Origin of the sequence: Campylobacter concisus, assembly GCF_003048875.2 — a bacterium.
GTDB classification, from domain to species: domain Bacteria; phylum Campylobacterota; class Campylobacteria; order Campylobacterales; family Campylobacteraceae; genus Campylobacter_A; species Campylobacter_A concisus_AU.
The window spans coordinates 55,449-112,568 of record NZ_CP049264.1 but is presented as its reverse complement, the minus strand read 5'-3'; the positions used below and the strand labels follow the sequence as shown (position 1 = coordinate 112,568).

Annotated in this window: 58 protein-coding genes, 6 tRNA genes and 1 pseudogene (2 of these 65 running past the window's edge); 51 read left to right on the top strand and 14 right to left on the bottom strand. The window is 41.2% G+C overall.

What is annotated here, in order from left to right:
- From moaA to CVT07_RS00545, 21 genes are all read left to right on the top strand, one after another.
- A protein-coding gene (gene moaA, locus CVT07_RS00645; RefSeq protein ID WP_012001065.1) for a GTP 3',8-cyclase MoaA crosses the window boundary here: on the top strand, positions 1-648 show its 3' portion. 321 nt of this gene lie to the left of the window's left edge; 648 of the gene's 969 nt are visible here — the last part of the coding sequence; the start codon falls outside the window, past its left edge; its stop codon occupies positions 646-648.
- On the top strand, positions 648-1,403 hold the full coding sequence (locus CVT07_RS00640; protein ID WP_107936194.1) for a 7-carboxy-7-deazaguanine synthase QueE: 756 nt from the start codon (positions 648-650) through the stop codon (positions 1,401-1,403). The genes moaA and CVT07_RS00640 overlap by 1 nt, the downstream gene beginning before the upstream one ends.
- Positions 1,403-1,984: a 6-pyruvoyl trahydropterin synthase family protein gene (locus CVT07_RS00635; protein ID WP_107936204.1), complete on the top strand. Its 582-nt coding sequence runs from the start codon at positions 1,403-1,405 to the stop codon at positions 1,982-1,984. Before CVT07_RS00640 ends, CVT07_RS00635 begins: the two co-directional genes overlap by 1 nt.
- Entirely contained in the window at positions 1,984-2,187 is a 204-nt protein-coding gene (locus CVT07_RS00630) for a hypothetical protein (protein WP_004318036.1), read from the top strand. Before CVT07_RS00635 ends, CVT07_RS00630 begins: the two co-directional genes overlap by 1 nt.
- The gene (locus CVT07_RS00625) at positions 2,184-2,585 is read left to right on the top strand and encodes a hypothetical protein (protein ID WP_107936192.1); all 402 of its coding nucleotides are present in this window, start codon (positions 2,184-2,186) and stop codon (positions 2,583-2,585) included. The genes CVT07_RS00630 and CVT07_RS00625 overlap by 4 nt, the downstream gene beginning before the upstream one ends.
- Positions 2,586-3,242: a 16S rRNA (uracil(1498)-N(3))-methyltransferase gene (locus CVT07_RS00620; protein ID WP_107936190.1), complete on the top strand. Its 657-nt coding sequence runs from the start codon at positions 2,586-2,588 to the stop codon at positions 3,240-3,242.
- Between the two features lie 81 nt (positions 3,243-3,323).
- Positions 3,324-3,524 (top strand): 50S ribosomal protein L31, encoded by a 201-nt coding sequence (rpmE, locus tag CVT07_RS00615; protein ID WP_009295018.1) that lies wholly within the window; start codon positions 3,324-3,326, stop codon positions 3,522-3,524.
- Between the two features lie 3 nt (positions 3,525-3,527).
- Positions 3,528-4,343, top strand: coding sequence for a 16S rRNA (cytidine(1402)-2'-O)-methyltransferase (rsmI, locus tag CVT07_RS00610; RefSeq protein ID WP_107936188.1), 816 nt, complete (start codon positions 3,528-3,530; stop codon positions 4,341-4,343).
- Between the two features lie 100 nt (positions 4,344-4,443).
- Positions 4,444-5,124 (top strand): 23S rRNA (guanosine(2251)-2'-O)-methyltransferase RlmB, encoded by a 681-nt coding sequence (gene rlmB / locus CVT07_RS00605; protein ID WP_035142763.1) that lies wholly within the window; start codon positions 4,444-4,446, stop codon positions 5,122-5,124.
- A complete protein-coding gene (locus CVT07_RS00600; protein ID WP_107936186.1) occupies positions 5,117-6,058 on the top strand; it encodes a phosphatidylglycerophosphate synthase in 942 nt (313 codons plus the stop codon). The genes rlmB and CVT07_RS00600 overlap by 8 nt, the downstream gene beginning before the upstream one ends.
- Complete coding sequence (locus CVT07_RS00595; protein WP_107936184.1) at positions 6,052-6,834, top strand: hypothetical protein; 783 nt, start codon at positions 6,052-6,054, stop codon at positions 6,832-6,834. Before CVT07_RS00600 ends, CVT07_RS00595 begins: the two co-directional genes overlap by 7 nt.
- 9 nt (positions 6,835-6,843) lie before the next feature.
- Entirely contained in the window at positions 6,844-8,052 is a 1,209-nt protein-coding gene (locus CVT07_RS00590) for an LL-diaminopimelate aminotransferase (RefSeq protein ID WP_004318025.1), read from the top strand.
- Positions 8,049-9,311: a homoserine dehydrogenase gene (locus CVT07_RS00585; protein ID WP_107936182.1), complete on the top strand. Its 1,263-nt coding sequence runs from the start codon at positions 8,049-8,051 to the stop codon at positions 9,309-9,311. The genes CVT07_RS00590 and CVT07_RS00585 overlap by 4 nt, the downstream gene beginning before the upstream one ends.
- 1 nt (position 9,312) lies before the next feature.
- Entirely contained in the window at positions 9,313-9,654 is a 342-nt protein-coding gene (locus tag CVT07_RS00580; RefSeq protein ID WP_107936180.1) for a YraN family protein, read from the top strand.
- A 73-nt stretch (positions 9,655-9,727) separates the two neighbouring features.
- Positions 9,728-10,042, top strand: coding sequence for a thioredoxin (gene trxA / locus CVT07_RS00575; protein ID WP_021092602.1), 315 nt, complete (start codon positions 9,728-9,730; stop codon positions 10,040-10,042).
- Positions 10,042-10,488 (top strand): hypothetical protein, encoded by a 447-nt coding sequence (locus tag CVT07_RS00570; protein WP_004318021.1) that lies wholly within the window; start codon positions 10,042-10,044, stop codon positions 10,486-10,488. Before trxA ends, CVT07_RS00570 begins: the two co-directional genes overlap by 1 nt.
- 9 nt (positions 10,489-10,497) lie before the next feature.
- Positions 10,498-11,436 carry an NAD(P)/FAD-dependent oxidoreductase gene (locus CVT07_RS00565; protein WP_004317976.1) on the top strand — a complete coding sequence of 313 codons (939 nt, stop codon included), beginning with the start codon at positions 10,498-10,500 and terminating at the stop codon, positions 11,434-11,436.
- Positions 11,437-11,773: 337 nt separating this feature from the next.
- Positions 11,774-12,544 (top strand): 4-hydroxy-tetrahydrodipicolinate reductase, encoded by a 771-nt coding sequence (gene dapB / locus CVT07_RS00560; RefSeq protein ID WP_103574145.1) that lies wholly within the window; start codon positions 11,774-11,776, stop codon positions 12,542-12,544.
- A gap of 272 nt (positions 12,545-12,816) precedes the next feature.
- Positions 12,817-14,154, top strand: coding sequence for an amidophosphoribosyltransferase (gene purF / locus CVT07_RS00555; protein ID WP_107936178.1), 1,338 nt, complete (start codon positions 12,817-12,819; stop codon positions 14,152-14,154).
- The gene (locus CVT07_RS00550; protein WP_107936176.1) at positions 14,151-14,813 is read left to right on the top strand and encodes a hypothetical protein; all 663 of its coding nucleotides are present in this window, start codon (positions 14,151-14,153) and stop codon (positions 14,811-14,813) included. The genes purF and CVT07_RS00550 overlap by 4 nt, the downstream gene beginning before the upstream one ends.
- 113 nt (positions 14,814-14,926) lie before the next feature.
- Positions 14,927-15,586, top strand: coding sequence for a hypothetical protein (locus CVT07_RS00545; protein WP_103645857.1), 660 nt, complete (start codon positions 14,927-14,929; stop codon positions 15,584-15,586).
- Between the two features lie 37 nt (positions 15,587-15,623).
- Here the strand turns inward: CVT07_RS00545 and CVT07_RS00540 are convergent, their stop codons facing one another.
- Genes CVT07_RS00540 through CVT07_RS00530 form a run of 3 tightly spaced genes read right to left on the bottom strand, consistent with a single transcriptional unit; the run spans position 15,624 to position 17,710 of the window.
- A complete protein-coding gene (locus tag CVT07_RS00540; RefSeq protein ID WP_196375737.1) occupies positions 15,624-15,779 on the bottom strand; it encodes a hypothetical protein in 156 nt (51 codons plus the stop codon).
- Between the two features lie 7 nt (positions 15,780-15,786).
- Entirely contained in the window at positions 15,787-16,944 is a 1,158-nt protein-coding gene (locus CVT07_RS00535) for a double-cubane-cluster-containing anaerobic reductase (protein WP_107936174.1), read from the bottom strand.
- Positions 16,931-17,710 carry an acyl-CoA dehydratase activase gene (locus tag CVT07_RS00530; RefSeq protein ID WP_107936172.1) on the bottom strand — a complete coding sequence of 260 codons (780 nt, stop codon included), beginning with the start codon at positions 17,708-17,710 and terminating at the stop codon, positions 16,931-16,933. Before CVT07_RS00530 ends, CVT07_RS00535 begins: the two co-directional genes overlap by 14 nt.
- 151 nt (positions 17,711-17,861) lie before the next feature.
- Between CVT07_RS00530 and CVT07_RS00525 the strand changes: the two genes are divergently transcribed.
- Genes CVT07_RS00525 through CVT07_RS00500 form a run of 6 tightly spaced genes read left to right on the top strand, consistent with a single transcriptional unit; the run spans position 17,862 to position 22,291 of the window.
- Positions 17,862-19,214, top strand: a complete 1,353-nt coding sequence (locus tag CVT07_RS00525) for an MATE family efflux transporter (protein WP_107936170.1) — start codon at positions 17,862-17,864, stop codon at positions 19,212-19,214.
- A 44-nt stretch (positions 19,215-19,258) separates the two neighbouring features.
- On the top strand, positions 19,259-19,927 hold the full coding sequence (locus tag CVT07_RS00520) for a CsgG/HfaB family protein (protein WP_009295049.1): 669 nt from the start codon (positions 19,259-19,261) through the stop codon (positions 19,925-19,927).
- Positions 19,912-20,316: a DUF4810 domain-containing protein gene (locus tag CVT07_RS00515; protein ID WP_004318053.1), complete on the top strand. Its 405-nt coding sequence runs from the start codon at positions 19,912-19,914 to the stop codon at positions 20,314-20,316. Before CVT07_RS00520 ends, CVT07_RS00515 begins: the two co-directional genes overlap by 16 nt.
- Positions 20,306-20,983 (top strand): DUF799 domain-containing protein, encoded by a 678-nt coding sequence (locus CVT07_RS00510; protein WP_021088701.1) that lies wholly within the window; start codon positions 20,306-20,308, stop codon positions 20,981-20,983. The genes CVT07_RS00515 and CVT07_RS00510 overlap by 11 nt, the downstream gene beginning before the upstream one ends.
- Before the next feature lie 5 nt (positions 20,984-20,988).
- Entirely contained in the window at positions 20,989-21,891 is a 903-nt protein-coding gene (locus CVT07_RS00505) for a DMT family transporter (protein WP_107936168.1), read from the top strand.
- The gene (locus tag CVT07_RS00500) at positions 21,869-22,291 is read left to right on the top strand and encodes a Sua5 YciO YrdC YwlC family protein (RefSeq protein ID WP_103636940.1); all 423 of its coding nucleotides are present in this window, start codon (positions 21,869-21,871) and stop codon (positions 22,289-22,291) included. Before CVT07_RS00505 ends, CVT07_RS00500 begins: the two co-directional genes overlap by 23 nt.
- 876 nt (positions 22,292-23,167) lie before the next feature.
- Here the strand turns inward: CVT07_RS00500 and typA are convergent.
- Positions 23,168-24,970 carry a translational GTPase TypA gene (gene typA, locus CVT07_RS00495; protein WP_004317297.1) on the bottom strand — a complete coding sequence of 601 codons (1,803 nt, stop codon included), beginning with the start codon at positions 24,968-24,970 and terminating at the stop codon, positions 23,168-23,170.
- 1,175 nt (positions 24,971-26,145) lie between these two features.
- On the opposite strand from typA, the pseudogene CVT07_RS10310 reads away from it, so the two are divergent.
- The 5 genes and pseudogenes from CVT07_RS10310 to CVT07_RS00470 form a co-directional block, all read left to right on the top strand.
- Positions 26,146-26,532 (top strand): annotated as a pseudogene (locus CVT07_RS10310) (flagellar hook-length control protein FliK); the annotation flags it as partial.
- Positions 26,533-26,540: 8 nt separating this feature from the next.
- Positions 26,541-27,248, top strand: a complete 708-nt coding sequence (locus CVT07_RS00485) for a flagellar basal body rod modification protein (RefSeq protein ID WP_103571804.1) — start codon at positions 26,541-26,543, stop codon at positions 27,246-27,248.
- Positions 27,249-27,256: 8 nt separating this feature from the next.
- Positions 27,257-28,855 (top strand): flagellar hook-basal body complex protein, encoded by a 1,599-nt coding sequence (locus tag CVT07_RS00480; RefSeq protein WP_051257417.1) that lies wholly within the window; start codon positions 27,257-27,259, stop codon positions 28,853-28,855.
- A 166-nt stretch (positions 28,856-29,021) separates the two neighbouring features.
- Positions 29,022-29,591, top strand: coding sequence for a hypothetical protein (locus tag CVT07_RS00475; RefSeq protein ID WP_107936164.1), 570 nt, complete (start codon positions 29,022-29,024; stop codon positions 29,589-29,591).
- A 20-nt stretch (positions 29,592-29,611) separates the two neighbouring features.
- Positions 29,612-32,053: a molybdopterin-dependent oxidoreductase gene (locus tag CVT07_RS00470; protein WP_107936162.1), complete on the top strand. Its 2,442-nt coding sequence runs from the start codon at positions 29,612-29,614 to the stop codon at positions 32,051-32,053.
- 1,752 nt (positions 32,054-33,805) lie between these two features.
- Here the strand turns inward: CVT07_RS00470 and CVT07_RS00465 are convergent.
- The 7 genes from CVT07_RS00465 to CVT07_RS00435 all read right to left on the bottom strand — a co-directional run bounded on the left by CVT07_RS00465 (position 33,806) and on the right by CVT07_RS00435 (position 35,438).
- Positions 33,806-33,890, bottom strand: a tRNA-Leu gene (locus CVT07_RS00465).
- Positions 33,891-33,904: 14 nt separating this feature from the next.
- Positions 33,905-33,981: transfer RNA gene (locus tag CVT07_RS00460), tRNA-Arg, on the bottom strand.
- A gap of 15 nt (positions 33,982-33,996) precedes the next feature.
- Positions 33,997-34,073, bottom strand: a tRNA-Arg gene (locus tag CVT07_RS00455).
- 6 nt (positions 34,074-34,079) lie between these two features.
- Positions 34,080-34,156 (bottom strand) — tRNA-His (locus CVT07_RS00450).
- A 9-nt stretch (positions 34,157-34,165) separates the two neighbouring features.
- Positions 34,166-34,243, bottom strand: a tRNA-Pro gene (locus CVT07_RS00445).
- Positions 34,244-34,410: 167 nt separating this feature from the next.
- Positions 34,411-34,881: a prepilin-type N-terminal cleavage/methylation domain-containing protein gene (locus tag CVT07_RS00440; protein WP_107936160.1), complete on the bottom strand. Its 471-nt coding sequence runs from the start codon at positions 34,879-34,881 to the stop codon at positions 34,411-34,413.
- A 125-nt stretch (positions 34,882-35,006) separates the two neighbouring features.
- Positions 35,007-35,438, bottom strand: a complete 432-nt coding sequence (locus tag CVT07_RS00435) for a type II secretion system protein (RefSeq protein ID WP_107936158.1) — start codon at positions 35,436-35,438, stop codon at positions 35,007-35,009.
- 147 nt (positions 35,439-35,585) lie between these two features.
- Between CVT07_RS00435 and CVT07_RS00430 the strand changes: the two genes are divergently transcribed.
- Positions 35,586-36,449 carry a cytochrome-c peroxidase gene (locus tag CVT07_RS00430; protein ID WP_107936156.1) on the top strand — a complete coding sequence of 288 codons (864 nt, stop codon included), beginning with the start codon at positions 35,586-35,588 and terminating at the stop codon, positions 36,447-36,449.
- The gene (locus CVT07_RS00425) at positions 36,442-38,859 is read left to right on the top strand and encodes a bifunctional diguanylate cyclase/phosphodiesterase (RefSeq protein ID WP_107936155.1); all 2,418 of its coding nucleotides are present in this window, start codon (positions 36,442-36,444) and stop codon (positions 38,857-38,859) included. The genes CVT07_RS00430 and CVT07_RS00425 overlap by 8 nt, the downstream gene beginning before the upstream one ends.
- Before the next feature lie 210 nt (positions 38,860-39,069).
- Here the strand turns inward: CVT07_RS00425 and CVT07_RS00420 are convergent.
- Positions 39,070-39,144, bottom strand: a tRNA-Glu gene (locus tag CVT07_RS00420).
- Positions 39,145-39,209: 65 nt separating this feature from the next.
- On the opposite strand from CVT07_RS00420, the gene CVT07_RS00415 reads away from it, so the two are divergent.
- From CVT07_RS00415 to CVT07_RS00390, 6 genes are all read left to right on the top strand, one after another.
- Complete coding sequence (locus CVT07_RS00415) at positions 39,210-39,680, top strand: hypothetical protein (RefSeq protein ID WP_021087028.1); 471 nt, start codon at positions 39,210-39,212, stop codon at positions 39,678-39,680.
- Complete coding sequence (gene nfo, locus CVT07_RS00410; protein ID WP_021087094.1) at positions 39,677-40,528, top strand: deoxyribonuclease IV; 852 nt, start codon at positions 39,677-39,679, stop codon at positions 40,526-40,528. The genes CVT07_RS00415 and nfo overlap by 4 nt, the downstream gene beginning before the upstream one ends.
- Positions 40,525-41,778: an OmpP1/FadL family transporter gene (locus CVT07_RS00405; RefSeq protein ID WP_021087101.1), complete on the top strand. Its 1,254-nt coding sequence runs from the start codon at positions 40,525-40,527 to the stop codon at positions 41,776-41,778. The genes nfo and CVT07_RS00405 overlap by 4 nt, the downstream gene beginning before the upstream one ends.
- A gap of 8 nt (positions 41,779-41,786) precedes the next feature.
- A complete protein-coding gene (locus CVT07_RS00400) occupies positions 41,787-43,454 on the top strand; it encodes a fatty acid--CoA ligase (RefSeq protein WP_021087093.1) in 1,668 nt (555 codons plus the stop codon).
- Positions 43,454-45,187 carry an ATP-binding protein gene (locus tag CVT07_RS00395; protein ID WP_107936153.1) on the top strand — a complete coding sequence of 578 codons (1,734 nt, stop codon included), beginning with the start codon at positions 43,454-43,456 and terminating at the stop codon, positions 45,185-45,187. The genes CVT07_RS00400 and CVT07_RS00395 overlap by 1 nt, the downstream gene beginning before the upstream one ends.
- 743 nt (positions 45,188-45,930) lie before the next feature.
- Entirely contained in the window at positions 45,931-46,251 is a 321-nt protein-coding gene (locus CVT07_RS00390; protein ID WP_107936151.1) for a hypothetical protein, read from the top strand.
- A 129-nt stretch (positions 46,252-46,380) separates the two neighbouring features.
- On the opposite strand, the gene fliI is transcribed toward CVT07_RS00390, so the two are convergent.
- Positions 46,381-47,688 (bottom strand): flagellar protein export ATPase FliI, encoded by a 1,308-nt coding sequence (gene fliI / locus CVT07_RS00385; RefSeq protein WP_004317323.1) that lies wholly within the window; start codon positions 47,686-47,688, stop codon positions 46,381-46,383.
- The gene (folE, locus tag CVT07_RS00380) at positions 47,685-48,257 is read right to left on the bottom strand and encodes a GTP cyclohydrolase I FolE (protein WP_004317386.1); all 573 of its coding nucleotides are present in this window, start codon (positions 48,255-48,257) and stop codon (positions 47,685-47,687) included. The genes fliI and folE overlap by 4 nt, the downstream gene beginning before the upstream one ends.
- A gap of 137 nt (positions 48,258-48,394) precedes the next feature.
- Between folE and tig the strand changes: the two genes are divergently transcribed.
- The 11 genes in view from tig to CVT07_RS00330 are tightly spaced (at most 28 nt apart) and all read left to right on the top strand, a layout consistent with a single transcriptional unit that may run on beyond the window.
- Positions 48,395-49,726 carry a trigger factor gene (tig, locus tag CVT07_RS00375; protein ID WP_107936149.1) on the top strand — a complete coding sequence of 444 codons (1,332 nt, stop codon included), beginning with the start codon at positions 48,395-48,397 and terminating at the stop codon, positions 49,724-49,726.
- Entirely contained in the window at positions 49,726-50,316 is a 591-nt protein-coding gene (clpP, locus tag CVT07_RS00370; protein WP_004317374.1) for an ATP-dependent Clp endopeptidase proteolytic subunit ClpP, read from the top strand. Before tig ends, clpP begins: the two co-directional genes overlap by 1 nt.
- Before the next feature lie 8 nt (positions 50,317-50,324).
- Entirely contained in the window at positions 50,325-51,359 is a 1,035-nt protein-coding gene (locus CVT07_RS00365) for a GGDEF domain-containing protein (protein ID WP_107936147.1), read from the top strand.
- A gap of 1 nt (position 51,360) precedes the next feature.
- The gene (gene def / locus CVT07_RS00360; protein WP_009295072.1) at positions 51,361-51,879 is read left to right on the top strand and encodes a peptide deformylase; all 519 of its coding nucleotides are present in this window, start codon (positions 51,361-51,363) and stop codon (positions 51,877-51,879) included.
- A complete protein-coding gene (locus tag CVT07_RS00355; RefSeq protein WP_107936145.1) occupies positions 51,876-53,381 on the top strand; it encodes a YifB family Mg chelatase-like AAA ATPase in 1,506 nt (501 codons plus the stop codon). Before def ends, CVT07_RS00355 begins: the two co-directional genes overlap by 4 nt.
- A 1-nt stretch (position 53,382) precedes the next feature.
- A complete protein-coding gene (locus CVT07_RS00350) occupies positions 53,383-54,786 on the top strand; it encodes an NAD(P)H-hydrate dehydratase (protein WP_107936143.1) in 1,404 nt (467 codons plus the stop codon).
- The gene (gene purN / locus CVT07_RS00345) at positions 54,768-55,355 is read left to right on the top strand and encodes a phosphoribosylglycinamide formyltransferase (protein WP_107936141.1); all 588 of its coding nucleotides are present in this window, start codon (positions 54,768-54,770) and stop codon (positions 55,353-55,355) included. The genes CVT07_RS00350 and purN overlap by 19 nt, the downstream gene beginning before the upstream one ends.
- A complete protein-coding gene (locus CVT07_RS00340; RefSeq protein ID WP_107936139.1) occupies positions 55,348-56,073 on the top strand; it encodes a TerC family protein in 726 nt (241 codons plus the stop codon). The genes purN and CVT07_RS00340 overlap by 8 nt, the downstream gene beginning before the upstream one ends.
- 14 nt (positions 56,074-56,087) lie before the next feature.
- Entirely contained in the window at positions 56,088-56,306 is a 219-nt protein-coding gene (locus tag CVT07_RS10065) for a VOC family protein (RefSeq protein WP_230855708.1), read from the top strand.
- A 28-nt stretch (positions 56,307-56,334) separates the two neighbouring features.
- Entirely contained in the window at positions 56,335-56,469 is a 135-nt protein-coding gene (locus CVT07_RS10230) for a hypothetical protein (RefSeq protein ID WP_269059562.1), read from the top strand.
- Positions 56,470-56,481: 12 nt separating this feature from the next.
- Positions 56,482-57,120 carry the beginning of an MATE family efflux transporter gene (locus CVT07_RS00330; protein ID WP_107936137.1) on the top strand. The gene runs 687 nt beyond the window's last position, so the window shows 639 of its 1,326 coding nt (coding positions 1-639); its start codon is at positions 56,482-56,484; its stop codon lies off the right edge, out of view.

Genomic DNA, 57,120 nt, shown 5'->3' with positions numbered 1-57,120 from the left:
CTAAAGGACGCTGGTCTAAAGCGCATAAATATGTCGCTTGATACGCTAAATGAGCAAAAAGCTAAATTTATCGCTCAAAAGAGCGTCTTACATGAGGTTTTAGCTGGCTTTGAGGCAGCACTTGACGCTGGGCTAAAGGTGAAGATAAACACGGTCGCGCTAAAAGGCTTTAACGACGATGAGCTAGTAAATTTGCTTGAGTTTGCTAAATTTAGAAACTCTCAGATCAGATTTATCGAATATATGGAGAATTCGCACGCCAAAGAGGATCTAAAAGGGCTAAAAAGCGATGAAATTTTAAAGATCATCTCGCAAAAATATAACGTCACAAAAGATGAAAAATTGCCAAACGCACCTGCGTCTATTTATAGGCTTGATGACGGCTATAAATTTGGCATCATTGACCCTCATAAACACGACTTTTGCGAGAGTTGCAACCGCATCAGACTAAGTGCTGAAGGGCTTTTGATACCTTGCCTTTATTTTGAAGATGCACTAAGTATCAAAAAAGCAGTTGCAAATGGCGACATCGTTGCAGCAAGCGAGATCTTAAGGCAAGTGCTAGCTAATAAGCCAAAAGAGAACAAATGGGCCCTAGGAGCTGAAAATGAAACCTCTTCAAGGGCCTTTTACCAAACTGGTGGTTGATGAGCAAAGAGCTAGAATTAGTTGAGGCATTTTTAAGCATCCAAGGCGAGGGCGCTTATCAGGGCAGGCTCGCTGTGTTTTTACGCTTTTTGGGCTGCAACCTAAACTGCTTTGGCTTTGGCGTAAAGACAAGGTCTTTAAAAACAGGCGAAGAGCTTTTGGGATGCGATAGCATAAGAGCCGTTTTTAAGGGACATTTTCACCACAAAAGATATAGCACAGATGAAATTTTAAGTCTAGTTGATGGGCTTTGTAAAGGCTTAGAGCAAAAGCCGATCGTCGTTTTAACAGGCGGCGAACCACTCATCTGGCATCAAAATGAAAATTTCATAAATTTGGTAAGAAATTTGCTTATAAACTACGAGGTGCATTTTGAGACAAATGGCACGATCTTGGTTGATTTTGATAAATTTGAAATTTATAAAAACTGCCATTTTGCACTTGGCGTAAAACTAGCAAATAGCGGAGTTAGCGAGCAAAAACGCATAAATTTAGATGCCATTTTAGCTATAAAAAATAACGCAAAAAGCAGCTTTTTAAAATTTGTCCTCTCGCGCTTTGACAAAAGTGAGCTAGAGGAAATTTTATATATAAAAAATAGAGCAAATTTGCCAGTTTGGTGCATGGCGATGGGTGCAAATGAGGACGAGCTAAGCAAAAATGCTCTAAAAACAGCGCAGTTTGCCATAAAGCATGGATTTAACTACTCAGAGCGTATCCACATCAGGCTTTGGGGCGACAAAGAGGGTGTTTGATGATTATTAGAAAACTTTTTAGATTTGAAAATGCGCATATCGTGAGATTTTGTAGCTCAAAGCGCTGCAGGACGAGCATCCACGGTCACAGCTATGTAGCAGAAATTTTACTTAGCTCAAATTTTCTTGATAACGCTGGCATGGTCTATGACTTTGGGCTGATGAAGCAAAACATAAAGACGATAATCGATAGCTTTGATCACGCTACGACCATATATTCAGGCGATAGTGACGAATACAAAAACGACCTTAAAAAGCACTCTGCAAGGTGGATCGAGATCCCGCTAAATCCCAGTGCAGAGCAGTTTTGCCGTATATTTTTTGTCATGATCGAGAGACTGCTTGAGCTTAGCGTGATGAGTAACGGCGAGCGCGAAGTGAAGCTTCATAGCGTCATCGTGCATGAGACTGATACTGGCTATGCGCAGTGCTTCAAAGAGGACGCGATAAACCCACAAATGGGCGAGATAAGGCTTAGTGATATCAAATTTTCAGAGGCCGTTATAGACGAGTGGGAAGATAAAAATTTACTTGAAAAGATGATAAATAAGATAAAAATAGAAAATCCAAAGGACGTTTAATGAAAAAATTTATAACCTCTTTTTTGCTTATAGCTGGCGTATTTTTGGGCTGTGGAGATAAAGAAGAGGCCAAAAGTGACGTTAGCGAGCCAGTCCCTAGTGATGTTACGATAGCTCAGCCTGATGCAAATGTAACTATCGACGAGCAGTTGCCACCTGAGCCAGTCGTCGAAGAAAACGAGCCTCCTAAAGATAAAAAATGAACGAACACTTAAGCTCGCTTTTTGCCTACACTTTGCCATTTCACGTGGCATTTTTCTACGCACTTCTTGCGTGTGGGGTGCTTTATATACTGCTCACACAGCTTGGAAGCGCTAGCAAAAATTACGTGCTTCGTATAAGGTATTTTTTACCTATTTATCATATGCTGCTTAGCTTTTTGGTGCTAACTGGGCTTATTTTGTGGGCATATTATAGTTACGAGCCAAAATTTAACGCCATAAAAATGCTTCTTATCTTAATAGCTTTAATCGCACTTAGCGCCGTTGGGTATAAAAGGCTAAAGAGATATGCCATTGCTGGCGAGCTAGAGAAATTTAAAAAATTTGCCCTTATTAAAGGCATTTGCGACATTATTTTGATCATCATAGCAGGGATTTAGATGAAATTTTTATATGATAAAAACGCTGGCGAAGAGCGCTTAAAAATAGTAAATGAGGCCTTTTTGCACCTAAAAGCTAGAAGGGTTGAGACAGGTGAGCGCATAAGTGTTAGAAATTTACGCGACGGCAAAGAGTACATCTACGAGATCAATGAGATAGAGCGCAGAAGTGCAAATTTAAGTCTTATCTTTGCTAGTCTAAACTGCGAGCATAAATTTGACTTTACCATCGCTTGGGCTGTCATTGATCCAAAGACGATCGAAAAGGCGCTGCCATTTTTAAATGAGCTTGGCGTTGGCAAGATCGCCTTTGTCTATACTAAATTTTCTCAAGCAAATTTCAAGATCGACCTTGAAAAGCTAAACTACATAAACGCACTTTCATGCGAGCAGTGCGGGAGAACGTCGCTAATGGAGTTTGAAATTTACAAAAATTTAGACGAGCTAATGAACGTTTATAAAAATGTCTCAGCCATAAATTTTGGTGGCAAAAATTTAAACGAAAAAAGAGATGATGAGATATTGATAATCGGTCCAGAGGGCGGATTTAGCGAGGATGAGACGGCTAAATTTAAAAATATCTACGGCCTAAATACAAAAAATATCTTAAGATCACAGACCGCAGTCATATCTGTGGCGGCAAAATTTCTTGCCTGATTTATTTGATTTTTAGATTAGTTTTTATATAATCAGCAACTTTTAAGGTAACAAATAGCCCAAAATAATAAAGGAAAGATGATGAAAAAAGAGATCCATCCAGAGTATGTAGATTGCACCGTAACTTGCGCGTGTGGCAACACTTTTAAGACAAAGTCAAACAAAAGCGAAATCAGAATTGACATTTGCGACAAGTGCCACCCATTTTTCACAGGCAGCGAAAAGATAGTTGATAGCGCTGGCCGTGTTGAGAAATTTAAGAAAAAATACGCTCAAAAATAAGCCTTGCTCTACTTTGTTCCTACTCCAATAGGAAATTTAGAAGATATCTCGCTTCGTGCCATCAAAATTTTGCGTGAATGCGAGATAGCTATCTGCGAAGATACAAGAGTTTGCAAAGGTCTTGTAAATCTGCTAAACGAACGCTTTGACGCAAATATAAATATCTCAAATTTTATCCCGCTTCACACCCACAACGAAGATGATTTTTTTGCAAATTTAAATGATGAAATTTGGAGCAAAAATATAGCTTATATGAGCGATGCTGGCATGCCAGGCATAAGCGATCCAGGCGTTAGCCTAGTAAGATACGCTCAAAAAAATGATATCAAATATGAAATTTTAAGCGGAGCAAACGCTGCACTTCTAAGCGTAGTCGCCAGCGGACTTTGCGATAAAGAGTTTGTTTTTTTAGGATTTTTACCAAATACTGGCAGAGATAGGGCTTTAGCCATACAAAACGCTCTAAGCTTAGCCTATCCAGCTGTGATCTATGAAAGCCCAAAACGCATATTAAGCTTAGTGCAAAGCGTTGCAAATTTAGAGCCAGAAAGAGAAATCTTTGCCATAAAAGAGGCTACCAAAAAATTTGAGACCAAATTTAAAGATAATGCTCAAAATTTAGCCCAAATTTTAGAAAAAGCAAATTTAAACGGCGAGTGGGCAGTGGTCATCTCAAAAAGTGCGAATATAGCCACTCAAAATATCACAAAAGATGAGATCATCTCGCTTGACATCGCCCCAAAAGCAAAGGCAAAACTGCTTAGCAAAATAACTGGCGAAGAGGTCAAAAAGATATACGACGAGCTCATAAAAGCATAAATTTAAAAGCTCAAATTTTGCTAAAAAGTTTCAAAAATTCACTCAAATTTAGAAGCAAAATAAGTTAAATTTTACTTGACTTTAGCTACCATAAGCAACCATGATAATATACGGAAAACAGCTATTTTTACATATTTTGAACAAGCGCCCACAGATCCTAGAAGAGATCTATCTCTCAAAAGAGTGTGATAAAAAACTCTTCTCTAAAATTTGTGGCACTGGCAAGAAGATCATCCGCGTGGATAATCAAAAAGCTCAGTCGATGGCGCATGGCGGCAACCATCAAGGTTTCTTAGCAAGCGTTAGCGAGTTTGAGTTTTCAGACATTAGCGAGCTAAAAAAGCTAAATTTCATCGCCGTGCTTTATGGCATAAGTGACGTCGGAAACATCGGTGCCATCGCTAGAAGTGCCTATGCTCTAGGCTGCGAAGGACTTGTCATCGTTACAAAAAGTGTAAATATGCAAGGCGTTTTAAGGTCAAGTAGCGGTGCTGCTTACGAGATACCAATAGCGATCTTTGAAGACGGACTTAGCCTGCTAAACGAGCTAAAACAGTGTGGTTTTAGGCTCTACGCGACGGCAAGCAACGGCAAAAATATAAAAGAGATGAAATTTGCTGGCAAAAGGGCTTTGGTGATGGGCTCAGAGGGTGAAGGCATACCGCAAAAAGCTCTAGCAAAGTGCGATGAGTGCGTCGGTATCAAGCTAAAAGATGGCTGGGACTCCCTAAATGTAAGTGCAGCTTTTGCGATAATTTGTGATAGGATGATAGATGAATGAATTAGAAAATTTAAAAGAGATAGGCATAAAGGAAATTTCGCGTAAAACGCACATTGAACCCACATTTTTACAATACATTTTTGACAAAAATTTTGAAAAATTATCACGCTTAAACATGAGAGGTTACGCCAAAATTTTACAGCGTGAGTATGGCGTCGATCTTAGCGAACTTCTCGCTGAATACGACGCTTTCATGCAAGAAAATATGCCTGATGAGAGCAAAAAAACAAAAGTTAGCCCAAAAATTTCTTCTTACACACCTGAAGATGTCTCGATCCAAAGGCAAAGTAGCGGTGGCGGGGCTGGATTTTTATTCTGGATCATCATTTTAGCTATCATCGCTGGCGGTGCTTACTACTTTGATGCTTACAAATACGTCCAAAATTTCATAGCAAGCTTAAATGAAGACAACACAAGCGTGAGCTACTCGCAATCAAGCATCGTAAATGAAGTGAAGAAAAATATAATCGACACAAACGTAACGATCTCTCAAAACACTCCAAAGATCGATGCAAACGCTTCAAGCGTGAAAATTTCAGCTCCAGCTGAGCAAAACATGACTGTAAGTCCTGCTAGCGTTGATCAAAATGCCCTAAAACCTAGCATGGCAGCCCAGCCAGCTCCAAAAATAGAGCAAAACGTGACAAAACCGCTAAATGAAGCGATCATCACACCAAAACAACGCGTTTGGATAGGCATCATCAACCTTGAAAATGGTCAAAAAACATCAAGCGACACAAGCAAAAGTGTCAATATAAATTTAGACCAAAGACAGCTAGTCGTTTGCGGAAATGGCAACATCGAGCTTAAGATCGGCGACAAAGTGACAAAGTATAACCCAAGCCGTCCAGCTAGATTTTTAGTAGAAAATGGCGATATGAAATTTTTAACTTATGACGAGTTTGTCGAGATGAATAAGGGCAAATCTTGGTAAAAAAACTAGCCATATTTCTTCTTTTTAGCGTTTTTTCATACGCTTTTGATCTAAATAGTAGCGCAAACGCACTAAGCAGCGGAAAAGATCTGCAAATTTCTTTAGAAAATTTAGACACTAACGGCTCGCTAAACGTTGGCGAGCTAGTCTCAAGACTAAAGCAAAGCTCAAACTACGATGCTCTCTCTTTTAGCTCAAATAGCTTAAATTTAAAATTTATAAGCACGCAAAAAGTCCCCTCAGCACTATTTGTAAAATCGATAAATTTAGCTCTTGAAGATGCAAATATAAGCGTGGCAAGGGTAAATTCTCTAAAAAATGGCAGTGAAATTTCTTATGGGATTTTAGCTCTAAAAAGTGGCGGCATAGATCCAAATTTACTAAATTTCACGCTTAGTAAAAGTGGCTTTAAGATCATGGGATTTGATAGGCTTGATGGAAATTTAGCGCTTTATTTGGATGCTAAAAATATGAGCCTTGATGCATCAAAAGTAAATTTTAACGAAGAGACCCCACTTGTAAAAAGTGGCGGCGTCTATATCGTCGACGTGGCAGGTGCAAACAGCCTAAATATCATCTCAAATGAGCCAAACAAATGGGTGCCACTTGTTAGAATTTATGATAAAAATTTAAACCAAATCGATCTAAAAAGAGAAAACGAGATAAAAACTAACTACACCATAAATTTAGCTAATGACGCAAAATATGCGTTAATTAGCGACAATAACGACATAACTAACATTAAAAATGAGATAATTATCAAGCTTATAAAATAGGAGCAAACAGTGTTTGATGAGATAAGATTTAATACAATTGAGCGTTTACCAAACTACGTTTTTGCCGAAGTAAATGCTATAAAAATGGCAGCACGCAGAGCTGGCGAGGACATCATCGACTTTTCTATGGGTAACCCAGAAGGCAGAACACCACAGCACATCGTCGATAAACTATGCGAAAGCGCGCAAAAAGACAAGACCCACGGCTACTCAGCCAGTGCTGGAATTTATAAGCTTCGCCTTGCCATTTGCAACTGGTACAAGAGAAAATACGGCGTAAATTTAGACCCAGAAACTGAAGCAGTAGCCACAATGGGCAGCAAAGAGGGCTTTGTGCATCTTGCTCAAGCCGTGATAAACCCAGGCGACGTGGCTATCGTGCCTGATCCTGCATACCCGATACACACGCAAGCGTTTTTATTTGCTGGCGGAAGCGTCGCAAAGATGCCACTTCACTACAACGATAAATTTGAGCTAGACGAGAATAAATTTTTTGAAAATTTGATCCAGACGATACACGCAAGCTCGCCAAAGCCAAAATATGTAGTCGTAAATTTCCCTCACAATCCAACGACCGTGACCGTGCAAAAGAGCTTTTACGAGCGCCTTGTAAGCATCGCAAAGCAAGAGAGATTTTACATCATCTCAGATATCGCTTATGCGGATCTTACATTTGATGGCTACAAAACGCCAAGCATCTTTGAAGTTGAAGGCGCAAAAGATGTCGCAGTCGAGTGCTACACTCTTTCAAAAAGCTACAACATGGCAGGCTGGAGAGTTGGCTTCATGTGCGGAAACAAGAGACTTTGCGCTGCGCTTAAAAAGATAAAATCATGGGTTGATTACGGCATGTTTACGCCTATTCAAGTCTCAGCCACGGTCGCACTTGACGGCGATCAAAGCTGCGTTGAAGAGATACGCCAAATTTATGAAAAAAGAAGAGATGTGATGATAGAGGCCTTTGCTCAGGCTGGTTGGGAGCTTAAAAAGCCAAATGCCAGCATGTTTATCTGGGCGAAACTTCCACCAAAGGTGAGCCACTTAGGCAGTCTTGAGTTTTCAAAGCAGCTTCTTACAAAGGCTTCAGTTGCAGTTAGTCCAGGCATTGGTTTTGGCGAGGGCGGAAACGACTATGTGCGCTTAGCTCTTATCGAAAATGAAAATAGGATAAGACAAGCAGCAAGAAATATAAAAAAATATTTGAAAGAATTTGAATGAATGTAGCGATTTTAGGCGTTGGAACCGTTGGCGAGTCGGTTGCAAAAATTTTACTAAAAAACAAAAAGCTAATCGCAGCAAGATGTGGCGAAGAGATAGTGCCAGTCATCGGCGTGGTTAGAAATTTAAATAAAAAAAGAGACGCTGACATCCCTTTGACTGACAATATAAATAGCGTCATAAACCGCGATGATATCGACGTTTTTATCGAGCTTATGGGCGGTGTTGAAGAGCCTTTTAGAGTGGTGAGTGAAATTTTAAAGCGCAAAAAAGCGGTCGTCACTGCAAACAAGGCGCTTCTTGCCTATCACAGATATGCTTTGCAAAATTTAGCCAAAAACACGCCATTTGGCTTTGAAGCAAGCGTGGCTGGTGGCATACCGATCATCAGAGCCTTAAGAGAGGGGCTTAGCGCAAACCACATCTTAAGTATAAATGGCATACTAAACGGCACCAGCAACTACATCCTAACATCGATGATGAATGAAGGCTCAAATTTCAAAGACGCGCTTAAAAAAGCACAAGAACTTGGATACGCTGAGGCCGATCCTACCTTTGACGTGGGCGGCTTTGACACGGCTCACAAGCTTCTCATCCTAGCTAGCATCGCATATGGCGTGCACGGCGATCCAGAGGATATCTTGATCGAGGGGGTACAAGGCATCACGCCAGAAGATATATTTTTCGCAAAAGATTTTGAATACTCAATAAAACTTCTAGCCATTGCCAAAAAAAGCGAGGGCAAGGTCGAACTACGCGTGCATCCAGCGCTTGTGCCGCAAAATAAAATGATAGCAAAGGCAAGCGGCGTGACAAATGCTATCAGTGTCGTTGGCGAGGTCGTTGGCGAGACGATGTATTATGGCCCAGGAGCTGGTGGCGACGCGACAGCAAGCGCAGTAATTAGCGATCTCATCGACATCGCAAGAGATAGCAAGTCGCCGATGCTTGGATACAAAGCGCCATTTGAGCTAAATACTTTGGAGCTTCTTGATCGCGACAGGATAAAGACGAAGTATTACTTTAGGCTAAAAGTCGAAGACAAAATGGGCGTGCTAGCAAAGATAACAAATTTAATGAGCGAAAACAATCTTTCGATCGACAGCTTGCTACAAAAGCCAAAAGATGAGAGCGAGTATGCCGTGCTATTTTTCACGACGCACACGAGCTTGGAGGCTGATGCAAAGCGAACTATGGAGCTTTTAAAAGAGCAAGAGTATATAAAAGAAGAGCCATTTATGATGAGGATCGAGGAGTAGCTTGGGGCTAAAAGAGTATCTCTTTGGTAAGAGCTCCGAAGATAGGGCGTGCGAGTTTTTGTGTAAGCTTGGTTTTGTCATTTTAGAGAGAAATTTTCACTCTAAATTTGGCGAGATCGACATCATCGCGCTAAGTAGCGATAAAATTTTACATTTTATAGAGGTAAAAGCAACCAGCGGAGGATACGAAGCGGAGTATAGGCTAAACAAGGCAAAATATATGAAAATTTTAAAAACTATAAATTTTTATATGATGAAAAATGAGCCAAACAGAGACTTTCAGCTTGATCTACTTGTTGTTAAAAATGAAGATTTTGAGCTGATAGAAAATATTAGTTTATAATAAAATTTATTATTTAGCTAAAATTTAAATTTGATTTTGTATAATTGCCACAACTTGAAAATAAGGAGAACAAATGGGAAAATACATCGAACTCACAAAAGAAAATTTTGATGTAACAAAAGAAGGCGTTGCTCTAGTAGATTTCTGGGCTCCATGGTGCGGACCTTGCCGTATGCTAGCTCCAGTGATCGAAGAGCTTGCTGAAGACTTTGAGGGCAAAGCAAAAATTTGCAAGGTAAATACTGATGAAGTGCAAGATCTTGCAGTTGAGTTTGGCATTAGATCGATCCCAACATTGCTATTTTTCAAAAATGGCGAGCTAGTTGAGCAAATGGTCGGTGCGCAGTCAAAACAAGCCCTAACTGACAAACTAAATTCGCTTCTTTAATGAGCGAAAAAAGAAGAGGAAGTCTGCTTCCTCTTACCTATATATTTGGTTCATTTTTTGGTGCAGCTATGATAGCGGCTGCATTTGCGTATAGCAACTATCGTTTTTCACAATATAAATTTGTTGATTTTGCGAAGCTAGTTTTTTACGAAAAAAGCGAAATTTTCACTCCAAAAGAGCCAAAATATACGCTTTTAATCTTCAGTTCAAATCAATCAAAATTAGACGAAATTTTACCAACCAAAAATGAAACAGTTGTGGCGATTGATATCTTTCAAAAAAGATATGAGTCAAACTCAACACTAAAATACATAAGCTCAGATATAAATACAGTCCTAGAGCTTATGCGAAATTTAAGCATCACGAAGCTTCCTAGCAGTGTTGAGATAGTTCATCAAAGGGGCGAAATTTATAAACAAAATTCGTCCATAAATGTTTTAGAATAAAGGAAATTTATGCTTGATTTAGCGATCATCGGAGGCGGTCCAGCAGGACTAAGCGCCGGACTTTACGCCACTAGAGGCGGACTAAAAAATGTTGTAATGTTTGAAAAAGGCGAGCCTGGCGGTCAGATCACCTCTAGCTCAGAGATAGAAAACTACCCAGGTCAAAAAGCCCCTGGCGAGAGCGGTTTTGACTTTATGAGCACTTGGTGGAAGCAGTGCAGTGCATTTGGACTAGTTCATAAGTGGGCAAACGTCGTTGGCGTTAGAAAAAATGGAGATGGCAGCTTTGAAATTTTACTTGAGGGCGGCAAGAGCGAGCAGGCAAAGGCTGTCATCGTAGCGACTGGCTCAACCCCAAGGCGTGCTGGATTTAAGGGCGAAGATGAGTTCTTTGGTAAAGGCGTTAGCACATGCGCAACATGCGATGGCTTCTTTTACAAAAACAAAGAGGTAGCCGTCCTTGGCGGTGGCGACACAGCTGTTGAAGAGGCACTTTATCTAGCAAATATCTGCTCAAAAGTTTATCTAGTGCATAGACGTGACGAATTTAGAGCGGCGCCAACAACCGTTGAAAAAGCTAGAAAAAATGAGAAGATCGAGTTTATAACAAGTGCAACTGTAAAAGAGGCGCTTGGCGATAAAATGGGTCTAACAAAGATCGTGCTTGATACCAAAAATGGCGAGCGCGTGCTTGATGTGCCGGGCATTTTCACCTTTGTCGGACTAAATGTAAATAACGAAATTTTAAAAGATGAAAACGGCAAATTTATCTGCGAAATGGCTGATGGCGGACAGGTTAAGACAAACCTTAAGATGCAAACTAGCCTAAAAGGGCTCTTTGTAGCAGGCGATATCAGAGAGGATGCTCCAAAGCAAGTCATCGTAGCAGCAGGTGATGGCGCAGTGGCTGCACTTAGCGCTATGAGCTACATAGAAAGCTTGCATTAATACTCAACAAATTTAGCCAAATTTTTTGGCTAAATTTCTCTTTCAAAATAAACTTTTAGTCAAATTTATATTTAAAAAATGCTTGGTTTTTAGGCTTATCAGAGCACTTTTTCAAAAATTGCATTAATAAAATACATAGCGTAGTTGCCTTTTTGCATAAAATAAGCAAAAAGTGCGCTCTAATATAATCAATATCCATTTTTCTGATCGCAGCAGTTACCAAAATGCTAATTTGTAATTAATTTCTAGCCTCAAATAGCTATTTTCAAAAGCCATTTCGTAATCTCTCTATAATAAAATTTATGTTAAATTTCAACCAAAATTCAAAGGATAAATTTTGGTAAAAATAGGACTTTACGGCGCTAGTGGCAAGATGGCTCAAAGTATCATCTCTTGTTTGAAAGATGAAAAAGACGCCACTTTAAGCGTCGCTTTTAGCCAAAAAAATGAGGTTGAAAATTTAAGCAGTGAGCTTTTGACAAACGACTTTGCTAAATTTTTTGAAGCGTGCGACGTTATCATCGACTTTAGCCAAAAAGAGGCGACCGTAGCACTGCTAAACTACGCTAGAACCAACCCAAAACCACTAGTCATCGGCACAACCGGACTAAATGACGATGAGAAAAATTTGCTTCATCTAGCATCAGGCACTATGCCAATACTCTACGCAACAAACATGAGTCTAGGTGTAGCAGTGTTAAATAGAATTGCAAGGATAGCTTCGAAAGTTTTAAGAGAATTTGATATAGAGATAGTCGAACAGCACCACAGACACAAAAAGGACGCTCCAAGCGGCACTGCGATGACCTTGGCGGGCTGTGTGGCAGAGGCAAGGGATCTAAATTTAAAAGATGTTTTAGTAACTGGCAGAGCTGGCATGGTGGGCGCAAGAAGTAAAGACGAGATCGCAGTTATGGCGCTTCGTGGCGGCGACGTGGTCGGTCGTCACACGGTTGGCTTTTACAATGACGGCGAATTTATCGAGCTAAACCACACCGCAACTAGTAGAGCGACCTTTTCAAAAGGTGCCATTAAGGCTGCTATCTGGCTAAAAAATCAGAGCAGCGGCCTATACTCGATAGATGATAGTTTGGGGCTTGATGATTAAATTTAGTCTTGATGATATAAAGATATGCAAGCTAGAATTTGGCGATAAATTCTACCTACCAGAGCGCAAAAAGCGTCAAAATTTAAGAGCTAATGAGTTTGATTTGAGATGATGAAATTTAGTTTTAGTGCATGTGGATTGTTATAAATGGTGCAAATAACGGCAAGTGTGCCAGCACTTTGGGCAACAAGTCACTTACAAAAAGTGCTTAGCGTTGGCTATGAAATTTAACTGTAAAGATGAAATTTAAAAAGATGAAAAGAGGATAAAAGATGTGTGCGATAGTAGGTATCATAAATTCTAAAGATGCGGCGAAAACGGCGTATTATGCGCTATTTTCTATGCAACACCGCGGTCAAGAGGCAAGTGGCATCAGCGTCTGTAACGACGGCGAGATCTCCACTCACAAGGGCAACGGCCTAGTCACCGAGGTCTTTAACGAAGAGATCTTAAGCTCATTAAAAGGCGACATGGCGATCGGTCACAACCGCTACGCAACAGCTGGCAAAAACTCAGGCCGTGACGCCCAGCCAATAGCCGCCAACTATGCCCTAGGTCAAATCTCGATCGTTCACAACGGAAATTTGGTCAATAAAGACGAGGTTAGAAACGAGCTCATCAAAGATGGCGCGATATTTCAGACAAATATGGACACAGAAAACATCATCCACCTCATCGCAAGAAACCACGACGAACACCTACAAGATCGCATCATCGCAGCACTTGATAAGATAAAAGGCGCTTACTGCTTGCTCGTGCAGTCACGCCACAAAACCTTTGCCATAAGAGACCGCTGGGGTGTTAGGCCACTAAGCCTTGGTAGGCTAAAAGATGGCGGATACATCGTAGCTAGCGAGACTTGCGCATTTGACCTTGTGGGAGCAACATTTATAAGAGATGTTAGACCTGGCGAGATGATAGTTTTTGAGCATGGCAAGAGCGAGTTTCAAAGCTTGCAAATTTTCGAGCCAGACCCTAGAATTTGTGCCTTTGAGTACATCTACTTTGCGCGCCCAGATAGCGTTATAGAGGGCAAAAGCGTCTATGAAGTGAGAAAAAAGATGGGCGAGGTGCTAGCTAGAAAGAGCAAGATAAAGGCTGATTTTGTCGTGCCTGTGCCAGATAGTGGCGTGCCAGCGGCGCTTGGATACGCAAATGAGAGCAAAATTCCATTTGAGCTAGCCATCACTAGAAATCACTATGTGGGCAGAACCTTTATCGAGCCAAGCCAAGAGATGAGAAATTTAAAGGTCAAACTAAAACTAAATCCGATGTCAAGCGTGCTAGCTGGTAAAAGTATCGTCGTGATCGACGATAGCATCGTTCGTGGCACTACTTCTAAAAAGGTGGTCGATCTCTTAAGACACGCAGGAGCGAAAGAAATTCACTTCAGAGTTGCGTGCCCTGAGCTAAAGTATCCTGAGCGATACGGCATCGACACTCCAAGCTTTGAGGAGCTAATAAGCGCCAAAAAAAGCGTCGAAGAGGTCAGAGAGTACATAGGAGCCGATAGCTTGGAGTTTTTGAGTATCGATGAGCTTAAAGAGAGTATCGGCAACGAGAGAAAATACTCGCTTGTAAGCTTTGATGGTGACTACTTCATAAAATGAGAAATTTAGTAGTTTTGCTGCTTGCAGCGCTCTTTTTTGCGGGCTGCTCGCAAAAGACGCCTAGTAAAAAAGATGAAATTTCTATCATGGTGAGCTACTTTGAGCTAAATGGCAAAAAGCAGCAACTACTCATAAAAAGCATGCCAAGCTTAGCTGATAAAAATGCCAGCGTGCCATTTTTTGGCATGATAAATTTTCTTGATCAAAATAAAACTACAAGTGCCTACTCTCTTATAAAAGGCGTTATAAACGTCATTGGAGCTGATAGCTCCTCTATAAATTTAAACAAAACTAGTGACGTTTTGGCTCTTAAAAAATCTAGCGAAATAAGGTTTTATGAGATAAGACCTGATGTGGTTGAGAGTGTTAAATTTAGATCACCAAACGGCGTTTGCGGCGAGTTTTTAGCTCAAAAGCCAGTTTTTGTAAATGCGAGCACCAACTACTACTTAAGAGATGATAGCTTTTTTACAAGCTTTATTGATGCAAAATTTGTTTATAAAAAGGGCGCAAAGATACTAAAAAAGGAGTTTGCTTATAGCATCTTAGAGCCCAAAATCCTAGAAGAAGCCAAAGAATTTACACAAAAATCAAACCAGCTTTTCTTAAATGATATGCAAAAGCTTGGCAGACTGCTTGACATACTCTGCACATTTTAGCGAGCACTTAGACACTAAATTTATACTTTTTCATGGGCCTGCACCCTTTTAAAATTTATTTTAAGTACGGGGGGGGGTAGAATGCCTTTTTAAACCAAAAAGGAGATATCAAGATGAAAAAGCAAATTTTAGCTTCAGTATTAGCCAGCGTGTTGGCCACAAGTAGCGTATATGCTTGGGGCTTTGGGAGTAGCAAAGAAAAACCAAATTATGATTATAGTGGGGATAAACAGTTTATAGAAACTAACACGAAAAAAATAGACACAGATAGGGCAAAATATTGGTGTTTAGATCAAGGTAATGATCTAGGCTGCCTAGCACTAGAAAAACGAGAGGCTTTAGCCAATAAAGACCTTAAAAAAGTAGTGAATTTTTATGAAAAAACTATTCCAGAATACTGCTATGAGAAAAAATTTGCTCCAGCGTGCAATATACCAGCTCTTGATTTGATTTTATACAAAATAATCTATTTTGCACATAAAAGCGATGATCAAGCTAAAACCGATGCCATAGATTCTGATTACGCAAAAGCTCTTTCTGAGTCAAAAGCGGACGTAAAAATGCTTGAATACGGCTGCAATGAGCTAAAAAGCGCATATATATGTAGAGATCTACGCGACATGTATAAAAACCTGGGCGATAGAGATAAAATAAGAGAATATAACGAGAAAATAAAAAACGGTGATAAAAAATGGAATTCAGTCATTTATGATTATCATCATAGTCGATTTGCCTATGGAAGAGCTTCTGGATGGTGGTTTTTGGACGATTGATTATTTAAATATGCAGGAATTTATCCTGCATATTTTTTTAAAAATATCTATTTTTAAGTTGGAATTTTCGCTTTAGCTGACTTGTAAATTTTGTAAATTTAACCATTTTCAAGTCAGCTATTTTAAATTTAAAGCTAAATTTAGCCCCCTGCTCTTTTAAATTTAGCGCTCGCCTCAAAAAGCCAGACGCCAAATTTATCCTAAAGCATCTCTATAAATGCCTCGAGCCTTGTCTTGATCTGCCCAGCGTCGCTCGTCGAAAAGTCCGTCTCAAGCGCCATATAAGGCGTATCTACGTCGTTGCACGCCCTTTTTATATTAGCAGTTTCTACGTTGTAGGTGTGACAGGCTTGCAGCACAACGTCGATCACGCCGTCCGCCTTATACTCTTTTATCATCTCTTGTAGCACATTTTCTCTCTCTTTATTTGGCGACATGATCGAGCAAGGTATCGCCATGTAGCGCTTTGCTATGGCGCTAATTGGATCATCGTTTTCATCGATTAGGTTGCTAAAATTTTTAGTCCCAGTGCAGTTTTCGTAAGCTACCACGACGCCGCCTGCCTCTTCTATGGCTGGCACGATCTTATCATAGACCCCACCACTTGGACAGCCTGTGATGATGATGCGTTTGGCGTCCTTATGCACGGGTGAAATTTTGTCCCTCACGCACTCTTTTAGCTTCTCAACGATGATCTCAAGGTCGCTTATCTGCTCCTCTTTGTCAAAGATAAAACCATTTCCATATAGCAGTGCGTGTAGCTCTTTGCCGTTCATCGGTGGCGGTGTTAGCTTCATGAAATTTTGAATTTCTCCCATTAGCTCACGCTCTTTGTTAAATAGCCTGATAGAGTTTCTAAGCTCCTCATCGCTCACACTCACGCCAAATTTAGCCTCCAGACGCTCCTTTAGCTCCCTGACCTCATCTTGCCAAATCTCCAAGCTCTTTTGGCTCTTGAAATGTGGCAAATGCATGACGTGCACATCTTTAAATTCGCCCATTAGCTCATACATCTTTTTCTTGCCGTCGCACGTCGTCTCGCCGATAACGATATCAGAGTTTCGCACAAATGGACATTTATTCGCTTTTGCAAAGCCGTAGCTTGCTTTTATGAGCGGACAGAGGTTTTTAGGCAGGTACTTTTCGCCCTCGACCACGGCGTTATCGCCAGTTGCACAGACACTCACACTATAAGCGTTTGCTGCGTGGATGACCTCCCTTGGCGTGTAGGTGCAAAAGATAGCCGCGATCTTTTGGCCGCTATTTTTGACTGCTTCGACATTTTGGGCTAAATTTTTCTTAGCGCCATCATAAGTAGCGAAAATTTCGCTCAGACTCATACTCTCATTTATCGCCATTTTCTCTCCTTAAATTTCTTATCCCTGCAAGGCTAGCGCCTATCGCACCGCAGTAGATCGCATCTTCGTGCGTGCTTACTTTAGCTTGCAAGCACACTTCTAAATTTTCTCTCACATACTCGCTCTTACTAAAGCCACCGCTTAAGAAATAGCTCGTATTTGCCTGTTTTTTGACCAAATTTGAAATTTTATTTATAGCTGAGACGATCACTGCTTTTGCGATATTTTCTCGTGAGATGTTTTGAGCGATGAGACTTATGATCTCAGACTCCGCAAAGACCGTGCACATCGAGCTTATGGATATATCTTTGTCGCTATTTTTAGCAAGGCATGTAAGCTCGTCAAACCTAACTCCAAGGCGGTTTGACATCACTTCAAGAAATTTACCAGTGCCAGCTGAACACTTGTCATTCATCGTAAAATCCGTCACTGAGCCATTTTCAAGCTTGATAGCCTTCGTATCTTGACCGCCCACGTCTATAACTGTGCAGTCACTTTTGCAAAAGTAGTGCGCCCCAAGCGCGTGACAGGTGATCTCTGTAAGGGTTTTATCAGCGTATGGCACCGAAACTCTGCCGTAGCCTGTCGCAGTAAAATATAGCTCGCCAAGGTTTAAGCCTAAAACTCGCTCTTTTATAAGCATGGCCGTATCTGCGCTGCTCCAGCCAGTTGGGAGTAAAAAGAGCTCCTTTATCTCGCCGCTACTTGCCTCTATGACGGCAACCTTTGCAGAAGTTGAGCCTATATCAATACCGATTGAGTGCATTTTGTATCCAAAAAAGGTCTTTCTAAAACTTAGAACTGGCGTGATTTTACTCACTTTAAGACAAATTTGTCAATAAATAAGACCCAAAATTTATAGCCTTTTCACCTTTTAAAATTTATAATTTACCCACACTTTACAAAGGGGATGAAATTTGAAAAATTTGACAAGCGAGCAGAGATTTTTCTCAAATGCCGACCTTGCAAGGCTCTTTTTCCCTATCGCCGTAGAGCAGTTTTTAGAATATAGCCTAGGCCTTGCAAACTCGCTAATGGCAGCTAGCGTTAGCGAAAGTGCGGTGAGTGCGGTGAGCCTTGTGGAGTTTGTCATGGCGCTATTTATTAGCATATTTACCGCCATAGCCACTGGTGGCTCGGTGGTAGCTAGCCAGTATCTAGGCAGCAAACAAAGCGGCAACGCCAGAAATACCGCCGATCAGCTAGTTTGGTTTAGTCTAATTTTTGCCATCTTTATAGCCCTTGCCATCATAGTTTTAAAAGATCTCATCTTAGATAAAGTCTTTGGCGATATCGGCGAGCAAGTAAGGAGCGATGCTAGCCACTATCTCGTTTTCTCAGCCATTTCAGCGCCCTTTTTAGCAGTATATGCAGCAGCTGCGGCGATCTTTCGCACGATGTCAAACGCAAAGCTACCTATGTATATCATGGCGGCTGCAAATTTACTAAATGTGCTGCTAACTGCCATTAGCATCTACACATTTCACACAGGGGTGCTTGGCATCGCCATTAGCACGCTCATAGCTAGAGCGATCGCTTGCTTTATCATAGTATATCTGCTACTTGATATAAAGCTAAAACTTCACATAAGAAAGAGCCTTATCTATAAATTTGACTACGAGATCATCAAAAAAATTTTAAATATCGGCGTGCCTTATGGCTTTGAAAATTCGATGTTTTACGTGGGTCGCATCATCGTTTTGAGCCTTGTTTCGCTCTTTGGCACGGCAAGCATCGCTGCAAATGCCGTGGGCGGGACGATCGTGATGTTTCAGGTGCTCCCTGGCATGGCGATAGGCACAGGTCTAAGCGTCGTCGTGGCTAGATGCATCGGCGCAAATGACTTTAATCAGGCTAAATTTTACGTAAGAAAATCAATGCTAAGCATCTACATCGTGCAGCTTTTTAGCACGGCTGTCGTGTTACTGCTTCTTGAACCGCTACTTCGCGTTTATAACCTCTCGAGCGAGGCCATAAATTTAACAAGGCAGATCGTCTGGTACCACGGCATCGCTATGTGCCTCATCTGGCCGCTTGCCTACACCTATCCGACCGTTTTTCGAGCTGCTGGGGACGCAAAATACCCAATGATAGTAAATTTAGCCTGCATGTTTGCCTGCAGGATCGTGCTAGCTTATATCTTTGCGCTCGCCTTTGATCTTGGCATGATAGGCACTTGGTTTGCGATGTTTGCCGACTGGGCGGTAAAGGCGGTGCTCTTTGTGCGCAGATACGCAAATGGCACGTGGATGAAATTTCGAGCCATTTAAAAAAAAGTAGTAATATACACACGATTTTGTCACAAAGGATAAAGATGAAAAATGTTTTAAAATTTAGTGCAGCTCTAGTGATCGCAGCGCTTTTTGCAGGGTGCGCAAGCGAGAGCTCAAGAGTGGTAGAAACCCCAAAAGTAGCAAGCTACGGATCAGTTTATAACGGCAAAAAGGTCTCAGTTTCTATTGGCCGCTTTAATAACCAATCAGCCTATCAAAACGGCGCCTTTAGCGACGGCGAGGATAGACTTGGCAACCAAGCTCAAAGTATCTTGATCACAAATTTACAGCAAAGCGGTAGATTTTCGGTGCTTGAGAGATCAAATATGTCGGTCCTCAAACAAGAGAGCGAGCTAAGCAAAGAGGCTCAAAATTTAAAAGGCTCAAGATATGTGATAACTGGCGATGTGACCGAATTTGGCCGCAAGACAACAGGCGATCACCAGCTATTTGGCATACTTGGCAAAGGTAAGCAACAAACCGCCTACTCAAAGGTAAATTTAAACGTTGTCGATACCAAAACGGCTGAGGTCGTCTATTCAGTTAGCGGCGCTGGCGAATACACCCTTTCAAACAGAGAGATCATCGGCTTTGGCGGCACCGCAGGATACGACTCTACGCTAAATGGCAAGGTGCTAAGCCTAGCGATAGTTGAAGCGGTAAATAACCTAGTAAATGGCATAGAAAGCGGAGCATGGCAAGTAAAATAGGGCTTGCCTGCCTTGGCGCTCTTGCGCTCGTGCTAGCAGGATGTAGCAACGCAAGTGGCCCAAGGTCGCTTTACTACTGGGACGGCACATATAGCAGCTCATTATATAGCTATCTAAATGAAGATGGCGACGCAACCGAGCAAATTTCACGCTTAGAAAATTTAGTGCAAAACTCAACCCAAAGGGGCTACAAGGTTGCGCCAGGTCTATATGCGCACCTTGGACTTTTATACTTAAATAACGGAAATTTAGGCGCTGCAAATGCAAATTTTGACAAAGAGGTGCAAAATTTCCCAGAGTCAAGAGAATTTATAAATTTCATCAAAGGCTCTAAAAATTTAACCCCAAAAAAGCAGAGCAAAAAAGAGGGAGCGAAAGATGAAAAATAGCCTGAAATTTATAGCTGTGACGCTTCTTGCGATATTTTTTGCGGGTTGTTCTTTCAAAGAGCCTGAGCCATACGACTACTCAGCCTTTTTGCAAAAAAAGCCACGCTCCATCCTAGTGCTCATGCCAACAAACGATAGCACCGAAGTAAGCGGCTCAGCAGCGGTTTTGGCTAACTCAGTAGCCCCACTTAGCGAGGCTGGATACTATGTATTTCCAGTGGCTCTTGTAAATGATACATTTAAGCAAAATGGCATAACCGAGCCAAGCGAGATCGCCGCCGTGCCACTAAATAAGCTTGATAAAATTTTTCATGCCGATAGCGTGCTTTACATAAACATCAAAGACTACGGCACAAGCTACGTCGTGGTCTCTAGCTCGACAAAGGTAGTGCTTGAAGCAAAACTAGTCGATATAAAAAGCGGTGCGACACTTTGGCAGGGCGAGGCAGCAGCCGCAGAGGATAGCGGCAGCGGGCAAAACAGCCTGCTTGGCATGCTAGTCTCAGCCGTCATCACGCAGGTGGCAAACACCATCTCAGATAGATCATACGACCTAGCAGTAAGGGCCGATGCCTACCTCTTTTCTAGAAACTGCCACGACTGCATACTTTATGGGCCTTATTCGCCTCACTACGGCAAAGACGCCCAGCTACATAAAGATAGATAAATTTAATGTCCAGCCATCAACTTGGAGTGCTTCTTACACTAGTTGGTGGCGTACTTTGGGGATTTAGCGGAGTTTGCGGGCAGTATCTCTTCTCGCAGGGCATTAGCGCTGATTTTTTAGTGCCTTATAGGCTCTTGCTAGCTGGTGCTTTTATCGTGCTCTACTACGCTTTTAAGGCTCCAAAGGCCGTTTTTGCGCCAGTTACTGACATAAAACTGATGGCCGAGCTTCTCACATACGCCCTACTTGGACTTATGATGACGCAGTATGCCTACTTTTACTCTATCGAGCTCTCAAACGCCGCAGTTGCAACGGTCATTCAATACACAGCTCCAGTCCTCATCCTAGCCGTCATCTGCTTAAAAGAGAGGCGAGCGCCAAGACCGCTTGAAATTTTGGCTCTATTTTGCGCGATGCTTGGCGTCTTTTTTCTTGCTACGCACGCGCAAATTTCAGCCCTTGTCATCTCACCAGAAGCGCTATTTTGGTGCTTAGTAAGCGCTGTTTGCGTCTGCGTTTATAACCTAGCTCCCGCAAGGCTAAATGCAAAATACTCAGTCGCGCTCACGCTTGGCTGGGGCATGGTGATAGGTGGAGTGGTGCTTTGCCTTTATATGAGAGTGTGGGAGTTTGCGGGGCTTAGTGGCACTGCGCAGTGGCTGGCATTTCTCGCTGTCATCACGCTTGGCACGATATTTGCATTTAGCTTTTATATGACTGGAGTCAAGCTCATAGGCGCCTCAAAGGCCAGTATGATAGCCTGCATAGAGCCACTAAGCGCGGCCTTTTTTGGCTACTTTTGGCTTGGGACGAAGTTTGTCTTTTGGGACTTTTTAGGCTTTGCTCTCATCATATCATGCATATTTTTACTTTCAAAGAAGAGAGATGATATACCTAGCGCAAACTGACACGACGGCTGGCTTTTTAAGCAAGGACTACAAGGAGATAAATCACGTCAAAATGCGAAGCGAGGGCAAACCTTGCCTCATCACGACGGCTAAATTTAGCGTTTTACATGAGCTTGCTAGAGCGCCAAAAAAGTATAAAAATTTCATCCGCCGCTCAAGAAAGACGACATTTTTATATCCAAATTTAAAGGCGATCAGGGTCGTAAAAGAGTGCAAACATGAGAAATTTTTAAGCAAATTTGACTGGCTTTACTCAAGCAGCGCGAACAAAAATGGTATGAAATTTGACGAAGTTTGGGCTAGAAGCGTGGCTGATGAAGTTGTTGATGAACTATTTTTTGAAGATACGCCATCAAAAATTTATAAAATTTCAAAGAGCAGACTAAAAAAGATCCGCTAGTTAAATTTACTCCCTGCACTTTTTATAAATTTAGGTAGCTTTTATTGTGGTTTGAGGTGATAAATTTGCTAAATTTCATCACTAACAAGAGTGATTTTAAAAGATAGTTTTTTAGACAAGGTCTAAATTTAATCTACTAATTAGATAAATTTACAAATAGTCAAACCAAATTTAGCCTTTCACTTGCTATAGACCTCGCTTCAGACTACATTTTAAAATTTAAAGTCTGCCAGATGCTTTAGCCAAGCACTGGCTGATATAAATTTGCACCAATATATAAAGTTGCCCACTAAAATCAAAATTTATATCGCTCAAATCCTATCAACTCGCATAAATTTACAAATTTAGAGCGAGAAAGGACTAAATTTAGCTCGTTTGTGCGGATAAAGTAGCCATTCACCACAACGCCACTACAACCATGCAAGTAAATTCAGTCAAGCCACAAATTTAAAATTTTAGCCACTACAAAAATTTGGATGCAGAGATAGTCAAATAAGCAAATTTAACAGCTCTCAAAATCTAAATTTAACCCTTTTGTAAATTCAAATAAACCAATTCACTCACCATAACTGATTGCTTTTTGCGGGCAAAAATAGTCTTTATAAAATGCAAACTACTCTATAAATTCCTCGTGACGGCATCAGATCAGGCAAATTTACTTACCAAGCATAAATTTACAAATTTAAAGCGCCAGAATCAAAAAATAGCCTTTATAAATTTAAAGCAGCCAAGCCCTAAATTTGGCTAAATTTAGCCCACTCCACTTGGCATAAATAGATAAATTTACAAGCTGATTATTAAATTGGGTTTGGGGATTAAATTTCACTTGCTAGCCCCTTTGGCTGGCACCAAAGGGAATTTGCTAGCAAATTTGGATTATAGTTTTGCTTTTCTTTTACGCTCTGTTGGGTCTAAATAGCGCTTGCGAACGCGAATATTTATAGGCGTAACCTCGACTAGCTCGTCGTCCTCTATCCACTCAAGCGCGCGCTCAAGGCTTAGCTTTCTAGGCGGAACTAGCTTGATCGCATCGTCACTACCACTTGCACGCACGTTCGTTAGGTTTTTGCCCTTGATAGGATTTACATCAAGGTCGTTTGGACGGCTGTGCTCACCGATGATCATGCCCACATAGACTTTTGCTTGTGGATCAAGAAATAGCACGCCACGATCTTGCAAGTTAAATAGCGAATAAGCAAGCGTTACGCCGTTTTCCATAGAAACTAAAGCGCCGTTTGTTCTGTGCTCGACGGTGCCGCTTAGTGGTCTAAACTCCAAAAAGCTATGGTTCATAACGCCCTCGCCTTTTGTATCAGTCAAAAACTGGCTTCTAAAGCCGATAAGGCCGCGCGCTGGGATTTCAAATTCGATCCTTGTTTGACCGTCGCCTGTTGGGTTCATAGAGACCATTTCGGCCTTTCTTTTGCCTAGTTTTTCTATGACAGTGCCTGTCGTATCATCAGGCGCGTCGATAACCAAAAGCTCGTATGGCTCGCATTTTACGCCGTTTATCTCTTTTACGATGACCTCAGGTCTGCCAAGTAAAAACTCATAGCCCTCGCGGCGCATATTTTCAGCCAAAATGGTGATCTGAAGCTCGCCACGGCCGCTTACTTTAAATTTACCCTCACCGATGTTTTCATACTTCATCGCGATATTTGTCTTCATCTCGTTTGCAAGGCGCTCATCGATCTTATTTGATGTGACGTGTTTGCCCTCAGTGCCCGCTAGTGGGCCGTCATTTACAGAAAATACAACGCTAAGTGTTGGCTCTTCGATATGGAGCGGATCAAGCGGATGTGGGTTGTTTGGATCAACGACGCTATCGCCAACGTCAAGCGCGTCAAAGCCAGCGATCGCTACGATGTCGCCAGTGCCAGCCTCGTTTATATCGATCCTATCAAGTCCCATAAAGCCGATAAGCTTTGAAATTCTACCAGTTGTCTTTGTGCCATCAGCCTTTGCAAGCATGACGTTTTGGTTTTTAGCTATCTTGCCGTTAAAAATCCTCGCGATGCCGATCTTGCCGACGTAGTTGTCATAATCAAGCGTAAAAACTTGAAGCTGAAGTGGGTTCTCGTCGCTGCCGCTTGGAGCTGGCACGTGAGCTAGGATAGTCTCAAAAAGTGGCTGCATATCTTTGTTTTCATCGCTTAGTTTTAGTTTTGCGTAGCCATTTTTTGCAGCGGCATAAACGACTGGGAATTCTAACTGCTCATCGTTTGCATCAAGTGCGACAAAAAGGTCAAAAATTTCATTTATAACGCGGTCTGGATCGCCTGCAGGCTTATCTATCTTATTTACGACGACGATTGGGCGAAGTCCAAGTGAGAGCGCCTTTTTGACGACAAATTTAGTTTGTGGCATAACGCCCTCTTGCGCATCAACAAGTAGTAAAACGCCATCAACCATCTTAAGAACACGCTCTACTTCGCCACCAAAGTCGGCGTGGCCTGGGGTGTCGATGATGTTGATCTTTGTATCTTTGTAGCGAATGGCGGTGTTTTTAGAAAGGATCGTGATGCCACGCTCTCTTTCGATGTCGTTGCTATCCATTACACGCTCGCCAAGGTTTTGATGCTCGTTAAATGTTCCTGACTGCTTCAAAAGCTCATCAACCATTGTTGTCTTACCGTGGTCGACGTGCGCGATAACGGCTATATTTCGTATCTTTTCCAAATGTTTCTCCGTTTATTAGTTTGATATTTTTCGCTTTATCAGTTTTAAAATAGGGGCAGATTATAGCCAAATTTTTATAAATTTTAAGCTGATATCAAGAAATTAATTTTTGGAATAGATTTTGCATGTAAGCGTTAAGTTTTTAAATTTAAAGGGATTAAATGCAAGCTTACACAGCGAAAAACAACGTAGATTTGCTAGCTCCTGCGGCTACTAAAAAGCCTACGGCTGCGAAGAAGTCTCAAAACAACGGCGAGTTTTTGTCGATGGTTTTGGATGCGGCTGCGAGCAAGGCAAATAGCGGTCAAAAGATCACCGAAAAGGATGTCAAAGAGATAGTAAAAACTGTTGATATCCAAAAAGAGACGATAGAAAAGGCGCAAAACGAAAGCGTGGCAAAAATTTCAGCCGCACTTGAAGAAAATTTGGACGAAGATACAAAAAATGAGCTCTATGAAAATGCAAATTTCATGCAGCTTTTGCAAGTTTTAGAGATACTAAACGGCAATGAAAAGGTAAGTAAATTTCCAAATTTCAGCGACAAAATAGCAAATTTCTTAAGTGTGCCCCAAAACGTCGAAGAGCTTAGCAACGTTAAAAGCGTTAGCGATCTTATCGATCTTGCTAAGAAATTTGACCTTGGCCTTGAAAATATAGAAATTTCAAATGAAGATGTGCCAAAACTAAACGAGATGTTTAAAAATTTGGGCAAGCAGGAATTTTTCACGCCGATAAAGACTGAGGACAAGCCTTTTTACTTAAAAGAGCTAAAAAACGAGGTCGAGCAAACTATCATCAAAAACGAGCCAAAAGAGGTCGTAAAGCTTGATACTTTGCTAAAAGAGGTGGTGGCAAATCCAGTCAGCGAAGTTAAAAATTTAGTCAAAGAAGAGCCTAAAAAACTAGATGATAGTGAAGTAAAGCTTGATGATGAGATAGTGGATATTGAGCCAGATGAGCAGCCAAAAGAGCCAAAAGTAAAGGTAAATTTACACGAGCAAAAGGCGCAAAAAGCCCCAACTCTTGAGTCGCTACTCTTTCCAGAAAGAGAGCAGATGAGCGAGGCTGAGCCAAGCGAGGAGACATTTAGCAGCGACAATAAATCAGAGCTAAATCAAATGGTAAAAGATATCGCAAACAGCGCTAAACACCAGCTTCAAACAAAGGCAGAGATAAAAGAGACGCTTAGTAATTTCTCTTCTACACTAAAAGAGCAGGTGCAAAACTACAAAGCGCCGATCACTCGCTTTAACATCACGCTTAACCCGCTAAATTTAGGCGAGGTCGAGATCACGATGGTTAATCGCGGCAATAATTTGCATGTAAATTTTAGCTCGACCACAGCTACGATGAACCTCTTTTTACAAAACCAAGCTGAGTTTAAAAACAGCCTTGTAAATATGGGATTTACCGAGCTTGAGATGAATTTCTCAGACCAAAACCAAAGACAAGAAAAAAGAGAACAAGCAAAGAACAAATATAGCTCAAATCAAAGCGACGAGAGCGAAAACGCTCAAGCGGAACAAAGCTTGCTTGAGCTAGTAATACCAAGATATATTTAGGAGAGATTATGGCTTCAGTTTCAGATATAACTACACAAACAACGCAACAAAAAAATGCCGAGAAAAAGGCAAAAGCAAGACAAGACGCTGCAGCTAGCACAGGAACTAATCCAAATGGACAGCTAGATAAAGATGCATTTATGAAGCTACTTTTAACCGAGCTTCAGTACCAAGACCCAACAAGCCCTATGGATACTGAAAAGATGCTAACGCAAACTAGCCAGCTAGCATCAGTCGAGATGCAAGAAAATACAAACAAAGCGATGAAAGAGCTAGTAAGTCAGCTAAAGTCAAACGCAAATGCCTACGCTATCTCAGCCCTTGGCAAGATGGTTTCAACTGGCTCAAATGCAGTCACACTAACAGATGAGAAAAAAGATGCAAAATTTGCGCTTTACTTTAAGACAGATCTCGCAAATGGCAAAATCGAGGTCAAAAACGCAAATGGTCAAGTCGTAAGAACAACTGATCTAAGCGAGACAAATGCAGGCGTTCATAACCTAGCTTGGGACGGCAAAGACGCGTCTGGCAACCAAGTGCCAAATGGCTCATACACCATTTCAGCGACTTACACTGGCAAAGATGGCAAAGAGTATAAAACACAAGTAGGCAACTACCCAGTCGAGGCGGTGAAATTTGTAGATGGCAAGGCTATGATGAAGGTAGCTGGCGAATACGTTTCAATGGATAAAGTATCTGAATATTACGAGGGCTAAAAGCCATGATGAGAGGTTTTTACAACGGGGTTAGCGGCATCAAGACGCAAAGCTTTGGCATGGATGTTTGGTCAAACAACATCTCAAACATAAATAATGTCGGTTTCAAAGCTTCAATCCCTGAGTTTAAAAATTTAATAAACCAAAACCTAGTCTCAGCAGGAAGTGGCCCAACTAGCGATCAAGTGGGACTTGGAGCTACTAAGCAAACGACTGCACTTGACATGTCAAATGGTAGCTTTCAAAGCACTGATAACAACTTTGACCTTGCTATAGGCGGAGATGGCTTCTTTGGCGTTGTCGATAAAACAGGCAAAAACTACTACACAAGAACAGGCACTTTTGATATAGACGCGGCTGGAAATTTAGTAGATACTAGGGGAAATTTACTCCTTGGCACGCTTGCAAATTTCACTCCGACCACGCCAAGTGCAACCGCTCTTAAAAAATATGGTCAAACCTCAAGCGCCCCACAAGCTTACACAGTCTCGCAAGAGGAGCTAAGTCTGGGCGATCCTGGCTCGCAAAAAGGCATAACACTGCCTCATTTTTTATTTATGCCAGCTGAGGCTACTACAAACATCAGCCTAAAAGGCAATCTAAACTCAACCCGCATAACAGATAAAAAAACAACAGCGCTTGATGCTAGCCAATACGCCTACACGCTTGATAATACAAACAAGACGATCTCACTAAACGGACAGATCCCACTAAGCACCACATCTCTTGGCGCAAAAGCTGGCGACAGCGTGGTCGTAAAAGTAAAAGACGGCGATGGTAAATTTAGCGAGTTTTCAACCACGCTTGAGGGTGACGGCACTTGGCAGATAAACGATAAGAGCCTTAAATTTATGGATTTTGCAAATTTAGAGGTAAATGCCGAAGTCACCTCACTCGTTGAAGTGCCAAACAAAGAAAAGCTAACCTCTGATATCTACAACGCAGACGGCACAAAGAGCTTGGTCACTATAAATTTAACCAAGCAGATCCCACAAGCTGGCGACCAGACTATCTGGGACGCGGTGGCGACAATAACTGATGCTAGCGGAGCCGTGCAAAACACAGCAATGGGCTCACTTACATTTAATGGCAGTGGCAGGCTTGTGGCAAATACACTAACAAGCGTTGGCGGCGTAAATTTAAACTTCGAGGGCGACGGCGATGCGGACGTTTATAATGGCATGACAAGCTCAGCAAACGCTAGAAAAGACTTCAACATAAAAAGAGATGGCTACGCTGAGGGGCTTTTATCAAAATATAGCGTCGATGATCGTGGCAACATCATGGCAAATTTCGACAATACTAGAGCATTCCCTGTGGCAAAAGTGGCGCTTTATCACTTTATAAACGACCAAGGCGTGGCAAAGGTTGGCGACAATCTTTATGAAGCCACAGCCAACTCTGGCGAGCCATTTTTTTACAAAAACAAAGCTGGCGAGACCGTTTATGGGGCGCAAATTTTAGCAAACAAGCTTGAGATGAGTAACGTCGATCTTGGTCAAGCACTAAGCGAAGTGATCGTCACACAAAAGGCCTACGAAGCGAGCGCAAAAAGCATCACGACAAGTGATGAGATGATACAAACTGCTATCCAGATGAAGAAATAATCCTTAAAGTAAATTTGGGCGAGCGATCGCCCTATTTTTATAACTTTAAATTTACTTTAGCCCTTTCAAATCCCCTAAAATACTCACTTTTCTCTAAATATAGCAATATAATTTTAAGCGTGCTGGTTATAAAATTCATTTAATTTCTTTTTTTAAGGATTGTCAAATGAAAATGCTATTTTTAGCCCCAGTGCTAGCATGTAGTCTTGCCTTTGGTGCTGATGTGATCGCAAAAGACGCAAACATTACGCTTGATGGCAAGATGATCGGTAAGATCGAGGTTTTAACGCCAGTTGAAGTCTTAGAAAAAGGCGATAAAACGAGTAAGATCAAGGTTAGTGGTGTAGTGTCGGCAAACTACTTGGCCCAGCTTCAAAGAAGCGTAGAAGACCCTGAAGTTTTTGTAGCTTTTGATGACGAGAGCGAGGCAAATTTCAAAAAAGTAAAAGAGCTTGAAGATGACTATGGCGAGGTTTGGTACCAAGCTGATGGCGTTTATGAAGTGCCAAATGACGCGCTTGGTGGCAACCAAAAAGAGCTTTACGCAAAGGCAAAGAAAATTTACGAAGAGACCTGCTCTGCTTGTCACAGGCTGCACGAACCAAACAGCTTTACAGCGGCGCAGTGGCCAGCAAATTTACAAGGCATGGTAGACGCGAAATTTGTCGCACTTGACGAAACCGACCTAAATTTAGTGCTTAAATACCTACAACACAATGCCAAAAAAGTAAAATAAATTTTCATAAGGGAGAAAATATGAAAAGACGAGATTTTATAAAATTTTCTGCACTTGCTGCCACAGCAGCGCAGGCAAACAAGATAGAGGGCGTGACAAAGACCATTTTTGACCAAAACAAAACCTTTGGCGCAAATAGATTTGGTCTATTTTGGGCAAATACCAACTCAAATCAAATCGTCTCTGTTGATCCATTTGAGGGCGATAAATTCCCAAATACCATGAACAATAGCTTGCCAGACCTCATCCAAAACGAAAGCCGCGTGCTCTATCCATACGTGAGAAAGAGCTACCTAAAGGCAAAAGGCGCAGCAAAGAGCGAGCTTCGTGGCAAAGAGGAATTTGTGCGTGTTAGCTGGGAGACGGCACTTGATCTAGCAGCAAAAGCCTTAAAAGAAAATTTCGACAAATATGGCCCTGAGAGCATCTACGGCGAGTGCTACTGGTGGGGCGGCAGCGGTAAGATCAGCTGGGGCAGGACCGTTGGTCACAGGATGCTAAAAGTGCTTGGCGGATACGTCGAAGAGAGTGGCGACTACTCAACTGGAGCTGGCCTTGTCATCATGCCTCACGTCCTAGGCAACAGCGCCGTTTATGACGCTCCGACAAAGTGGGAGGCCATCGCTAAAAACGCTAAAAACGTTGTATTTTGGGGCACTGACCCGCTTGTAACTGGTCAAATTTCATGGCAACCACCAACACATGATGGCTATCTTGGCATCAAAAAGATAAAAGAGGCAGGTATAAAAACTTATAGCGTTTGCGTCTTTAAAAACGACACCACAAGATACCTTGGCTCTGAAGCCATCATCGTTCGTCCAAATACCGACGTAGCAATGATGCTTGGCATGTGCCACTATCTATATGAAAACAAGCTTTATGACGAAGAATTTATCAAAAAATACACAGTTGGCTTTAATAAATTTAAAGACTACCTACTTGGCACAACCGACAAAGTGGTCAAAGATATCAACTGGGCGAGCAAAATTTGCGGCGTAAAAGCTGAGGATATCGCTAAATTTGCAACAGCACTTGCAAAAGAGCCAAGTGTCATAATCGCAGGCAGGTCGCTTCAAAGACAAGATCACGGCGAGATGAGCTTTTGGGGCATAGTAACACTTAGTGCGATGCTAGGTCAGATAGGCAAAGAGGGTCTTGGATTTGAGTTTAACCTCAACTACGCAAATGGCGCTACAGACAAGATCGCTCCGTCGCTAAAAGGCATCAGCACCAGCATCAGCGAGAAATACGACAACGTAGATGGCGCTCCTTGGAAGAAATTTAAAAACGTCACCATCCCATCTTCAAGATCGATCGAGGCTTTGCAAAACCCTGGCAAAGAGATAGACTATGACGGCTCAAAGATCAAGCTACCACACATGAGAGTGGCTTACATGGCGTCTGGATCGATGTTTACAAGGCATCAGGATGTAAATAACGCCGTAAAAGCATGGCGTAAATTTGACACCGTAATAACCGCTGAGCCATTTTGGACAAGCACAGCAAAACTAAGCGACATCGTCTTGCCAGTAGCCCTTGAAGTCGAGAGAAACGACATCAACCAAAGCGTGCCTACAAACGAATACATCGTAGCTTATAAACCTATCGTAGAGCCTATGGGTGAGAGCAGGAGCGATTACTGGATCTGCTCACAAATTTGCAAACGCTGGGGCAGAGAAGAGGTCTTTACAGAGGGCAAAGATGAGCTTGGCTGGGCGAAAGAATTTTACGCAGATGCAGCCGAGCAAGCTAAAGGCATAAATGTCAAGATGCCAAGCTTTGATGAGTTTTGGAAAGAGGGATATGTTAGATTTGAGCAAGATGACGAAGCTAGCAGATACTACACAAGGCTTAGCGCTTTTAGAGAAAATCCTCACAAAAACCGCCTAGGCACGCCATCTGGCAAGATAGAGCTCTACTCTCCAACTATCGCTAAATTTGGCTACAAAGACTTTGCGCCACACGTTGCTTGGATCGAGCCGTTTGAGTGGCTTGGCAGCGAAAAAGCCAAAAAGTATCCATTTAGCGTCACAACCCCACACTCAAGATACCGCCTCCACTCACAGCTAAATAACTCAATAATCAGAAACTACGCTGAAGTATGCGCAAGAGAGCCAATGCTCATAAACGTAAATGACGCCAAAGCAAAAGGCATCGCGACTGGCGACGTGGTGAGAGTATTTAACGACAGGGGCGAAATTTTAGTCGGCGCGCTAGTCACTGACATCATCCCAGAGCACGTCATCGCCATCTGCGAGGGTGCGTGGTACGATCCTGAAGTGCTAGGCGAAAAGAGCCTTTGCAAACACGGCTGCGTCAATGTCCTAACTCGCGACAAAGGCACATCTAGCATCGCTCAAAGCAACTGCGGACACACGATCCTTGTAAATTTAGAAAAATACAAAGGCGAGATCAAACCGATCACCGCGTTTTCTAAACCAAAAATTTTGCAATCTTTGTAGAATTTATAAATTTAGCCCTCACTTGGGGGCTAAATTTGATCATTTGCTAATTTTAATCAAAATATCTTGTGGCTTAAATTTGATCCATAGTTAGTCTAATCAACCTGCCCTAAGGCGCTAAATATCACTTATGAAAAACAACTGGCGCTAAAATTTATCTATAAAACCAAAATGATCGCTACTAAATTTATGTTTTCGTAAATTTAGGCACGCTTATCGCCTAACCAAAAGCTACAAAGCAAACAAATTTCTATATCTTTTAAAAAAATGCTACCCTGAAGTGCTTTTAGATCAAGATGATTGCTGAGCAAATTTCGCAGTCAGTGTAAATTTGGCTAAAAATTTGTTAGTAAAATTTTTGATTTAAGTCTGAAGCAATTAAATTTCGTCGTAAATTTTCGTGCTGCTAAGTTTTCTCGTCAAATTTAATGAGAGCAGCAATCATAGCTAACTCCATTGTCACTAGTTCTCAAAACACTGTTACCAACACAAGGCAAGCTTTTTTAATAGCACAAATTCACAATCCACCTTGTTTTTACTCTTTAAATTTAGCTCAAGATACAAATTTACTAGCAGAATTTGGCTCCTGAGATAGTTAAATTTGGTCGTAAATTCTATGTTATTAAAAATTTTGATGAGAATACATCAACTATAACCAACTGCGTTGTCGATAGCCACAAGCAATGCTCCCGCACATAATAACAGCATTTTATAGTAGTTCAAATTTATTACTTCTTTTTGTAAATTTACCCTGTTTTATCTTTTTAAATTTAGCTCCAGAAATGTTTAAATTTAGGCGCAAATTTCTATTTGTAGTCAAATTTAGCAACTCCGTAATTATTCGCCCCTATTATCACGAGCCATTAGGACATCGCAGAAATAAACCATAAAAACGCATCTTTTCTGATAGCTCAAATTTAGCGCTTTTGTTGCAAATTTGGTCTCTTTTTTAAATATCGTAGCTTCAAAAATTTAAGCCACAGCAAACAAATTTAGCCATAAATTTCTATCTCATTTGGTTTTGTAGTTAAATTTGGGCATATCAACCGCAACCAACTTTACGCTACATTTGATAAACCTTGCCTTCATACAACCTACAAAAGCCGTCTTTACCCGATAAATTTACCGCCCACATTTCAAATTTGGCTTATTTTATTATTTGAAATCACAGCGTCCAAATTTTTAAATTTAAACCCAAAAAACTAGATTTAGTCCTAAAATTTTATGTTTTTAGACTTTACCACTAATTACTACAAATCGCACAAGAATATGCTTATCTAATAGTTCAAATAGACTACCTCTATTGTTTTTAAGTATCACAGCCTTAACGTTTTAAATTTACACCCAAAATGACTAAATTTGACCCCTAGATTTTTAAAATTTGCACTCAAATTTAGTAATAGTGCCTCGTCTGCAACCAACCGATCTTTCTACCCCGCACTGATCGATCCTCTTTAAGCCAAAAGCGCGCTATCAAACTCATCAAAAATGGCTCAAAATGCTCATCAAACCCAATCAACACGCGTCTTCAAGCATTGCTAAAAGCGGTAACCTCGACACTAACACACTTGCTCTAGGTTTTTATTGTCTCTTTGTTTCTAATGGCGCAAGAATTTGATCTATAAATTTTATAAATTTAATGCAGATCGTTTGATAAATAAAAATTTCAACTAAATTTTAAATAAGCAAATTTAATAAATTCAAATGAAAATCGAGTTTTTTAGAAGTTTTAAAGATGGATTTTAAAAAAGATGGTGCGGATGAGAGGACTTGAACCTCCACGCCGTGGGGCACCAGATCCTAAGTCTGGCGTGTCTGCCAATTTCACCACATCCGCACAACAATAATAAGTGGTACGCCCATCAGGATTCGAACCTGAGGCCTACGGCTTAGAAGGCCGTTGCTCTATCCAGCTGAGCTATGAGCGCATAAAGTCTTTCAAGTGGCGCGCCCGATAGGAGTCGAACCCATAACCTACAGATCCGAAGTCTGTCGCTCTATCCAATTGAGCTACGAGCGCCCAAAATGGGGTGAGTGATGGGAATCGAACCCACGACCCTCAGGACCACAATCTGATGCTCTAACCGACTGAGCTACACTCACCATTTAACATGGTCGGGGTGAAAGGATTCGAACCTTCGGCCCTCTGGTCCCAAACCAGATGCGCTAACCAGACTGCGCTACACCCCGCCTGAGTCGTGTTTGTAAGTTTATGCCACTACCTCATTAAAAAGTCGCATTGTATCTAAAAATGTTATTGTTGTCAAGAAAAAATTAGTTTTGGACTTTATTTTTATAAAATTTCAAGAATTAAGTGTAAATTTCAGACTTTAAAGCTTTTTGAAAAAAATACCTAGCTAAAAAACGATGCGAACAGCACTAAAGCTGATATGAGCTGGCAATGCTCCTTGTGCTGGCTTTATCATGGTCTGGCTAAAGCGCTTAAATTCTGGAGCTTGCCAAAGCTTTTTGCATAAGCCTTGCTCACTGATATCTACTCCTAAGCAGCTTTGGTCTGCAGCAAAGAATTTTAATGAAATGCACCTTTCGTTTTTGGCAAAAAAGCCAAGATCGCCAGAGCTATCCAAAATCCCAGCATTTGTCATCTCTTTAAATTTAACTTTATTGTTTGTAGTATCAAGAGCTAGTTTGCCTTGTGATATATAGTAGGCATTTATCTCTTCGATAGCGGTTCTAATCTCCGCCATAGTCTTTACTAAGACCGCATCATCTCTTGTAGCGATTATCCTTGGGATAGCGATCGCAGCTAATATGCCGATGACAACTATAATTAGAATTAGTTCGATCATAGTAAAAGCTTTTTTCATTACTTCATCCTTGAATTTGAAGTTGCGAGATTATAACTAGAATTTTTATAAATGAAAGATAAATTTTAAAATTAAATTAAAGAAGAGCGGCAAGGAATTTCTCCTTGCCAAAAAATTATATATTTTTAGTATTTTATACCCATGCCACCAAATTTAAGCGTGTTGGCTGTCTTATTGTCGCTGCTTTCAATTAATGTTTTAACATTTGCTAAACCTGGTAATTCCCAAACTTTTGCACAAAGACCATTTACTCCTATTTCTAGTCCTATCTCTCCGCTTGTTGCATTTCCAGTACCTGCTTTTATTTTCAAACAATCGTCTTTATTTTTTATTTTTATCGGGCTTTTTACGTTTGACATTTTAGAAGCATCGGCAAATTCACCTTGTGAAGTGTAATAAGAACCCAAATCATTAATAAATGTTTGTATATTTGCAGCAGTTTTTGCTATCTCTGCATCATCCCTTGTTGCAGCTAGTCTTGGTATAGCGACTGCGGCTAATATGCCTAAAATCACGATCACGAAGATCAACTCGATCATTGTAAAACCTTTTTTCATGGTTTCCTCCTTGAAATTAAAAATTTGGCGGATTATACAACATTTTTTTCAAAATGCAAATAAAAACTAAATTTTTTACAATTTAGCCGATTTGGTAGTTATGAAAAATAATTCCGCTATAATGACGCTCAAGAATATGGAGATTTTATGAAAAAAGTTTTATTTTGGATGGTAGTATCTTTTTGCATTTTGAGCGCAAATTCATCATTTGAGCCAGTGCTTTCATCAAAATATAACGAAAAACAAGCTTACATCGGTAAGAAGCTCTTTTTTGACAAAAGACTAAGCACCACTGAAAACTACTCATGCGAAACTTGCCACAACTTATACTGGAATTTAAGTGGCACAAACTCATCTTACACCAGCCAAAAAGGCGTTATAAACCCACCTAGCGTGCTAAATTCGGCTTTAAATTTTCTATTTTTTACTGATGGCAGAGTAAGAAGCTTAAAAGATCAGGTAAAAGAGTCGATAAATTCTAGAAATGAGCTAAATTCAAACAAAGATGAGATAGTAAAAAAAGTAAAAAGCATAGGCGAGTATGGGATTTTATTTAATGATGCATATAGTGATGGCATAAACTATGAAAATATAGTAGGTGCTTTGGCAGAATTTGAAAAGGCTATTTTAAGCATAGATTCGCCATTTGATGAGTATCTAGCTGGCAATGACGACTCCATAAACGCTGAGGCAAAAAAGGGCTTTGAACTCTTTAATAAAATAGGCTGTGTGGCATGCCACAATGGTAGAAATTTAGGTGGAAATTTGATGCAAAACGTGGGCTTAAAGGATGCTAGTGAGAGCAGGCGCCTTATGCGTGTGCCTTCGCTTAGAAATGTAGTAAGAACAGCTCCATATCTAAGTAGTGGCGAAATGAGTGATCTAAAAGAAGTCATAGGCTTTGTGAGCTATCATCAGCTGATCCATACACTAAATAGCGAAGAGATAGGGCAAATTTATAAATTTTTGCTAACACTAAATGGACGCAGACCTAGGATACTAAATGAATAAAAGACAAGCAAATATCATCTTAATCGTCCTAGCAATCATCTTTTTCTTTAGCTCAACCTATATCTACATGGCAAATAAAGCAGTTACTGCTGTTAGTAAATTTAACGATACGATCTTAAGTCTTATCTTGCTAGATAACGAGCTAAGCTTCACCCTAGAGAACAACGTACTTCGCTTAAACTACGACGATGTAAATAAAAATTTAAGAAGTTTTGATCAAAATTTAACCAAGCTTGATGAGCTAAACGCGATCATACAGGTCTTTTACCAAGAGAAAAATGCCAAAACTTTAAAGGTCATAAACGACGACTTTTTAAAAAAACAAAGGCTTGTAGATAGGTCAAACTACGCTAGCTCGTCAATGGCTGCTTATATCTTATCAGGTGAGTTTGAAATAGCATCAGAAAAGAAGCTAGATGCGCTTAATGTGATATTTCACGCGATAAAAAGCTCAGCCCTAATCAGCCCCGAAACGCTAAATCAAACAAAAGAGCAGATAGAAAAGTATAAAGATACTTACAAAAACGACACAAAAGCGATCTTGGTGCTAAATAAGGCAACTTACGCGCTTGAATTTGCAAAAAACCTAAGTGCCGTAGCTCAAGACTCTGTTGATCTAAAACTTGGAGAAACACTAAGAAAATTTAGAGATGACACCCTAGCCTCTTACAAAATAATGATACGAAATATAGTAATAATGCAAGTGCTTTGTTTTATCAGCTTTGTGCTATTTTGCGCACTGGCCTTTTACCAAGCAAGGGTGCTAACCAAGCAGCAAAAACAAATAAAACTACTAAAAACGACAGTGGATGCGGGACACAGCTCGATAGTCTTTTGCGACAATAACAATAAAATTTTATATGTAAATAAAACCTTTGAGGCAAAAAGTGGATATAAACTAAAAGATGTTGTCGGAAAAAGCCCTAAAATTTTAAAATCAAACATGCACCCAGAGAGCTTTTATGCTGAGATAAGAAATGCCATAAATAAGCATACTTCTTGGGAAAGCGACGAGCTGATAAGCAGAACAAAAAGTGGCAAACTGCTCTATGAAAAGGTGCGTTTTGCGCCATTTTTCTTTGAGGGCAAGCTAGAGGGCTACATGGCTATAAAGCTTGATAGGACAAAAGAGCTTAGCATGCTTAAAGAGCTAACTCAAAAAAATGAGCAGATAAAAATTCAATCCTCAATCGACAAGCTAACTGGCTTTGGAAACTACTTTGCCCTAACTGAGATGATAGAGGCGAAAAAAGATGGAATTTTGATCAGCATAAGCATCAAAAACTATAAGATGCTAAGATTTTTCTACCAAAACAAAGTCATCGAAGCCATGCTAAAAGCGGTGGCAAATACGCTAAAACTCTGCGTTGATACCTACTCTATAAATGCTGAGCTATTTAGATTTCAAGATGATGCGTTTTACATCTGGTATCAAGGCGATGACATCGTTAGAGATATCGGCTTTATAAAAGAGTATTTTAACTTTAGTAGGATGAATATCGAGATAGATGGTAAATTTGAAAACCTGCCTGGCATCAAGATAACTCTTGGCGTATCTTTATCAAATGACACGCCGCAAACAAACCGCCTAATGCAGTCGATCCTAGCCAATCAACAAGCAAGCGATAGCGGCAACGAGATCTACTACTACCTAGAAAACGACGCGATCGAGATGAGATACTATAAAAACCAACTCATAACCGAACTCATCGAGTATGCCCTAGAAAACGATAAGGTGATAGTCGAGTGTCAGGGGATTTTTAACGTGCATGAAAATGAGACAGAGGCAAAATACTACGAAGTTTTGGTGCGCATAGTCGATCAAAATGGAAAGATCCGCTACCCAGGCGAATTTTTAGAGATCGCGATGAAAACGCAACTTTATCTTCAGATAACAAAAAAAGTGATCGCTCTAGCCTTTGATCTAGTTAAAAAATATCCAGACTATACATTTTCTATCAACCTTTCAAGCTCGGATCTAACAGATCCAGGCGTGAGAGAAATTTTAGATGAAAAGCTAGAGAGCTGCCCAGATCCAAGTAGAGTTTGCTTTGAGATGCTAGAGAGCGAAGAGCTTAGCGACTACGGCATGGCAAATGAATTTATAAAAAGAGCTAAAAAATATGGATGTAAAATCTCAATCGATGACTTTGGCTCTGGCTACTCTAACTACTACCGAATTTTAGAGCTTGATATAGACAACATCAAGATAGATGGCTCGATCATCAAAAAGCTACCAACTGATGAAAACGCAAGGGTTTTGGTTGAGACTATCGTGAGCTTTGCTAGAAGACAAGGCTATAAGATAGTGGCTGAGTTTGTGAGCAATGAAGAAATTTTAGAATATATAAAGAAATTTGGAATTTCGTATGCACAGGGATTTTTACTAGGCAAGCCACATCAGATGTAAATTTCGCAGTTAATTTAGAGCCACTTAAAGGGCTAAATTTAACTGCTTTTTGCTTTTATACTCGCGCGAAATCTCTTTTTTAAATTTTACTAGACGTGAAATTTGATCTTTTTTACAAAACGAAAATTTAAGAATTTATTTTTAAAAGGCTTGAAATTTGGATTAACTAGATTTTAAAGCTTATGTGGATAAGATTTTGTCTTTTAGAAGTGGTGACCCATACGAGACTCGAACTCGTGTTACCGCCGTGAAAGGGCGATGTCCTAACCGCTAGACGAATGGGCCACGGTCGGTTATGAAGTTGGGATTATATTACTTTTTAACTTAAATTTACATAAAAGGACAAATCATTGAAGAAATTTTCACTTGTTTTATTATCTGCTCTCATTTTTTCAGGCTGTGTTGCGACTAAAACACCGCAAAGCTCGCAAGCTTTTCAGGTCACTTTATTTTCTCCGATGATAAAGATAAATGATGTTGGATTTTTTCATACATACAAAAATGATCTAAATTTGCAAATTTATAGCTCTGGCGTAAATACCGCAAATATCAATATAAAGGACAAAATTTGCGTAAATAGCGCTTGTTTTAAAAAGACTGAATTTAACGAGAAATTTTTTCTAGCGCCGCATTACGAGAGCCTTTTTGAAGAGATTTTGCAAAGGCAAAAAATTTATGACGGCAAAGGTCTAAGCACCACAGAGTGCGGCTTTAGACAAGATCTAAGTTCTTATTTTATAAAATACGAAGTTTGCGATAACTACGTCAAATTTATCGACAGCAAAAATAAAATAAAAGTGATAATAAAAGAGTTAAAATGAGATACATAGGGGCTCACGTAAGTGCGGCTGGAGGCGTCTTTAACGCACCGATAAATGCTGCAAAAATAGGAGCAAATGCCTTTGCGCTTTTTACAAAAAACCAGCGCCAATGGAGCGCAAAAGAGCTAAGCGAGGGCGAAATAGAGCAGTTTAAAGCAAATTTAAAGGCCTCTGGCATAAGCGCTGATCACGTCTTGCCACACGCAAGCTACCTCATAAATCTAGGCCATCCAGAAAAAGAGGCAAGAGCTAAATCCCTTGAAGCCTTTATCGATGAGATAGAGCGAGCTAGCAAGCTTGGACTAAAGCTTTTAAATTTTCACCCAGGCTCACACCTAAAGCAGATAAGCCAAAACGAGTGCCTAGATAACATCGCTAGGTGCATAAACGAAGCGCTAAAACGAACAAGCGGCGTAAAGCTTGTCATCGAAAACACAGCCGCACAAGGCTCAAATTTAGGCTTTGACTTTACGCAGCTGGCGTATTTGACCCAGAGAGCAGACGATGAGAGCAGAGTTGGCGTTTGCATCGATACTTGCCACGCATTTGCCGCTGGGTACGATCTAAGAAGCAAAGAGGCTTACGCTAAGACGATGGGCGAATTTGATGCGATCATCGGCTACAAATTTCTATCTGGCATGCACCTAAATGACGCTAAATTTGGACTTGGCTCAAAAAAAGACAGACACGAGAGCCTTGGCAAGGGCGAGCTTGGGCTTGGCGCTTTTGAAAATATAATAAATGATGATAAAATAGGCGAAATTCCCTTGATTTTAGAGACGATTGACGAGAGTATTTGGGAAGATGAGATCAAAATTTTAAGAAACCTAGAAAAGGAAAAGCTATGAAAAGAGTGCTTTTAAGCATTGTTGCGACGTGTTCTTTATTAAATGCTGGGGGTTATAAGGTCCCTGAGCAAAGTGCTGACTCTTTAGGGCTTGCTGCTAGTAACGTAGCCTTTAGTTTTGGGGCTGATGCGGCTTATTTTAACCCTGCAAATATGATGTTTTTAGACGGGCTTCACCATTTTGAAAGCACGCTTGGTTGGTTTCATATAAATTCCATCGACTTTAAAAGCGATGATGGCAAAAGCTACAGCTCAAAGAAATTTGACTCGCTAGCTGGCACATTTAGCTTTGTAACGCCAGAAATTTATGAAAACTGGAGATTTGGACTAGCCCTTGCCGTGCCTGCTGCCGTTGGCATCTCGTGGGAGGATCCAGCTACTGCTTTTACTGGCAAGAGATTTAAACTGCAAGTTGTCGAGCTAAATCCAACCGTGGCTTACCGCATAAATGATAAGCTTGCCGTTGCTCTGGGCGCTAGAGGCGTTTATAGCAAGGGTAAGATAGCAAGCGACTTTGGAGGTTTTGGCTACAGAGAGATACAAGGCGATGGGATAAACTACGGTTACAACGTCGCTCTTACATATAGACCAATTGAAGACCTTAGCCTAGCTGTAACATATCGCTCAAAGGTTGATATGGAGCTAAAAGGTAGCACCGACGCTGACTTTAACGGACAGCTTGCACCTATAAGCTATCACGGCAAAACTAGCGTCAAGATCCCTTTACCTGCTCAGCTAGTGCTTGCAGCTGGATATAAATTTAGCGATTTTACACTTTTGCTAGCATTTGAGAGGACTTACTGGTCTAAATTTAAAGATTATGACTTTGAATTTGGCGATAAGACAGCAGCTCACACGAGTTCTCCGCTTAGCGGATACTTTAAGTCATTTATGGACGATCCAGTCGTTAAAAACGCAAAGGATACAAACACATATAGGATAGGTCTTGCCTACGATGTCAATGAAAAACTTAGGCTAATGGCTGGCTTTTCATATGATGAAGATATAACTAGCAGCGAGCATACTGGCTTGGAGCTTCCAAACACCACTTCTCAAGCTTACACGGCTGGAGTGAATTATAAATTTACACCAAATTTAGAGGTAGGGCTTGGCTATGTATATCAGCACCGTGATAAAAAGCGTGCAACAGATATAAAAAATGGCACTCGCAATGGCATGGGCTCAATGTCAGGAGAATTTGAAACTGGCAAGATACAGATAGTTGCAACAACATTTAAATACTCTTTCTAGGGCTAAAAATGCAATACTCTTATAATAATTTTTATGAAATTTTGACCAAAGTAGCAAAAGAAAGTCCAAACCAGATAGCGATCTTTGATGAAAAAGAGAAGCTAAAATACCACGAACTAAAACAAAACGTCGATAAAGTGGCGGCTTACTTGCAGCTTTGTGGGGTAAATTTTGGCGACAAAGTGGCTATGGCGGTGGCAAATTCGAAAGAATTTATCATCTCATACCTTGCTATCACGGCTATCGGAGCGGTCGCGGTGCCGATGAACACCTTTTTAAAGACAAATGAGTTTGAGTATATATTAAACGACTGCGGCGCAAGGGTGCTCTTTGCCTCCAGCTCGCTTGCAAAGGAGCTAATAGCACTTAACGAGCTTGAAATTTTAAGAAAGATCATCTGGATCGGTCAAACGCCTAAAAAGCTTCAAAGCGCCTCAAAAGACGACTATGTAAGCTTCGATGAGGAGTATGGCGAGAGTGCCTATCTATCTTCAACTCCACAAATTTCAAAAGAGGATATGAGCAAGGGCTATGAAAATAACGGCGTTGTAAAAAATGTAAATTTCAGCGAAGCGCTAAATCACAAATACACCCTAAGCATCACAAAATACCCTAAAATAGACGATCTCATGCACATCATCTACACCTCAGGCACCACAGGCAAGCCAAAGGGTGCGATGATAAGCTATAAAAATATCTTCTCAAACGTCATCGGCGCTCACGAGCGTTTTAAGGTTAAAAAAAGCGATAGATTTATCGTATTTTTACCGATGTTTCATAGCTTTACGCTCACAGCGATGGTGCTTTTACCGATATATGCGGGCGCTTCGATGGTGCTTGTAAGATCAGTCTTTCCATTTTCAAATGTGCTAAAGCAGACGCTGCTTAAAAGAGTCACTGTATTTTTGGGTATCCCAGCCATCTATACAGCCATTGGCAAGGCAAAAATTCCTTGGTATTTTAGATGGTTTAACCGCATAAGGCTATTTGTAAGTGGTGCTGCTCCGCTTGCTAAGCAAACGATTGATGATTTTAGAGTGAAATTCCCGCGCGCGACGCTCGTTGAAGGATACGGCCTTAGCGAATGCTCGCCAGTCGTAGCGGCAAATTTATTTGACAAGCAAAAGCTTCTAAGCGTAGGCCCTGCGCTAAATGGCTATGAGGTCAAGATCGTAGATGATGAGATGATAGAGCTACCAGTCGGCCAGATCGGCGAGATCATCGTAAAAGGCGACTGCGTCATGCAAGGCTACTACGGCATGCCAGGCGTGACTGATGAGACCATCATAAATGGCTGGCTAAAGACTGGGGACCTTGGCAAGATCGATGAAGAGGGCTTTATCTACATTGTTGATCGCAAAAAGGACCTCATCATATCAAAGGGTATAAACATCTATCCGCGTGAGATCGAAGAGGTCATATATAAACTTGAAGCCGTCGAGGCTACAGCAGTCATCGGCGTAAAAGATGTGCACGCAGACGAAGAGGTCGTCGCTTTCATACAGGTGAAAGATGGCATGGATCTTGATGAAAAGACGGTTAGAGAGCATCTAAAGAAAAATTTAGCAAATTTCAAAATTCCAAAAAGCATCTATTTTGCCGAGGAGCTGCCTAGAAACGCCACTGGCAAGGTGCTAAAACGCGTGCTAAAAGAGCAGATAAAGGATAAAATTTAGTGAAGTATTTACTTGATTTTCTAAACCAAGACCTCAAAAAAAGTAAAATTTACGAGCTTATAAAGTGCGGCGATGAAGAGGGAGAAATTTTAAAATACCTAAGCAAAGCCTACGTGCAAGGAACAGCCAGCATGAGCGTTTATGAGCTACTTGGAGCTGTTTTTGGCACGCAAAATGAAAAGCAGCTTTTATACCTTAAATTTATAAAAAATTTGCTAGATAGCGGCTGGATAGTGCAAAACTACAGCCTCTTTAAAATGCCAGAGAACTCGCAAAAAAGCTCAAACCAAGGGCTGCTTTCGCTACTTCACTCTGAAATTTCACTCTCAGCTACATTTTTAAAAATTCTAGAAGATGGTAACGCTGATATAAATTTACCAGAGCTTTCGCCTTATGAAGACCATTTGGAGTATTTAAAAGATCAGTTTTTAAAGATAGAGCTTTACTCAAAGGCTGCGATATTTGAAGGTGGCTCAAATGACGCTAAAAAGCGGATAAATGAGCAAATTTCTGAGCTAACAAAGCGGATAAATGAGCGAGTAAAACTAAGCAAGATCAGCCTAAAGATAGAGCAAATTTTTAAAGAAAACTCGCTTGATGAAAAAGAGCAGATCATATTTTTAGCCCTTTTAAAAGAGGAGTACGCAGGCGATTTTGAAAACGGTCGCGACCTAAACACGCTAGTTGGGCTAATAAGCAAAGATGAGCTTGAACGCATCAAAAATCGCACTCTTTTAGAGGATGGCTCAAGGCTCATCGAGGGCGCACTAATCGACTACGACGAGGTTTTAAACGCTTATGGCAATGTTAGCAAGAGCTTTTTTATAAACGAAGAAATTTTGCAAAGCATAATGCACCCAAAAAATGACAAAAACAGCAAGAAAATCAAGATCGAAAGCCTAGTAAAAGAGCAAGAAATTTTTGAGCTCATTGAGCCGGTAACGAGCCTAGAAGATGTCGTGCTAAATGAGAAGACAAAGCAGCTTTTAAGCACGATACTAAAGCAAGTCGATAAAAAAGTGCTCGCTAGACTTAGCAGCTGGGGCATAAAAACTAGGAAAAATATAGACGCCAAGATCATCTTTTACGGCGAGCCTGGCACTGGTAAGACGATGAGCGCCGTTGGGCTTGCAAAGAGCCTAAAGAAGCAAATTCTAAGCTTTGACTGCTCAAAAATTTTAAGCAAATATGTCGGTGAGAGCGAACAAAATGTAAGGAAAATTTTTGACACTTACAAAGAAATTTGCAAAAAAAGCGGCAGCGAGCCAGTGCTCTTGCTAAATGAAGCCGATCAGTTTTTAAGCACGAGGGTGGAGAGCTCAAGCGGGGCTGAAAAGATGCATAATCAAATGCAAAATATCTTCTTAGAGCAGATCGAGCGCTTTGAGGGCGTGCTAATCGCTACGACAAATTTCTTACAAAGCCTTGACGTGGCATTTTCTAGAAGGTTTGACTACAAGATCGAGTTTAAAAAGCCTGATTTTAACGGCAGGCTTGCCATTTGGCGTAAAATTTTGCCTGAAAATGCGAGCTTTGAAGATGGCTTTAGTGTAGAAAGGCTGGCTGAGTTTAACCTAAGTGGCGCACAGATCGTCCTTGCGCTAAAAAATACCGCCTTAAAAGTCGCCATAAAAGATGATGGGATTTTTACCTTTGAGGACTTCAAAACGACGATAGAGCGCGAGCTAAACTCAAGCTTTGGCGAGGATAAAAAGATGGGATTTGGCTCTTAGTTTTTCTCTTAATTTATAAATTTGACTTTGCGCTACGACAAAGCCACTGATGTTGGTGAGAAACCTGCTTATATCTAATAAATTTCGCCGCTAAAATCACGCAAAATACGAGCAAATTTAAGCTTTGACGATAAAAAATAGGCTTGTTTTTGGGCTTTTTTAAAGCTATCTTGCAATGTTTGTGCTGCCAAAAAGACAAAGTTCAGATATCAAATTTGCTTTTATCCATTAAATTTACAAGAAGCCTGTCACCAAAAGCTATAGAAAACGTAAAGCAAATTCTATCTTTGGCAAAGAAAGAGATTTTCTCTTACGCTTTTTTAATATACGCTTTGCATCACTAGGCAAAGTATAGAGTATCGGTGCTTGCCAAACTAAACGTGGAATTTTTTACAATTAAATTTTGGCAAAAGCTACGATAGGATAGACACTCGCCCATAGGCTCTTTGTATAAATTTAACTCACTTGCCTTAAATTTACTACCGCGTCCTTTTGCAAACAATCATTTTTCAAAAATCCCAAATTTTGAAATTTATCCGCTCTGTAACTGCCCTACTTTTTCATCTATTGCGGACTTTTTACATTATCGACGATTGCTAATCTAAGTGTGAATTTTTGTTTTTTATATTAAATCTAAGCGAAAAACTACAGCTTGACAGACGCCAACTTATAGGCACTAGCATAAATTTACTACCCTAGCCTTTGCAAAATGGTAGTTTTTATCCAAAAAAACCCAAAAAATTTTGAAATTTATCCACTTTGCCTTAAACATCAAGCGCACAAAGTGCATATCTCTAGTTGCGTATGTTTTTGCATTAAATTTTGTTTTTATCTATGCAAATTTGCACAAACCACAAGCAAGACAAATGCACTCACAACCGCTTAATGTAAATTTAGCTCACCGCTTCAAATTTACTACCGCATTTTTTATTAAAAAGCTAAAAATTTTAAATTTTATCCGCCGTTTGGAGCGTGGGCGTGAGTGCTTTTTTATAACGTTTTATTTATTTTTACTAAAACAAAAGCCGCCCGCTCCACGAAATTTAGCCCCAAAAACCCAGTAAATTTCAAACACGCTTCCGCGACTTTTGCAACATCACTTTTCGCACTAAAAAAGCAAAATTTATCGATATTTTTAATAATAAAAAATTTAAAAGGCTATGAAATTTTAGTAGTCAAATTTATATAGAATTTTACTGATTGATCTTATCAAGCAACTCTTCGACCTCTTCAAGCGCAAAGGCCTCTTCTGAGCTTTGTTTTAAGAAGCTCTCCATAAATTCTTTCTTCGAGATCGCAAGGTCAAGCTCCTTGTCGCTACCCTTTTGATATGCGCCGATGCGAAGCAAAACTTCATTTTCTTTTAAAAGCGAGTAGAGGCGCTTAAATTTCATCGCATTTAGCTTGTGTTCTTTGCCGATCACGTCGCCCATTACACGCGAAGCCGAGTTTTGGATATTGATAGGTGGGTAGATGCCAAAGTCCGTTAGCTCGCGGCTTAGCACGATGTGGCCGTCTAGGATAGAGCGGCTTTGGTCAGCTATCGGGTCGCTCATATCATCGCCCTCAACTAGCACGGTGAAAAATGCCGTGATACTGCCCTTGCCCTCCTCTTTGCCGGCGCGCTCCATTAGCTGTGGCAAGAGTGTGAGCGAGCTTGGCGGATAGCCCTTTGAGGTCGGTGGCTCGCCAAGCGCAAGGCCGATCTCACGCTGCGCCATCGCAAAACGCGTCACGCTATCCATGATGAAAAGCACGTCGTTGCCCTGCTGTTTGAAGTATTCAGCCACGCTCATCGCACAAAATGCGCCGTATTTTCGCATGAGCGAGCTATCATCACTGGTCGCTACGATGATGACCGTGCCCTCTAGGTCGCCACCTAGGTTTTTTTCTATAAATTCAGGCACCTCACGGCCACGCTCGCCTATTAGCGCGACTACTTTTATGGGAGCTAGCGTATTTTTTACGATCATGCCCATGAGGGTTGATTTGCCCACGCCTGAACCTGCGAAAATTCCCAGCTTTTGCCCTTTGCCGCAGGTAAGCAGCCCATCTATCGTCTTTATGCCAACGCTAAAAGGCTCGTTTATAAGCCCCCTTTTCATCGCATCTATGGGCGCTCTCATGATCGGCATATATTCAGTCGTATCGATCGCCCCTTTGCCGTCAATTGGCTTCATAAATGGATCGACCACGCGACCAAGTAAATTTGGCCCCACAGGTATGCTCATGCCCTGATCGCTCTCATAGACAAAGTCGCCTATCCTAAAGCCCTCAACAAAGCCAAATGGGCTGATGTAAGCGCCATCTGTCTTTATCTGCGTGACCATGCCAAGGCCGTTTTTACTCTTGTCTTTTGCCACTATGCGCACGATGTCGCCGATACTTGGGCGAAGTCCGGTGATCTCTATCGTAGTAGCCGTGATCTTTGTGATGACACCAAAGGTATTTGAGAGCTTCACGCCCTCTTTAAGCCTTGAATTTATGCGCTCTAAACTCAAAAATGCGTTTCCCTAGGCGAATTTATCAGCGAGAAAAACTCTCGCCTTGTGTCTGCGTTTTTGATAAAGCAGCCTCTAAGCGCAGAGGTCGTGGTAGTCGAGTTTATCTTCTCCACACCCCTCATCTCAACGCACATGTGCCTTGCCTCGACGACAACTCCAACGCCTTTTGGAGCGATAACGTCCTCAAGCGCCTTTGCGATCTGCTCGGTCATCTGCTCTTGAATTTGCAAGCGTCTGGCGTAGATATTTACCATGCGTGGAATTTTACTAAGGCCAACAACCTTGCCATTTGGGATGTACGCCACATGCACGCGGCCGATAATAGGCAGCAAATGGTGCTCGCAAAGGCTGTAAAACTCGATGTTTCGCATTAAAACCATTTCGTTGTTTGAGCTGGTAAATAGCGCGTCACCAAGGACTTCTTTTGGGTCTTGATCGTATCCGCTAGTTAGAAATTTAAAAGCTTTATAAACGCGCTCTGGGGTTTTAATAAGCCCCTCTCTGTTTGGATCTTCGCCGATAATAGTTAGCATATTTTTAACTGAATTTTCAAAACTCTCTTGCATAAATTTTCTCCATAATTTTATCGCCAAATTCTACGTTAAAACGCCTTTTATATCTATAAAAATTTACAAATTTACAATGAAATAAGGAAAATTCTGCTATATTTTGGGCTAAAAATTTGTATTCATAAAGGAATTCGATGGAAATCAAAATCAAAGCTCTAGATAGCGTAAATACCCTAGCAAGCACGACTGTAAGTGCAGATGCTATAAAGTCTAGCGTAGAAAAACTAGCAAAAAAAGCGGCAAAAACTATGAAAGTAGATGGCTTTAGGCAAGGCCATGTGCCAGTCGCTGTCGTGCTAAAACGCTACGAGAAAGAGCTAACAAACGACGCTGAGCAAGATGTCTTAAGAGATGTAGTCGAAGAGGCTATCAAAAAAGCAGGCAAGAAAAATGACGACCTTATCGGCGAGCCTATCGTTTCAAAATTTGACAGAAAAGATGACAAGATCGACGTTGAGCTAACAGTTTCATTTAAGCCAAGCGTCGATGTGAGTGGCTATGAGAGCTTGATACCTGAGTTTTCAAACCCACGTGTTTTGAAAAAAGATATCGATGAGAAGAAAGCTGAGCTTCTAAAAATGATAGCTCCACTTGAAAAAGTAGAGAGCAAAAGAGGCCTAAAAGTGGGCGATTTTGCTAAATTTGACTTTGAAGGCTTTGTTGATGGCGTTGCATTTGAAGGTGGCAAGGCTGAAAACTACGTGCTTGAGATCGGCTCAAACCAATTCATCCCAGGCTTTGAAGATGGCATGGTAGGCATAAAAGCTGGCGGCGAAAAAGATATCGAGGTTAAATTTCCAGAGAACTACGGCGCTGCACATTTAGCTGGCAAAGACGCTGTTTTTAAAGTCAAACTTCATGAAATTCAAGAGAGAAATATCCCTGAAAAACTAGACGAAGAGATGCTAAAAACTATCCTTCCAAACGAAGAAAAACCAACTGAAGAGCTACTTGAAGAGCGCATAAAAGAGCAAATTCGCCAAGAGAAAATTTATAAACTTATAAACGAAGAGCTAAAACCAAAATTTGCTGAAGCTGCGGTTGAGAAATTTAAATTTGACGTGCCAAAAAATATCGTAGAGCAAGAGATCGATATGCAGTTTAGAAACGCATGGAGCTCATTTACTCCAGATGATATGAAGAAATTTAGAGAGGACAAAGACGCTCTAGCTAAAAAACGTGACGAGTATAGAAAAGACGCTGAAAATAGCGTTCGCCTAACTTTCATCATCGATGAGCTAGCTCGCGTAAGAGGCGTGAAAGTGAGCGATCAAGAGGTCGTTCAAGCGATCTATTTTGAGGCGTATAGAAGCGGTCAAGATCCAAAAGCGCACCTTGAGATGTACCGCAACCAAGGCATGCTTCCAGCTATAAAGATGTCGATGATCGAAGAGAAGCTATTTAGCGAGCTTTTCAACAAAGAAAAAGACGAGAAAAAAGCAAGCAAAAAAGAGAAGGCTGAGTAATGAGCTATTACGTTCCTGTCGTAGTTGAAAGAACTAGCAGAGGTGAGCGAAGCTATGATATATACTCCCGTCTTTTAAAAGACAGGATCGTTATGCTAAGTGGCGAGATAGAGGACGGCATGGCTGCTTCCATCGTCGCTCAGCTGCTATTTTTAGAGGCTGAAGATCCAGATAAAGATATCTACCTTTATATAAACTCACCAGGTGGCGTGATAACAAGTGGCTTTAGTATCTATGACACGATGAACTACATAAAGCCAGATGTTTGCACTATCTGCATCGGTCAGGCCGCTAGTATGGGTGCATTTTTGCTAAGCTGTGGCGCACCTGGCAAGAGATATGCACTGCCAAATTCTCGTATCATGATACACCAACCACTCGGCGGTGCTAGAGGACAAGCGACCGATATCGAGATACAAGCTCGCGAAATTTTACGTTTGAAAGAAATTTTAAATGGAATTTTGGCAAAAAACACAGGCCAAAAGCTAAGCAAGATCGTAAAAGATACTGAGCGCGACTTCTTTATGAGCTCAGCTGAAGCTAAAGAATACGGACTTGTCGATAAAATTTTGGAGAAAAGTTTTAAATAAGGCCCAAAGTGATAAAGATAGATAACGCACCAGATCCAAAGAGAAAAGCAGCTGAAGCAAAACCAGCTGTCAAAAAAGAAAAGGTAAATATCTATAAATTTTCAGAGGACGTTTTACACGAACTAAGTGACGACAACGTCCCATCTACGCCGACAAACTACTCTATCTACTTTGAAAAGATGCTTGATGGGCAGTCAGATGAGTTTAGAAAAGAGATCGGCGATATCATCGTGACAAATTCTGAAAGCTCGGTGCCAACAAACGGCAATATCTCTATCGAAAAAGAGGTAAAACAAGGCTTTATCCAGATAAAGAGCATGCTTCAAGCAGTCGTGCTCATCTATAAAAATTTAGGCGTTATGAGAGGCCTAGTGCAAAAGCGTATGGATGGACTTAAAAACAATACAAACGTCCTTGCACTGCAAAATGTCTTAAGCGCCTTTAACCAAGACCTCATCAAGCTAAACGACCTCATGGACAAGCATCTTGACGTCATCAAGATGAGCTATGAAGAGGTCGGCAAGATGTTTAAGGCGATCGAAGAGCAGTCGATCTACGACACAACATACGAGGTCTATAATAAGAAATTTCTAGTAGCGACCATAAGCAGTGAGATCGAGTCTGTTAGGCGTTACGGCTATAATGCCTCATTTTTGCTAGTCAAGATAAAAGATAAATTTGCAAACCGAGTTAAAAATTTAAAAGAGCGAAACAATATGTTTAAAAGCATGTCACAGCTTCTTTTAAGAACTTCACGTAGAAGCGATATAGTCGCACACTACGGCGATGGCTGCTTTGCTATGGTGATGAAATACACCGATGAAAACGGCACAAAGCAAGCGTGCGCGAGAATTTTAAACATGCTCTCATCTATGCCTTGGAAGATCGACAACGAAGAGTGCAAACTAGACGTGCAGATCGTCTCAAGCATGATCTCAAAGACAAAGAGCACCGAAGAGTTGCTCTCTCACGCACTTGACAAGCTAGAGACCAACCAAGACCTAAATGAGCCGCTATTTTTAGACGAGAAAGCAGAGAATTAGTTTGATACTAGAAGTTTTATCCTATCCAAATAAAAAACTTTATGAAATTTCAAAAGAGGTCGAAGTCTTTGATGAGAAACTTCACAAACTTCTTGATGATATGTATGAGACGATGATCGCAAAAGAAGGCATCGGTCTTGCGGCCATACAAATAGGCGTTGCAAAGAGAATTTTCATCATAAATTTAGCCAACGAAGAAGGCGTGCAAGATAGAGAAAATTTAATCGAGATCATAAACCCAAAATTTGAGCTACGTGAGGGCGAGTGCGTCTATCAAGAGGGCTGCCTTAGCGTGCCTGGCTACTACGAGGACGTTAAAAGAAGCGAGGTAGTTGCTATTAAATTTCAAGACCGCTTTGGCAAAGAGCAGACCTTAAAAACTGACGGGCTACTAGCGATCGCTATTCAGCATGAAAATGACCACCTAGACGGACATCTTTTTATAGAAAAAATAGGCTTTAACAAACGCAAAAAATTCGACAAGGAATACAAAAAGCAGAAAAAAGAAAAGACATCATGAAGTCCCTAAAATGTGCTACTTACGGCGACGGACTAAAGATCATTGATGTTGAGTCTATCTTTTCTCGTGGGCTTCCTGGCTTTAGTATCGTGGGTCTTGCAAGCACCAGCATCAAAGAGAGCACGGAGCGTGTAAAGGCGGCACTTTTAGCGCTTGATTTTGCCTTTCCAGCGCAAAAAATAACCATAAATTTATCCCCCTCCGACCTGCCAAAAAGTGGCTCACATTTTGACTTAAGTATCGCCCTTTTAATCGCCCTTCAAAAGGCAAAAAGCTTGGAGAAAATTTTTGTTTTTGGCGAGCTTGGACTTGACGGCAGTGTAAAAAGCACGGCAAATTTATTTTCGATCCTACTTTTTTTAAGCACACAGGTGCAAAAGGCAAAAATTTTAGTGCCTAAGGAGATAGCCGCTAAAGCCTCGATGATACCAAATTTAGAGGTTTATGGCGTTAGCACGCTAGAAGAGGCGATCAAGTTTTTTAGCGACGAAGAATTTGCTAAAAGCACGCATTTTAACGCCACACACGAGCTATTTTCAAATGTGATAGAAATTTCTGGCAAAAGATACGTTCCAAATTTAAATTTCGAGCTTGATTTTAAGGACGTTTTGGGTCAAGAAAGAGCCAAAAGAGCCTGCGTCATCGCAGCTGTTGGCATGCACAATATCCTATTTGAAGGCAGCCCAGGCAGCGGCAAGAGCATGTGCGCAAAACGCCTAGTTTATATCATGGCGCCACAAAGCCTAGAAGAGGTGCTAAAGTCCGCAGCCTACCGCTCGCTAAACCTGCAAGATAGCGAATTTACAAGCATTAGAGCCTTTCGCTCGCCGCACCACACCTCGACAAAAAGCTCGATCTTTGGCGGAGGCTCAAACGTCGCAAAGATCGGTGAGATCGCACTTGCAAATGGCGGAGTGCTATTTTTTGACGAGTTCCCACACTTTGCCAAGCAGGTGATAGAAAGCCTTAGAGAGCCACTTGAGGACAATCAAATCCACATCGCAAGGGTAAATTCAAAAGTGACTTATGAGACTAAATTTATCTTCGTAGCCGCTCAAAATCCCTGCCCTTGTGGAAATTTATTCTCCCGCAACCTAAACTGCAAATGCAGCGAAAATGAGATAAAAAACTACAAAGCCAAAATTTCAGCCCCAGTGCTTGACCGCATAGACTTAAAAGTCGCGATGGACGAGAGCTCACCAGATGATAAGGCAAGTTTAAGCTCACAGCAGATGAGCGAGATGGTCTTAAAAGCCTTTATCTTTCAAAAAAAGCGGGATCAAGATGAGCTAAATGGCAAGCTAAATGACGCGCAGGTGGCTAAATTTTGCACGTTAAACGCCGAGGCGAGTGAGATTTTACAAAAGGCTGCCACGAAATACAACCTCTCTCAAAGGGGCATAAAAAGGACGCTTAGAGTAGCTAGAAGCATCGCCGATCTTGATGAGAGCGAGCAAATTTTAAAGTCCCACATCCTAGAGGCGCTTAGTTTTAGGGCATAGAATGAAAAATTTATATTTAGACACGAGAGTTTTAGACGAGCGAGCAGGCGAGAAATTTAACCTTAGCGAAGAGCTTTTAATGGAAAATGCAGCCGCAGCCATAGCAAATTTCATCCGTAAGAAATTTAAAAAAGGCAAGAGGGTGCTTGGCATTTGCGGTGGCGGAAATAACGGCGCTGACGTGCTTTGCGCTTTAAGGATGCTAGAGGGCGAGTATGAGTGTGAATTTATCCTAGCTAGTAAAAATTTAAAGCCACTTGCCGCCAAACAGCTTGAAAGGGTCAAATTTGCTGGCGTGCGAGAGAGCAAAGATATAGAAAATAGCTTAAATAGCGCAAAATGCTTCATAGATGGGCTTTTTGGCTCAGGGCTAAATAGAAATTTAGACAAAAAGCACATAGAATTAATCTCAAAAATAAACGCCAGCCCTGCCTATATCATCGCTTGCGACGTGCCAAGCGGGCTAAGTAACGATGGCAAGGTGCTTGGCGCTTGCGTAAAAGCAGACGCTACCATCACGATGGGAGCTAGAAAGCTAGCTCTTTATAGTGACGCAGCAAAAGACTATGTTGGCAAGATAAAACTCGCCACACTTGGCATAAGCGCGCAAAACTACGAGTGCGAGAGCGACTATCATTTGCTTGAAAAATGCGATCTCATACTTCCAAATAGAAAAAATAAGTGCGTAAATAAGGGCGACTTTGGCCACGCATTTATCATATCTGGCGAGCACATAGGAGCTAGCAAGCTTTGCGCAAAGGCGGCATTTGCCTTTGGGGCTGGGCTAGTTAGCGTGATAGGCGAGCAGGGTTTAAATTTACCAACGCACATCATGCAAGCTAGCAATATAAGTGAAAAAATGAACGCTGGAGCCCTTGGCATGGGGCTTGGCAAAAAGGGCGTAGAAGAGCTTGAGGTGCAAAATTTAAATGGCAAAAAGCTTGTGCTTGACGCTGATATCTTTTACAGCCCAAAAGTGCTTGACCTGCTAAGCGAGAACTGCGTCTTGACACCTCATCCAAAGGAGTTTTGCTCGCTTTTAAAAATTTGCAAAATGGCCGATATAGATGTGCAAACTTTGCAAGAAAACAGATACGCTTACGCTAAGGCTTGGAGCGTGAAATTTAATGCCGTTCTTGTGCTAAAAGGAGCAAACACCATAATCGCCAAAGATGGGCAAATTTACGTCATGCCTTATGGTAAAAGCGCGCTTGCAAAAGGCGGCAGTGGCGACGTGCTAAGCGGCCTTGTACTAGCACTTTTGGCTCAAGGCTACGAGCCACTAAATGCTGCCATCTCAGCCACTTTAGCTCATGCGCTTAGCCTTAGAAATTTTGGCAAAAACAGCTACGCGCTGGAGCCAACAGACATCATCAAAGGAGTAAAATGCTTACGAAAAAGATAGCCGTGCTTTTTAGCGGCAGTGGCTCAAATTTAGAATCGATACTTAAAAAAGTTCATAATCAAATTTTTAACGGCGTAAAGATCGAAGTTTGCCTTTGTATCTGCAACAAGCCTGGTGCTTTTGGCATCGAGCGAGCTAAGAAATTTGGACTTGAAACGCTCGTCATAGAGAGTGCTAAATTTAAAAACCGTGAGGAATTTGACGCTGTTTTGGTGGAGCAAATTTTAAAAAGCGGTGCTGATCTTACAGTGCTTGCAGGCTTCATGAGGATACTAACGCCAGTTTTTACGGCGCAGATAAAAGCCATAAATTTACATCCTTCCATATTGCCACTTTTTAAGGGCGCTCATGCGATAAAAGAGAGCTTTGAGAGTGACATGATGCTTGGCGGAGTTAGCGTGCACTACGTGAGCGAGGAGCTTGATGGGGGCAAACTGATCGCACAAAGAGCGTTTGAAAGAGAAGATGGCATGAGCTTAGATGAGTGGGAGGCTAAAATTCACGCCATAGAGTATGAAATTTTGCCTGAGAGCATAATAAAAATTTTAACAAAGGAAGCAAATGTTTGAATGGTTGAGTTCGCCAGAGGCGTGGATATCGCTACTTACGCTAACTTGCTTGGAGATAGTTTTAGGCATAGATAACATAATATTTATCGCTATTTTAGTAGGCAAACTGCCACCAGAGCAAAGGGGCAAAGGCCGCATTTTAGGGCTTGGCTTTGCGATGATCACTAGGATCATCCTGCTACTTTCGCTATTTTGGATCATGAAGCTTACAAAGCCGCTCTTTAGCATAGGCGAGCTTAGCATCACTGGACGCGATCTAGTGCTCATAATAGGCGGTCTATTTTTGATAGTAAAATCATCAATGGAGATCCACGCAAACGTCACTGGCAAGCATGAAGAGGCTCATGAGAGCAAGTCTCATCCAGGATTTTTTGCCACTATCCTAGAAATAGGCATTTTAGACATAGTCTTTTCACTCGATAGCGTTATCACCGCAGTTGGCATGGCTCAGCACATCGACATCATGATACTTGCCGTCATCATCGCAGTTGGCGTGATGATGTTTGCCTCAAAAGCGATCTCAGAATTTGTCGATAACAACCCAACAATAAAAATGCTCGCACTAGCATTCTTGGTGCTTGTTGGCTTTGCGCTCGTGCTTGATGGCTTTGGCGTGCATGTGCCAAAAGGCTACATCTACTTTGCGATGGGCTTCTCGCTAGCGGTTGAATGCCTAAATATCTACGCTAGAAAAAGGGCATCAAGAGATCAAAAATAAAGATGTGAGCTAAAATGCAGATAAAAAATTTAGATCACATCGTTATAGTCGTAAGCGACGTTAAAGAGGCGCTTAAATTTTACTGCGACATTTTAGGCATGCGACCAGCTCAGAAAAACGGTCACATTAGCCTAAATTTTGGCTCACAAAAGATAAATTTACATAGGTTTGAGGGCGAGTTTTTACCTGCGGCAAAGCATCCAACAAAGGGTAGCGCTGATATATGCTTTTAGCTAAAAATGACATAGAGAGGAGGTGCGTTTGGAGCTACTTTCAAAAGGTGTGAAGATAGAGCTTGGTGTCGCTAGGCGAAACGGAGCACTTGGAGCAATGAAGAGTTTATATATTTACGACTTTGATGGAAATTTGATAGAACTTAGCCCAGATGAAATTTAGCAAGAAGATAATTTGGACCTACTAAAAGACCCGCTAAATAAACTAATCATCTCGCTCTCACTGCCAGCTGGCGTGGGCATGATGTTTAACACGCTTTACAACGTTACTGGCACATTTTTCGCCGCTAAAATTTCTACCATAGCCGTCGCTGGCATGGCGATGAGCTTTTTGCTCTATCTAAGCGTCGTTGGCATCGGGCTTGGCTTTGGCTCGGCACTCACCGCGCTAATAGGCAACAGCCTTGGCGCAAACAAACCAAAAATGGCTAAACTTTATGCGGCAAATGGCATCGTTTTTGTGCTTCTTTTTGCCCTATTCATGGGGCTATGTGGCTACTTGCTAGCGCCAAATTTACTGGTCATTTTAGGTGCTGATCATCACTACATCAAAGAGGCGCTTGACTACGCTGGTGTCATCTTTCTTGCAGCTCCATTTTTCTTGCTTATAAAATCGCTTAACGGCGTTCTAGTCGCACTTGGCGATACTAAAAGCTACCGCAACTGGCTATTTTTAGGCCTTTTTATCAACGCATTTTTTTGCTATCTTTTTGCCTTTGGCTTTGCTCTTGGAGTAAAGGGTCTTGCACTAGCAACGGCTAGCGTGCAGTTTTTAGGCACGCTCTATCTCTTTTTTAAAGTTAGAAAGAGTAAG

What these genes read in the sequence shown, in the direction of transcription:
- CVT07_RS00435 (WP_107936158.1), bottom strand. Translation starts at nt 35,438, where the DNA reads ATGAAAAAAGGTTTTACAATGATCGAGTTGATCTTCGTGATCGTGATT.
- CVT07_RS00440 (WP_107936160.1), bottom strand. Translation starts at nt 34,881, where the DNA reads ATGAAAAAAGCTTTTACTATGATCGAACTAATTCTAATTATAGTTGTC.
- CVT07_RS10065 (WP_230855708.1), top strand. Translation starts at nt 56,088, where the DNA reads ATGCAGATAAAAAATTTAGATCACATCGTTATAGTCGTAAGCGACGTT.
- CVT07_RS00505 (WP_107936168.1), top strand. Translation starts at nt 20,989, where the DNA reads ATGTCCAGCCATCAACTTGGAGTGCTTCTTACACTAGTTGGTGGCGTA.
- folE (WP_004317386.1), bottom strand. Translation starts at nt 48,257, where the DNA reads ATGCAAGAGAGTTTTGAAAATTCAGTTAAAAATATGCTAACTATTATC.
- CVT07_RS00475 (WP_107936164.1), top strand. Translation starts at nt 29,022, where the DNA reads ATGAAAATGCTATTTTTAGCCCCAGTGCTAGCATGTAGTCTTGCCTTT.
- CVT07_RS00630 (WP_004318036.1), top strand. Translation starts at nt 1,984, where the DNA reads ATGAAAAAATTTATAACCTCTTTTTTGCTTATAGCTGGCGTATTTTTG.
- CVT07_RS00585 (WP_107936182.1), top strand. Translation starts at nt 8,049, where the DNA reads ATGAATGTAGCGATTTTAGGCGTTGGAACCGTTGGCGAGTCGGTTGCA.
- CVT07_RS00640 (WP_107936194.1), top strand. Translation starts at nt 648, where the DNA reads ATGAGCAAAGAGCTAGAATTAGTTGAGGCATTTTTAAGCATCCAAGGC.
- CVT07_RS00340 (WP_107936139.1), top strand. Translation starts at nt 55,348, where the DNA reads ATGTTTGAATGGTTGAGTTCGCCAGAGGCGTGGATATCGCTACTTACG.
- CVT07_RS00625 (WP_107936192.1), top strand. Translation starts at nt 2,184, where the DNA reads ATGAACGAACACTTAAGCTCGCTTTTTGCCTACACTTTGCCATTTCAC.
- CVT07_RS00480 (WP_051257417.1), top strand. Translation starts at nt 27,257, where the DNA reads ATGAGAGGTTTTTACAACGGGGTTAGCGGCATCAAGACGCAAAGCTTT.
- CVT07_RS00570 (WP_004318021.1), top strand. Translation starts at nt 10,042, where the DNA reads ATGAGCGAAAAAAGAAGAGGAAGTCTGCTTCCTCTTACCTATATATTT.
- CVT07_RS00400 (WP_021087093.1), top strand. Translation starts at nt 41,787, where the DNA reads ATGCAATACTCTTATAATAATTTTTATGAAATTTTGACCAAAGTAGCA.
- CVT07_RS00565 (WP_004317976.1), top strand. Translation starts at nt 10,498, where the DNA reads ATGCTTGATTTAGCGATCATCGGAGGCGGTCCAGCAGGACTAAGCGCC.
- CVT07_RS00635 (WP_107936204.1), top strand. Translation starts at nt 1,403, where the DNA reads ATGATTATTAGAAAACTTTTTAGATTTGAAAATGCGCATATCGTGAGA.
- CVT07_RS00405 (WP_021087101.1), top strand. Translation starts at nt 40,525, where the DNA reads ATGAAAAGAGTGCTTTTAAGCATTGTTGCGACGTGTTCTTTATTAAAT.
- CVT07_RS00520 (WP_009295049.1), top strand. Translation starts at nt 19,259, where the DNA reads ATGAAAAATGTTTTAAAATTTAGTGCAGCTCTAGTGATCGCAGCGCTT.
- nfo (WP_021087094.1), top strand. Translation starts at nt 39,677, where the DNA reads ATGAGATACATAGGGGCTCACGTAAGTGCGGCTGGAGGCGTCTTTAAC.
- CVT07_RS00485 (WP_103571804.1), top strand. Translation starts at nt 26,541, where the DNA reads ATGGCTTCAGTTTCAGATATAACTACACAAACAACGCAACAAAAAAAT.
- purF (WP_107936178.1), top strand. Translation starts at nt 12,817, where the DNA reads ATGTGTGCGATAGTAGGTATCATAAATTCTAAAGATGCGGCGAAAACG.
- CVT07_RS00535 (WP_107936174.1), bottom strand. Translation starts at nt 16,944, where the DNA reads ATGGCGATAAATGAGAGTATGAGTCTGAGCGAAATTTTCGCTACTTAT.
- trxA (WP_021092602.1), top strand. Translation starts at nt 9,728, where the DNA reads ATGGGAAAATACATCGAACTCACAAAAGAAAATTTTGATGTAACAAAA.
- CVT07_RS00500 (WP_103636940.1), top strand. Translation starts at nt 21,869, where the DNA reads ATGATATACCTAGCGCAAACTGACACGACGGCTGGCTTTTTAAGCAAG.
- CVT07_RS00530 (WP_107936172.1), bottom strand. Translation starts at nt 17,710, where the DNA reads ATGCACTCAATCGGTATTGATATAGGCTCAACTTCTGCAAAGGTTGCC.
- CVT07_RS00620 (WP_107936190.1), top strand. Translation starts at nt 2,586, where the DNA reads ATGAAATTTTTATATGATAAAAACGCTGGCGAAGAGCGCTTAAAAATA.
- clpP (WP_004317374.1), top strand. Translation starts at nt 49,726, where the DNA reads ATGAGCTATTACGTTCCTGTCGTAGTTGAAAGAACTAGCAGAGGTGAG.
- CVT07_RS00430 (WP_107936156.1), top strand. Translation starts at nt 35,586, where the DNA reads ATGAAAAAAGTTTTATTTTGGATGGTAGTATCTTTTTGCATTTTGAGC.
- purN (WP_107936141.1), top strand. Translation starts at nt 54,768, where the DNA reads ATGCTTACGAAAAAGATAGCCGTGCTTTTTAGCGGCAGTGGCTCAAAT.
- CVT07_RS00350 (WP_107936143.1), top strand. Translation starts at nt 53,383, where the DNA reads ATGAAAAATTTATATTTAGACACGAGAGTTTTAGACGAGCGAGCAGGC.
- CVT07_RS00550 (WP_107936176.1), top strand. Translation starts at nt 14,151, where the DNA reads ATGAGAAATTTAGTAGTTTTGCTGCTTGCAGCGCTCTTTTTTGCGGGC.
- CVT07_RS00545 (WP_103645857.1), top strand. Translation starts at nt 14,927, where the DNA reads ATGAAAAAGCAAATTTTAGCTTCAGTATTAGCCAGCGTGTTGGCCACA.
- CVT07_RS00510 (WP_021088701.1), top strand. Translation starts at nt 20,306, where the DNA reads ATGAAAAATAGCCTGAAATTTATAGCTGTGACGCTTCTTGCGATATTT.
- rpmE (WP_009295018.1), top strand. Translation starts at nt 3,324, where the DNA reads ATGAAAAAAGAGATCCATCCAGAGTATGTAGATTGCACCGTAACTTGC.
- CVT07_RS00355 (WP_107936145.1), top strand. Translation starts at nt 51,876, where the DNA reads ATGAAGTCCCTAAAATGTGCTACTTACGGCGACGGACTAAAGATCATT.
- CVT07_RS00470 (WP_107936162.1), top strand. Translation starts at nt 29,612, where the DNA reads ATGAAAAGACGAGATTTTATAAAATTTTCTGCACTTGCTGCCACAGCA.
- rlmB (WP_035142763.1), top strand. Translation starts at nt 4,444, where the DNA reads ATGATAATATACGGAAAACAGCTATTTTTACATATTTTGAACAAGCGC.
- tig (WP_107936149.1), top strand. Translation starts at nt 48,395, where the DNA reads ATGGAAATCAAAATCAAAGCTCTAGATAGCGTAAATACCCTAGCAAGC.
- CVT07_RS00425 (WP_107936155.1), top strand. Translation starts at nt 36,442, where the DNA reads ATGAATAAAAGACAAGCAAATATCATCTTAATCGTCCTAGCAATCATC.
- CVT07_RS00600 (WP_107936186.1), top strand. Translation starts at nt 5,117, where the DNA reads ATGAATGAATTAGAAAATTTAAAAGAGATAGGCATAAAGGAAATTTCG.
- CVT07_RS00515 (WP_004318053.1), top strand. Translation starts at nt 19,912, where the DNA reads ATGGCAAGTAAAATAGGGCTTGCCTGCCTTGGCGCTCTTGCGCTCGTG.